General features: G+C 61.4%; 54 protein-coding genes and 4 tRNA genes (2 of these 58 cut by a window edge). 26 read left to right on the forward strand and 32 right to left on the reverse strand.

Annotation, left to right across the window (positions count from 1 at the left end; translation table 11 throughout):
* From Q8L25_RS24210 to Q8L25_RS24225, 4 genes are all read left to right on the forward strand, one after another.
* A protein-coding gene (locus tag Q8L25_RS24210) for a type VI secretion system Vgr family protein (RefSeq protein ID WP_308921834.1) crosses the window boundary here: on the forward strand, positions 1-465 show its final stretch. 2,130 nt of this gene lie to the left of the window's left edge; the window shows 465 of its 2,595 coding nt (coding positions 2,131-2,595); its start codon lies beyond the left edge, outside the window; the stop codon is at positions 463-465.
* Positions 462-2,417, forward strand: a complete 1,956-nt coding sequence (locus Q8L25_RS24215; protein ID WP_308921835.1) for a hypothetical protein — start codon at positions 462-464, stop codon at positions 2,415-2,417. The genes Q8L25_RS24210 and Q8L25_RS24215 overlap by 4 nt, the downstream gene beginning before the upstream one ends.
* Complete coding sequence (locus Q8L25_RS24220; protein WP_308921836.1) at positions 2,414-3,526, forward strand: T6SS immunity protein Tli4 family protein; 1,113 nt, start codon at positions 2,414-2,416, stop codon at positions 3,524-3,526. The genes Q8L25_RS24215 and Q8L25_RS24220 overlap by 4 nt, the downstream gene beginning before the upstream one ends.
* Positions 3,527-3,609: 83 nt before the next feature.
* On the forward strand, positions 3,610-4,086 hold the full coding sequence (locus Q8L25_RS24225) for a GNAT family N-acetyltransferase (RefSeq protein ID WP_308921837.1): 477 nt from the start codon (positions 3,610-3,612) through the stop codon (positions 4,084-4,086).
* A 6-nt stretch (positions 4,087-4,092) separates the two neighbouring features.
* On the opposite strand, the gene Q8L25_RS24230 is transcribed toward Q8L25_RS24225, so the two are convergent.
* From Q8L25_RS24230 to Q8L25_RS24240, 3 genes are all read right to left on the reverse strand, one after another.
* Positions 4,093-4,476 (reverse strand): Imm1 family immunity protein, encoded by a 384-nt coding sequence (locus tag Q8L25_RS24230; RefSeq protein WP_308921838.1) that lies wholly within the window; start codon positions 4,474-4,476, stop codon positions 4,093-4,095.
* 2 nt (positions 4,477-4,478) lie between these two features.
* Positions 4,479-6,119, reverse strand: coding sequence for a sulfate permease (locus tag Q8L25_RS24235; RefSeq protein ID WP_308921839.1), 1,641 nt, complete (start codon positions 6,117-6,119; stop codon positions 4,479-4,481).
* A gap of 82 nt (positions 6,120-6,201) precedes the next feature.
* Positions 6,202-6,747, reverse strand: coding sequence for a TetR/AcrR family transcriptional regulator (locus Q8L25_RS24240; RefSeq protein WP_308921840.1), 546 nt, complete (start codon positions 6,745-6,747; stop codon positions 6,202-6,204).
* Positions 6,748-6,873: 126 nt separating this feature from the next.
* On the opposite strand from Q8L25_RS24240, the gene Q8L25_RS24245 reads away from it, so the two are divergent.
* The 3 genes from Q8L25_RS24245 (at position 6,874) to Q8L25_RS24255 (ending at position 10,019) form a co-directional block, all read left to right on the forward strand.
* Positions 6,874-7,851, forward strand: a complete 978-nt coding sequence (locus Q8L25_RS24245; RefSeq protein WP_308921841.1) for an SDR family oxidoreductase — start codon at positions 6,874-6,876, stop codon at positions 7,849-7,851.
* A gap of 14 nt (positions 7,852-7,865) precedes the next feature.
* The gene (locus Q8L25_RS24250) at positions 7,866-8,714 is read left to right on the forward strand and encodes a Ku protein (RefSeq protein WP_308921842.1); all 849 of its coding nucleotides are present in this window, start codon (positions 7,866-7,868) and stop codon (positions 8,712-8,714) included.
* A 345-nt stretch (positions 8,715-9,059) separates the two neighbouring features.
* Positions 9,060-10,019, forward strand: a complete 960-nt coding sequence (locus Q8L25_RS24255; protein WP_308921843.1) for an IS110 family transposase — start codon at positions 9,060-9,062, stop codon at positions 10,017-10,019.
* 25 nt (positions 10,020-10,044) lie between these two features.
* Here the strand turns inward: Q8L25_RS24255 and ligD are convergent, their stop codons facing one another.
* Positions 10,045-12,534, reverse strand: a complete 2,490-nt coding sequence (gene ligD, locus Q8L25_RS24260) for a DNA ligase D (RefSeq protein ID WP_308921844.1) — start codon at positions 12,532-12,534, stop codon at positions 10,045-10,047.
* 210 nt (positions 12,535-12,744) lie between these two features.
* Here ligD and Q8L25_RS24265 point away from each other — a divergent pair, with 210 nt between their 5' ends.
* From Q8L25_RS24265 to Q8L25_RS24285, 5 genes are all read left to right on the forward strand, one after another.
* Entirely contained in the window at positions 12,745-13,068 is a 324-nt protein-coding gene (locus tag Q8L25_RS24265) for a hypothetical protein (RefSeq protein ID WP_308921845.1), read from the forward strand.
* Positions 13,069-13,406: 338 nt separating this feature from the next.
* Positions 13,407-15,542, forward strand: coding sequence for a TonB-dependent siderophore receptor (locus tag Q8L25_RS24270; RefSeq protein ID WP_308921846.1), 2,136 nt, complete (start codon positions 13,407-13,409; stop codon positions 15,540-15,542).
* A 9-nt stretch (positions 15,543-15,551) separates the two neighbouring features.
* Positions 15,552-16,748, forward strand: a complete 1,197-nt coding sequence (locus tag Q8L25_RS24275) for a PepSY-associated TM helix domain-containing protein (protein ID WP_308925789.1) — start codon at positions 15,552-15,554, stop codon at positions 16,746-16,748.
* 106 nt (positions 16,749-16,854) lie between these two features.
* Complete coding sequence (locus tag Q8L25_RS24280) at positions 16,855-17,187, forward strand: hypothetical protein (RefSeq protein WP_308921847.1); 333 nt, start codon at positions 16,855-16,857, stop codon at positions 17,185-17,187.
* A gap of 55 nt (positions 17,188-17,242) precedes the next feature.
* A complete protein-coding gene (locus tag Q8L25_RS24285) occupies positions 17,243-17,569 on the forward strand; it encodes a hypothetical protein (RefSeq protein ID WP_308921848.1) in 327 nt (108 codons plus the stop codon).
* Positions 17,570-17,656: 87 nt separating this feature from the next.
* Here the strand turns inward: Q8L25_RS24285 and Q8L25_RS24290 are convergent, their stop codons facing one another.
* A complete protein-coding gene (locus Q8L25_RS24290; RefSeq protein ID WP_308921849.1) occupies positions 17,657-18,232 on the reverse strand; it encodes a PIN domain-containing protein in 576 nt (191 codons plus the stop codon).
* Positions 18,229-18,696, reverse strand: coding sequence for a helix-turn-helix domain-containing protein (locus tag Q8L25_RS24295; protein ID WP_308921850.1), 468 nt, complete (start codon positions 18,694-18,696; stop codon positions 18,229-18,231). Before Q8L25_RS24295 ends, Q8L25_RS24290 begins: the two co-directional genes overlap by 4 nt.
* Before the next feature lie 170 nt (positions 18,697-18,866).
* Between Q8L25_RS24295 and Q8L25_RS24300 the strand changes: the two genes are divergently transcribed.
* Positions 18,867-19,865, forward strand: coding sequence for a serine hydrolase (locus tag Q8L25_RS24300; protein WP_308921851.1), 999 nt, complete (start codon positions 18,867-18,869; stop codon positions 19,863-19,865).
* A 10-nt stretch (positions 19,866-19,875) separates the two neighbouring features.
* On the opposite strand, the gene Q8L25_RS24305 is transcribed toward Q8L25_RS24300, so the two are convergent.
* The 6 genes from Q8L25_RS24305 to Q8L25_RS24330 form a co-directional block, all read right to left on the reverse strand.
* A complete protein-coding gene (locus tag Q8L25_RS24305) occupies positions 19,876-20,433 on the reverse strand; it encodes a fasciclin domain-containing protein (protein ID WP_308921852.1) in 558 nt (185 codons plus the stop codon).
* 162 nt (positions 20,434-20,595) lie between these two features.
* Positions 20,596-22,047, reverse strand: coding sequence for an efflux transporter outer membrane subunit (locus tag Q8L25_RS24310; RefSeq protein ID WP_308925790.1), 1,452 nt, complete (start codon positions 22,045-22,047; stop codon positions 20,596-20,598).
* Positions 22,048-22,085: 38 nt separating this feature from the next.
* Complete coding sequence (locus Q8L25_RS24315; RefSeq protein WP_308921853.1) at positions 22,086-25,280, reverse strand: efflux RND transporter permease subunit; 3,195 nt, start codon at positions 25,278-25,280, stop codon at positions 22,086-22,088.
* A gap of 3 nt (positions 25,281-25,283) precedes the next feature.
* Positions 25,284-26,540 (reverse strand): efflux RND transporter periplasmic adaptor subunit, encoded by a 1,257-nt coding sequence (locus Q8L25_RS24320; protein WP_308921854.1) that lies wholly within the window; start codon positions 26,538-26,540, stop codon positions 25,284-25,286.
* Positions 26,541-26,819: 279 nt separating this feature from the next.
* Complete coding sequence (locus Q8L25_RS24325) at positions 26,820-27,680, reverse strand: alpha/beta hydrolase (protein WP_308921855.1); 861 nt, start codon at positions 27,678-27,680, stop codon at positions 26,820-26,822.
* Entirely contained in the window at positions 27,677-27,844 is a 168-nt protein-coding gene (locus tag Q8L25_RS24330; protein ID WP_308921856.1) for a hypothetical protein, read from the reverse strand. Before Q8L25_RS24330 ends, Q8L25_RS24325 begins: the two co-directional genes overlap by 4 nt.
* 200 nt (positions 27,845-28,044) lie before the next feature.
* On the opposite strand from Q8L25_RS24330, the gene Q8L25_RS24335 reads away from it, so the two are divergent.
* A complete protein-coding gene (locus Q8L25_RS24335) occupies positions 28,045-28,995 on the forward strand; it encodes a LysR substrate-binding domain-containing protein (protein WP_308921857.1) in 951 nt (316 codons plus the stop codon).
* On the forward strand, positions 28,992-29,975 hold the full coding sequence (locus Q8L25_RS24340) for a D-2-hydroxyacid dehydrogenase (RefSeq protein ID WP_308921858.1): 984 nt from the start codon (positions 28,992-28,994) through the stop codon (positions 29,973-29,975). The genes Q8L25_RS24335 and Q8L25_RS24340 overlap by 4 nt, the downstream gene beginning before the upstream one ends.
* Here the strand turns inward: Q8L25_RS24340 and Q8L25_RS24345 are convergent.
* Both Q8L25_RS24345 and Q8L25_RS24350 read right to left on the reverse strand, forming a co-directional pair.
* A complete protein-coding gene (locus tag Q8L25_RS24345) occupies positions 29,972-30,481 on the reverse strand; it encodes a DUF1993 domain-containing protein (RefSeq protein ID WP_308921859.1) in 510 nt (169 codons plus the stop codon). The two genes, Q8L25_RS24340 and Q8L25_RS24345, sit on opposite strands and share 4 nt — an antisense overlap.
* Positions 30,471-30,803 carry a helix-turn-helix domain-containing protein gene (locus Q8L25_RS24350; RefSeq protein WP_308921860.1) on the reverse strand — a complete coding sequence of 111 codons (333 nt, stop codon included), beginning with the start codon at positions 30,801-30,803 and terminating at the stop codon, positions 30,471-30,473. The genes Q8L25_RS24345 and Q8L25_RS24350 overlap by 11 nt, the downstream gene beginning before the upstream one ends.
* A 132-nt stretch (positions 30,804-30,935) precedes the next feature.
* Between Q8L25_RS24350 and gstA the strand changes: the two genes are divergently transcribed.
* Positions 30,936-31,565, forward strand: coding sequence for a glutathione transferase GstA (gene gstA / locus Q8L25_RS24355; RefSeq protein ID WP_308921861.1), 630 nt, complete (start codon positions 30,936-30,938; stop codon positions 31,563-31,565).
* Here the strand turns inward: gstA and Q8L25_RS24360 are convergent.
* The 4 genes from Q8L25_RS24360 to Q8L25_RS24375 all read right to left on the reverse strand — a co-directional run bounded on the left by Q8L25_RS24360 (position 31,562) and on the right by Q8L25_RS24375 (position 35,264).
* Positions 31,562-32,446 carry an alpha/beta hydrolase-fold protein gene (locus Q8L25_RS24360; RefSeq protein ID WP_308921862.1) on the reverse strand — a complete coding sequence of 295 codons (885 nt, stop codon included), beginning with the start codon at positions 32,444-32,446 and terminating at the stop codon, positions 31,562-31,564. The two genes, gstA and Q8L25_RS24360, sit on opposite strands and share 4 nt — an antisense overlap.
* A gap of 71 nt (positions 32,447-32,517) precedes the next feature.
* Positions 32,518-33,741: a histidine kinase dimerization/phospho-acceptor domain-containing protein gene (locus Q8L25_RS24365; protein ID WP_308925791.1), complete on the reverse strand. Its 1,224-nt coding sequence runs from the start codon at positions 33,739-33,741 to the stop codon at positions 32,518-32,520.
* Positions 33,741-34,448 (reverse strand): response regulator transcription factor, encoded by a 708-nt coding sequence (locus tag Q8L25_RS24370; protein WP_308921863.1) that lies wholly within the window; start codon positions 34,446-34,448, stop codon positions 33,741-33,743. Before Q8L25_RS24370 ends, Q8L25_RS24365 begins: the two co-directional genes overlap by 1 nt.
* 252 nt (positions 34,449-34,700) lie before the next feature.
* Positions 34,701-35,264 carry a GNAT family N-acetyltransferase gene (locus Q8L25_RS24375; RefSeq protein ID WP_308921864.1) on the reverse strand — a complete coding sequence of 188 codons (564 nt, stop codon included), beginning with the start codon at positions 35,262-35,264 and terminating at the stop codon, positions 34,701-34,703.
* Between the two features lie 141 nt (positions 35,265-35,405).
* Here Q8L25_RS24375 and Q8L25_RS24380 point away from each other — a divergent pair, with 141 nt between their 5' ends.
* The 4 genes from Q8L25_RS24380 to Q8L25_RS24395 all read left to right on the forward strand — a co-directional run bounded on the left by Q8L25_RS24380 (position 35,406) and on the right by Q8L25_RS24395 (position 39,140).
* The gene (locus Q8L25_RS24380) at positions 35,406-35,810 is read left to right on the forward strand and encodes a hypothetical protein (RefSeq protein WP_308921865.1); all 405 of its coding nucleotides are present in this window, start codon (positions 35,406-35,408) and stop codon (positions 35,808-35,810) included.
* Between the two features lie 7 nt (positions 35,811-35,817).
* Positions 35,818-37,092: a hypothetical protein gene (locus Q8L25_RS24385; protein ID WP_308921866.1), complete on the forward strand. Its 1,275-nt coding sequence runs from the start codon at positions 35,818-35,820 to the stop codon at positions 37,090-37,092.
* A gap of 34 nt (positions 37,093-37,126) precedes the next feature.
* Positions 37,127-37,989 (forward strand): IS5 family transposase gene (locus Q8L25_RS24390; RefSeq protein WP_308920715.1). Its coding sequence is split into 2 segments (ribosomal slippage): positions 37,127-37,469 and positions 37,469-37,989, totalling 864 coding nucleotides; the frame shifts between segments, so codons are not numbered across the junction.
* Positions 37,977-39,140, forward strand: a complete 1,164-nt coding sequence (locus tag Q8L25_RS24395; protein ID WP_308921867.1) for a mechanosensitive ion channel domain-containing protein — start codon at positions 37,977-37,979, stop codon at positions 39,138-39,140. The genes Q8L25_RS24390 and Q8L25_RS24395 overlap by 13 nt, the downstream gene beginning before the upstream one ends.
* Positions 39,141-39,179: 39 nt before the next feature.
* Here Q8L25_RS24395 and Q8L25_RS24400 read toward each other — a convergent pair whose 3' ends face one another.
* From Q8L25_RS24400 to Q8L25_RS24410, 3 genes are read right to left on the reverse strand one after another with little or no spacing between them, the layout of a single operon-like run.
* Entirely contained in the window at positions 39,180-40,154 is a 975-nt protein-coding gene (locus tag Q8L25_RS24400) for a L,D-transpeptidase family protein (protein WP_308921868.1), read from the reverse strand.
* Positions 40,154-40,669, reverse strand: coding sequence for a hypothetical protein (locus tag Q8L25_RS24405; protein ID WP_308921869.1), 516 nt, complete (start codon positions 40,667-40,669; stop codon positions 40,154-40,156). Before Q8L25_RS24405 ends, Q8L25_RS24400 begins: the two co-directional genes overlap by 1 nt.
* A 48-nt stretch (positions 40,670-40,717) precedes the next feature.
* A complete protein-coding gene (locus Q8L25_RS24410) occupies positions 40,718-41,389 on the reverse strand; it encodes a hypothetical protein (protein ID WP_308921870.1) in 672 nt (223 codons plus the stop codon).
* A 101-nt stretch (positions 41,390-41,490) separates the two neighbouring features.
* On the opposite strand from Q8L25_RS24410, the gene Q8L25_RS24415 reads away from it, so the two are divergent.
* Together Q8L25_RS24415 and Q8L25_RS24420 are read left to right on the forward strand one after the other, a co-directional pair.
* On the forward strand, positions 41,491-42,153 hold the full coding sequence (locus tag Q8L25_RS24415; RefSeq protein ID WP_308921871.1) for a hypothetical protein: 663 nt from the start codon (positions 41,491-41,493) through the stop codon (positions 42,151-42,153).
* A 165-nt stretch (positions 42,154-42,318) separates the two neighbouring features.
* On the forward strand, positions 42,319-42,474 hold the full coding sequence (locus Q8L25_RS24420) for a hypothetical protein (protein WP_308921872.1): 156 nt from the start codon (positions 42,319-42,321) through the stop codon (positions 42,472-42,474).
* A 12-nt stretch (positions 42,475-42,486) separates the two neighbouring features.
* Here the strand turns inward: Q8L25_RS24420 and Q8L25_RS24425 are convergent, their stop codons facing one another.
* The 3 genes from Q8L25_RS24425 to Q8L25_RS24435 form a co-directional block, all read right to left on the reverse strand.
* Positions 42,487-43,158: a hypothetical protein gene (locus Q8L25_RS24425; RefSeq protein WP_308921873.1), complete on the reverse strand. Its 672-nt coding sequence runs from the start codon at positions 43,156-43,158 to the stop codon at positions 42,487-42,489.
* Positions 43,159-43,171: 13 nt separating this feature from the next.
* Entirely contained in the window at positions 43,172-44,317 is a 1,146-nt protein-coding gene (locus Q8L25_RS24430; RefSeq protein WP_308921874.1) for an alpha-hydroxy acid oxidase, read from the reverse strand.
* A 99-nt stretch (positions 44,318-44,416) separates the two neighbouring features.
* On the reverse strand, positions 44,417-45,373 hold the full coding sequence (locus Q8L25_RS24435) for a phytanoyl-CoA dioxygenase family protein (protein ID WP_308921875.1): 957 nt from the start codon (positions 45,371-45,373) through the stop codon (positions 44,417-44,419).
* A gap of 117 nt (positions 45,374-45,490) precedes the next feature.
* Between Q8L25_RS24435 and Q8L25_RS24440 the strand changes: the two genes are divergently transcribed.
* The gene (locus Q8L25_RS24440) at positions 45,491-46,345 is read left to right on the forward strand and encodes an AraC family transcriptional regulator (protein WP_308921876.1); all 855 of its coding nucleotides are present in this window, start codon (positions 45,491-45,493) and stop codon (positions 46,343-46,345) included.
* Between the two features lie 75 nt (positions 46,346-46,420).
* Here the strand turns inward: Q8L25_RS24440 and Q8L25_RS24445 are convergent.
* The 4 genes from Q8L25_RS24445 to Q8L25_RS24460 form a co-directional block, all read right to left on the reverse strand.
* Positions 46,421-46,497 (reverse strand) — tRNA-Arg (locus Q8L25_RS24445).
* A 77-nt stretch (positions 46,498-46,574) separates the two neighbouring features.
* Positions 46,575-46,651: transfer RNA gene (locus Q8L25_RS24450), tRNA-Arg, on the reverse strand.
* Between the two features lie 78 nt (positions 46,652-46,729).
* Positions 46,730-46,806, reverse strand: a tRNA-Arg gene (locus tag Q8L25_RS24455).
* An 81-nt stretch (positions 46,807-46,887) separates the two neighbouring features.
* Positions 46,888-46,964 (reverse strand) — tRNA-Arg (locus Q8L25_RS24460).
* Positions 46,965-47,458: 494 nt separating this feature from the next.
* Between Q8L25_RS24460 and Q8L25_RS24465 the strand changes: the two genes are divergently transcribed.
* A complete protein-coding gene (locus Q8L25_RS24465) occupies positions 47,459-49,957 on the forward strand; it encodes an ATP-binding protein (protein ID WP_308921877.1) in 2,499 nt (832 codons plus the stop codon).
* 340 nt (positions 49,958-50,297) lie between these two features.
* Entirely contained in the window at positions 50,298-51,275 is a 978-nt protein-coding gene (locus Q8L25_RS24470; RefSeq protein WP_308921878.1) for a diguanylate cyclase domain-containing protein, read from the forward strand.
* Between the two features lie 80 nt (positions 51,276-51,355).
* Here the strand turns inward: Q8L25_RS24470 and Q8L25_RS24475 are convergent, their stop codons facing one another.
* On the reverse strand, positions 51,356-51,757 hold the full coding sequence (locus Q8L25_RS24475) for a hypothetical protein (protein ID WP_308921879.1): 402 nt from the start codon (positions 51,755-51,757) through the stop codon (positions 51,356-51,358).
* Positions 51,758-52,053: 296 nt separating this feature from the next.
* Here Q8L25_RS24475 and Q8L25_RS24480 point away from each other — a divergent pair, with 296 nt between their 5' ends.
* A complete protein-coding gene (locus Q8L25_RS24480; protein WP_308921880.1) occupies positions 52,054-52,764 on the forward strand; it encodes an ATP-binding protein in 711 nt (236 codons plus the stop codon).
* Between the two features lies 1 nt (position 52,765).
* Here the strand turns inward: Q8L25_RS24480 and Q8L25_RS24485 are convergent, their stop codons facing one another.
* The 3 genes in view from Q8L25_RS24485 to Q8L25_RS24495 are tightly spaced (at most 35 nt apart) and all read right to left on the reverse strand, a layout consistent with a single transcriptional unit that may run on beyond the window.
* Positions 52,766-53,284: a DUF6265 family protein gene (locus Q8L25_RS24485; RefSeq protein WP_308921881.1), complete on the reverse strand. Its 519-nt coding sequence runs from the start codon at positions 53,282-53,284 to the stop codon at positions 52,766-52,768.
* A 35-nt stretch (positions 53,285-53,319) separates the two neighbouring features.
* Positions 53,320-54,618 carry an NAD(P)/FAD-dependent oxidoreductase gene (locus Q8L25_RS24490; protein ID WP_308921882.1) on the reverse strand — a complete coding sequence of 433 codons (1,299 nt, stop codon included), beginning with the start codon at positions 54,616-54,618 and terminating at the stop codon, positions 53,320-53,322.
* Between the two features lie 20 nt (positions 54,619-54,638).
* Positions 54,639-54,869, reverse strand: the 3' portion of a protein-coding gene (locus tag Q8L25_RS24495) for a hypothetical protein (protein WP_308921883.1). Its footprint extends 285 nt past the window's final position; the window shows 231 of its 516 coding nt (coding positions 286-516); its start codon lies beyond the right edge, outside the window; its stop codon occupies positions 54,639-54,641.

Genomic DNA, 54,869 nt, shown 5'->3' on the forward strand with positions numbered 1-54,869 from the left:
GCCGGCATGAAACTGATCGCCGCCTCCGGCAAGATCGCCATCGAAGCCCACAACGACGACGTCGACATCATCGCCCGCAAAGTGCTGTCGCTGATCAGCGAAGCGGACTGGGTCAATATCAAAGGCAAGAAAGGCATCCGCCTCCACGGCGCCAGCCACATGCTGGAAATCAGCGACAAAGTGCAGTTTTTCACATCGTCGCCGGTGCTGTTCAACGGCAATCTGGAAACCTTGGCGCCGAAGAGCGTGTCGCAGGAGTTCAATGAGCGCCCCCATACCAGTTTTGATCAAGCCATCCGTTTGCTGGAGGTGGACGGCAAGCCGGCAGCCGATATCGCTTTCGAGCTGATACGTGAAGACGGCAACAAAATCAGCGACATCAGTACCGCCGATGGACAAACACCCATACAAAAAGGAGAAGGCATGGACAGCTACACCATACGTTATAAGGGAGAACTGCCATGAGCGACGATAACGACCTCAATGAAGATGGCAATCATCAAGGTGAGTTTCATCAAACTGTCGGTGGTTGGGCTGAATATACGGTTAATCTGACCGAGATAAAAGACACGGTGCGTCATGACGTGACAGTTCCACCAAAAAAAATAATTCCCATAATTTTTTTGCCGGGGGTTATGGGAAGCAATTTAAGAATGACAAAAAAACGTCAAGAAGAACTGAAGCGGCCAGATAATCGATCATGGCGGCCAGATGACATGATAGACAAATCCGGCAAAGCGGCCGTCGCGACAGGTAGCGGTTTAGGCGGATGGTTCAAAAATGCGTCGCCACGCGATAGGCAACTGGTTTTCGATCCGAATGAAACTGAGGTTGAATACTATCAATATTCTTCTGAAAATGGAAAATTTTTCCCCGGTGGAAATGTTACCAAGGGTTCTGATGCACGCCATAGCAATATACCAGACGACTTTCTTGGAGTATCTCCTTTAATTTCTGTGAGTGGCAAAAAAAATTCTTATGTGGATTCCATTCAAAAACCTGGAGTTATTGGGCGATTTGTGCCTTCTGAAATACGTGAAACGCCTGCACATATAGCACGCTGGCGCGGATGGAGCGAAGTACTTTTTGCCGGAGCATACGGTGAAATGCTTCAAAAGATGGAATTTTTCATGAACAATATAATTGAAAAAAGTAACCTTAGAAAAGGCAGCATAAAACTTCATTGGCAAACTGACCCTAAAGATCCAGAGACTGGAAAACCTATTTATCAACTTTATCCAAAATATCCTGAAATCACAAAATTAGTCTTACAAAAACCAGAATCATTTGGCGCATCTGTAGGTGAACCCGTTAGACAGGAGGACCTGAGAAAAATATCACGCTGTTGGTATCCCGTACATGCAATGGGATATAATTTCATAAAAAGCAACATTATTTCCGCAAAAATCATAGCCGAACGCATTCGTGGCCTAGTTAAAGGATATCAAATGTGCGGTTTCAAATGCGATGAAGTCATACTTGTTACTCACAGCATGGGCGGACTGGTCGCGCGAGCATTGATTCATCCAAGCTATGGAAATTTACTAAAGGATAAAGATTTAAAAATTCTCGGCATTTATCATAACGTAATGCCAACAATAGGGGCAGCAAGTGCATATAAACGCATGCGTTTTGGTTTTAAAGAAAAAATGGGGCCGATCAACACAATGCAAGCAGAAGTTCTTGGTATCGATGGCCAACATGCCACTGCCGTGCTAGCAAATGCACCTGCCCCTCTTGAAATGATGCCAGGAATAGCTTATGGAAAAAACTGGCTTAAAGTTGTTGATACAAAAGAGCAGATACTGTGGAGTTGGCCACAAGAAAAACAAAATGCACTGGATAGTATTTATCTAAAACCAGACAACAACTGGTGGCGTCTCATCAATCCATTATGGATAAATCCTGCAAACATTCCAGAAGCAAAAGGTGGTGGATTAAAAAAAGTAATGGATAGGCTGAGATCCGCATTCGAGTTTTCCACATCAATAGAAAAAACTTTTCATCCAGTCACGTATGCCAGCTATTGTGAATCAAAAGAATTTCCAAGTTATGGCGAAATAGTCTTCAAGGTTACTGAAGGATTGGATGGAGGCCTGATGTCTTTTTCGAAAAAATTTATCCCACCTCCGGCAGAAACGTGGAAGCTTCTTACTGATGATGCGAAAGGAACTCTTACTGTTCAAGCCGGCTCAAAAATATTAACACTAAAATTACAACCAGCATTGGAGCCAGGTGATGAGACTGTTCCTGCGCTTCATTCAGCCAAACATATTAATGGGATACTTTTCCGTCATGGCGAAAAAAAAGATGATGGATACGAGCATCAAAACAGCTACAAAGATCCAAAAGTAATCGCATCAATGCTCTACTCGATCATTCAAATGGCAAAGAAAGCACGCTGGGATGAACAATGAATAAATATACCACTAGATTTTTTCTATTTTTTCTATTTTTTTCAACTTTAGCCACAATTAATTATTTTGGCTTAAAGCGTCAAGAGGGTAAAACCATGACTGCAATTAACAATGAAAGCATTCGAGTTTCCAAACTATTTTTAAAAACAAAATTATTATGCTTTGGGCGTTATGCCATTGAAGTACCAAAAGAAACAGATCTAATCATAGGCAGCTCAATAATTGATGTGGAAAAGTACAATTTTGAAAATTTACAATCAAAAGTAAAATACGATATTGAAAAAATATTATTTGAAGACGATACAGCAGAAATCACCCACAATAAAGAGGGACCAATCGAAAATAGCTGGCAAATTCGCTATTACGATAGCAAATTTTCAAAAGTAGACAAATTTCTTTTTTTCAGAACATTTATAAACAAAGGAGATTACACATTTATTATAAGTGATGCAGTTAGCAAGGGAAAAACTGAAAGCGAAATTTCCGACCATCATATTTTTAGTGCAAAAAATATTCGCTCCCGTGGTTTGGAAGAAATACCTTCAGATCCAGGTCTTTGTCTTGAACACGGATTTTTCGCTGAACGCTTATATAAAGAGCAGGAGATCGACAATGCAGGGCTTTACTTACCCAGCTTTCCAGATGTAACGTTTTCCATCAGTTCAAACAAGGATGCATACGGCGACTATCCTCCAGCGCAGTTTGAAACAGAAATGCGCAAAGAATTGTCCTTGCTTAATCGCATACAGGGTGCGAAAGATATACAAGGCAGCAGTTATCCCAAACGCACCTTGCTACGAGAAGGCAAGCGCGCGGTTCAGCATTGGAAGGGCGAAGAGTCCCTGATACGTCGAACCGATGGCGTGCACGATTTTGAATGGGCACTGGTTGGCAAGCCGAGAGACATCGCGAATCCGTCGGTGCTGGAAGTCAAGATGTACACCAAGGTTGCCCACAATATGGTGGGGGCGGCCGAAACCGCCTCGCTGACTGATGAAGAAGCCATCGCGCTATGGGACAAGCTCTTGTCCGGCCTGAAATTCCGAGTCAAGGTACCGGGTGCGCCGCCTGGTTCCTACTATATCGATCCGGACAAATCCGCGCAGTAAGGAGAGCATCAGCCCGGCATTGGCGCAGGCTGGCGGGACGCCATGTTTTACTGCTAGCATGGGCTTTTTGCCGGACATTCACCATGATCGAATTGCGCCCTGCCCTGCCGCTTGATATCGACGCCCTGTGGGCATTGCGCACGTTGGCCGTGCGCATCAGTTGCGCCACGCATTATTCCTCCGAACAGATCGCCGTCTGGAGCGCCTCGCCGGTGCCGGCTGGCTATGCCGGCCTGTTGGCTGCCGGTGGCGGGATTGTTGCCGTGCATGATGGGGGGATTGCCGGTTATGCCATGCTGGACCTCGACAAGCATGAGGTGGATGCCGTGTTTGTCGATCCTGCCCAGGGCGGGCTGGGCATCGGCAAGCGGCTGCTGGCGGCACTGGAGAGTCTGGCACGCGAGCATGGCATGGCCCGGCTGCATTTTTCGGCGTCGATGAATGCGGTGCCGTTTTACCAGGCGGCGGGGTTTATGGCGCTGCGCGAGGAGGCGTATGCGCACCCCAGCGGCCTGATGCTGGCCAGCGTGGCGATGGAAAAGGTTTTACCTATCAACTGACAGCCATCAGTCGGGCTGCCATTCGACCGCAACGGGCCTGGTGCCGCCGGTCGTGAAAAACGCCGCCATTGCCCGGTGGCATAGCGCAACATCGACACACCACGCGGCGGGATACACATCGACCTGGCCATTGGCCAGCCAGTAGCTGCACTCGCCCTCTTCCTCTTCATCTCCCAAGGAATGAAAACTGGCGTCATCCTGGCCGGACAAATACATCAGCCAGGCGCTGGCGCCATTCTTCAGCATGCACAGGGCTGGGCCTTGCTCCGCGTCCTCGGCCATGGTCAGCCACAATTCGCATTGCGCCAGCGACTGCGCGCGGGCCAGCGCTTGCTGCAAGTGTGCCAGCGTAGCGATGGCAACGGTTTCGCCGTGCAGATTGAGTTCCATTATCATGCCTTGCCTCCGCTCAGGTCCGCCGTCGCCAGCGCGGTGCTCAGGTAGAGCTTGCCGCTCAGCTCTTTCAGCAGGCTGCTCTGGCGCAGGCGGTCCATCACAGGGCCTTTGACTTCGGCCAGGTTCAGGCTGATGCCGCGCTTGGTCAGGGTGTTGTTCAGCTCGATCAAGCCCAGCAAGGCCGTGCTGTCGATCTGGTTGACGGCCGACAGCACCAGCACCAGGTGGCGCGCCGTCGGGTGGCCGCGCAGCTCTTCTTCGATACGTTCGGTAACGGCTTCGACGTTGCCGAAGAACAGGCCGGCGTCGATGCGCAGCAACAGCAGGTCGGGTACGGTGTGCGCTTCGTAGCGTTCGACATTACGGAAGTGCTCACTGTTCGGGATACGCCCCAGCACCGCGATATGGGGCCGGCTGGCGCGCCAGATCAGGGTGCCCATCGACAGCAATACGCCGATCACCACGCCCGCCTCCACGCCCAGCACCAGCACGCCGGCGGTGGTGGCGAGCAGGGCCAGCGCATCGCTGCGGTCGTAGCGCCAGGCCATGCGCAGGGTGTCCCAGTCGATCAGGTTGGCCACCGCAAAGATGATGGTGGCGGCCAGCACCGGCAGCGGCAGCAGCGCCAGCCAGCCTGTAGGCGCCACCAGCGCCAGCGCCAGCAAACCCGCCGTGATGATGCTGGCCAGCGGCGTGTTGGCGCCGGCCTGGAAATTGACGGCCGAGCGCGAGATGGAGCCGGTGACGGGAAAGCCGCCGGACAAGGCGCTGGCGACATTGGCCGCGCCCAGGCCCAGCAGTTCGCGGTTGGTATGCAGTTTTTCGCCGCGCTTTTGCGCCAGTGTCTGGGCGGCCGACATGCTCATCAGGAAAATGATAAAGGCGATCAACAGCGCCGGCGATAGCAAAGTGCGCCAGTGGGCGCTTGACGTGGCCAGGTTCAGGCCCGGCAAGCCGCTCGGTACATGGCCGGTCACCTGCACGCCCATACTACCCAGGCCGCCATAGGTCACCAGCAAGATACCCGTGATCACCAGCAGCATCGGCGCCAGGCGCGCGCCCACATCGGCGGCCGTCCTGCCCAAGCCGCAATGTTGCAGCAAGCGTGACAGATAGCGCCTGGCCAGCCACAGGCAGACCAGGCTGGCCAAGCCCAGCGCCAGGCTGGGGCCGTGCCAGTGCGGCCAGGTGGCGCCCATCAGCGGCGTGACCTGGCCCCACATGATGAGAATGGAGGCGCCATTGCTGAAGCCGCTGATCACCGGGCGCGACAAAAAGTTGGCCATGAAGCCCAGGCGCAGCACGCCGCACAGCAGCAGCACGATGCCGCTGATAAACGCCAGTTGTGCGGCCAGCACGATATACAGGGTGGAGCCAGGGTCGGCCAGTGGCGCCAGCGCGGCGGCCGTCATCAGCGAGACGATGGCCATCGGCCCCACCGATTGCGTCATGCTGCTGCCGAACAGGGCGTACAGCACGGGCGGCAAGATGCTGGCGTAGATGCCGACCACGGGCGGCAGGCCGGCCACCAGCGCATAGGCCATGCCTTGCGGCACCATCATCATGGCCACCACGATACCGGCGGTTATGTCCCCCGCCAACAGAGGACGCCGGTATTGCCTGAGCCAGAGCAGCATGATGCGATCCCAAAATCTGAAAACCGAAGCCTATCATGCGACGAGGCCGGCTGACAGGGGAACAGCGCGCAATCAAGCCCGATCAGGCCAGCAGTTGCGCCTTGACCGCATCGAGTATCTCGGCCGACAGCGCCGCGTCATCGACGGTGCGCGCCAGCACCATGGCGCCCACCATGGCGGAAAAGGTGGCAATCGCCTGTTGGCGCCGTTCTTCGGGCGCGCCGTCCGGCAGCAGGCCGGCCAGCAGCTCGAACTGTTTTTTGGTCGCTTGCGTAAAGGCCGGCTGAGCACCGGGCTGCATGCGTGCCACGTCCTGGCCCATGGCTGCCGCCGGGCAACCGCCGCCGGGCGCGTCGCGGTGGCGCGTGGTCAGATAAGAATCCACGATGTCCGGCAAGGTCTTGCCCTGCCAGCCGGCCAGCGATTTTTTCAGCGCCAGTTCGCTGGCCTCGATCATCAAGTCTTCCTTGGACGCAAAATGGCCATAGAAGCCGCCGTGCGTCAGGCCCGCGTTTTTCATCAAATCGGCCACGCCGATGCCGTCATAACCCTTTTCGCGAAACAACTTCGCCGCCACTTCGACGATGCGCTCGCGGTTCAGCGCCGCCTGTTCTCTGCTCACTTTCATGCCGCCTCCTACAATAATTATGCTCATCATATATCTTTGCGGCGGATTTTTCCACTCTGTTAGCAAGCGCACCGTATCGCCTCGCCACTGCCTCGATACTGAAAGTTAGCCAACATGGAGGTCAGCATGAGCGATAACCAGAACCAGTCGACCGGCAATTTGCAGCGCAGCATCCAGCAGGAACAGGATGCGCGCGATGCCGCCAAACCCGATGCACCGGAGAAAAAGGACGCCGTGCAGACCGGCAACCGCACCCAGCCGGGCACGCCCCTGCCCTCGCAGCACCTGGACAAGCCCGGCATCGAAGCGCAGATGCAGTTGAAACCGCGTTTCCTGGCGCCCGACTATTGCGGCAGCGGCAAGCTGGCCGGCATGGTCGCCATCATCACGGGCGGCGATTCGGGCATCGGCCGCGCCGTGGCCGTGCTGTATGCACGCGAAGGCGCCGATGTCGCCATTATTTATTTGAATGAACACGAAGACGCCAACGAAACCAAGCGCTATGTGGAAGCGGAAGGCCAGAGCTGCCTGCTGATCCCCGGCGACGTGCGCGAGCAGCGTTTCTGCCAGGAAGCCGTCAGCCAGGTAATGGCCAAGTTCAACCATATCGATGTGCTGGTCAATAACGCGGCCTTCCAGGAACATGCGGAGTCCTTGCTCGACCTGTCCGAAGAACGCTTCGATCTGACCATGAAGACCAATGTGTACGGCTACTTCCATATGGCGAAGGCGGTGCTGCCACACCTGAAAAAAGGCGCGTCCATCATCAATACGGGATCGGTGACGGGTCTGAAAGGCTCGAAAAACCTGCTCGACTATTCCACCACCAAGGGCGCGATTCATGCGTTCACCATGGCGCTGGCCGGCAACTTGCTGGAAAAGGGCATCCGCGTGAACGCCGTTGCGCCCGGCCCGGTGTGGACGCCATTGAACCCGGCCGACAAGTCCCCGGAAGAAATCACCAAATTCGGCGCCGATACCGACATGCACCGCCCGGCCCAGCCGGAAGAATTGTCGCCGGCCTATGTGTTCCTGGCCTCCCCTGCCTGCTCCAGCTATATCACCGGCATCGTGCTGCCCGTGACCGGCAGCGTGGGCGAATAGAAAGAAACCAGACCATGCCTAGAGCCTTGTGGAAGGGTGCGATCAGCTTCGGCCTCGTGCATATCCCCGTCGAGCTGATCTCGGGCAGCAAGGATCACGAACTCGACCTGTCCATGCTGGACCGGCGCGACTTTGCGCCCATCGGCTTCAAGCGTTACAACAAGCAGACGGGCAAGGAAGTGGTGTGGGACGACATCATCAAGGGTTATGAATACAAGCCCGACGAATACGTGGTGCTGTCCGACGAAGACCTGAAACGCGCCAACGTGAAGGCCACGCAAACCATCGACATATTGACTTTTGTCGATGCGGGCGACGTGCCGCTGACCTATTACGAGCATCCGTATTATTTGCTGCCCGGCAAGGGCGGCGAGAAAGTCTATGCCCTGCTGCGCGAAACCTTGCGCAAATCGGGCAAGATCGGTATCGCCAACGTGGTGATCCGCACGCGCCAGCACCTGTGCGCGCTGGTGTGCATCGACAAGGCCATCGTGCTCAATACCTTGCGCTTTGCCGATGAGCTCCGCGAAATGGACGATCTTGAGCTGCCCGGCAGCACCCTGAAGGCGGCCGGCATTTCCGACAAGGAACTCAAGATGGCGCTGTCACTGGTCGAAGGCATGAGCGAGGAATGGCAGCCCGAGCAATACAAGGACACCTACCGCGACGACGTGCTGGCGCTGGTCAGGAAAAAGATCAAGGCGAAACAGACCAAGACCATTACCGCGCCCGAGCCGGAGGCCGAGGAACAGGAAAAGCCCGACAATGTGATCGACCTGGTGGCGTTACTGCAGCAGAGTTTGGGGAAGAAGGCGCCGGTCAAGGCGGCGCGCAAACCGGCGGCGAAACGCAAGGCCGCGTGATGGTGAACGTGGGTCGAGCGTAGGTCGGGTTAGCGCGCAAGCGCGTAACCCGACAACATTGTTGGCGTCGCTGGTATTGTCGGATTACGCGCGTAGCGCTAATCCGACCTTGTATTATTCCTCTCATGCGGTTGGTGGTGTTGCGAACAACATCGGCCGCTGTCAAAATTCTTGGTAGGCATATCAAGACCGGGTAACTGGATGCCGTATCCGCCCTTAGGCTCAAAGCCAGCGATGTAGATCTCGCACCAGTTACCCACCCTCCATGTCAAGATCGGACAGTATCTTTGGCACCGGCACGCCGGTAGCCCGCATTCACAAGGTAGATCGCAAGAGGACCACAGCATGTTTAATTTAGGAATCGACGTTGCCAAGGCCAAGCTGGACTGCGCACTGCGCCTGCCCAATGGCAAGCACCGTAACAAGGTAGTAGAGAACAATCACAAAGGATTTGCTGCACTGAGCGAATGGCTGCTCAAGCATGATGCCGGCAACCCGAGAGTATGTATGGAAGCGACTGGCACTTACTGGGAAGGGGTTGCCGAATATCTGGCCGGACTTGGCATGGTGGTCAGTGTCATCAATCCGGCACAGATGAAGGCCTTTGGCGCCTCGCGCATGGTACGCACCAAGACCGACAAGGTCGACGCGCAGTTGATTGCCGACTTTGCCCATGAGCGCCAACCGCAGCCGTGGACAGCGCCGTCGCCCGCCGCGCAGGCACTGCGCGCCTTGGTGCTGCGCCTCGAAGCGGTGCAAGCGATGCGGTTGCAGGAAACGAATCGGCTCGACGTCGCGCGAGAAGCGGTACGCCAGGGTATCGAGGATCACATTGCCTGGCTCGACAAAGAAATCAAGGAACTCATTCGCGCCATCAAGCGCCATATCGACGATGATCCGGATTTACGCGATAAGCGCGAGCTGCTCGACAGCATCCCTGGTCTGGGTGAGCGCACGATACCAGTGTTGCTGTCGTACTATGCCGATACCGAGCGCTTCGACAACGCCAAGCAAGCCGTGGCGTTTGCGGGACTCGACCCGCGCCAGCACGAGTCAGGATCGAGCGTACGTGGCAAGCCACGCATGTCGAAGATTGGTCACAGTTTCCTGCGAAAGGCGCTGTACATGCCAGCCATGGTGACCGTATACAGGACACCATGGGGTCAGCGCTTTGGCCAGCGGCTCAGCGCTGCCGGCAAGGCACCGAAACTGATCATCGGCGCCATGATGCGCAAGCTGGTGCACGTGGCATTCGGCGTGCTCAGGTCGGGAAAAATATTTGATCCAACCTTGCACAACGCTTGACGGGGATAACAGTATCTACGTGACATTAACGGGGTAATTCAAACCCCAACTTTTTCATCGCAGCATCAATCCCCTTCGCGCTGCGCGCATAGCTGTCCCACGGCGTATTGCCCACATCCAGCCGGCTGTGCACATTGCTTACATTCCATTGATCCGCCGCTTTCAGCTTGTCGAGTTCCTCCCATGCTAGCGGCACGGAAATGCCCAGGCCCGGCCGCGTGCGCACCGACCAGGCGGCCACCGTGGTGGCGCCGCGGCCATTGCGCAGGTAGTCGATAAAGATCTTGCCGACCCGGTTGGCCGGCCCGCTTTTCACGACAAAACGTTTCGGGATCAGCTCGGCCATATGCGCGACGATGGCCTGCGAGAAGGCTTTTACGGTATCCCAGTCGTGTTTCGGCCGAATCGGCACCACCACGTGCAGCCCCTTGCCGCCACTGGTTTTCAAAAAGGCGGGCAAACCCAGTTCGGTCAGGAAAGCGCGCAGCAGCACGGCCGACTCCTGGATCGCCGGCCAGCCCACGCCCTTCCCAGGGTCCAGGTCGAATACCATGCGGTTGGGCAGCTCGTAGGCCTTGGCCAGCGCATTTTGCGTATGGAATTCGACCACATTCCATTGTGCCGCCGACAGCAAACCTTGCGCGCTGGCCACTTCCAGCATCGACGGGTGCTCCGGGTCCAGTTTGGCATCAAGCTGTTTTACGCCCGGCATTTTCGATACTTCCGCATGTTTCTGGAAAAACAGTTCGCCGCCGACACCCGATGGCGCGCGCACCAGCGACACGGGCCGGCCCCGCAGATGCAGCAGCATCAGCTTGCCGACCAGCGCGTAGTAGCGCACCAGGTCGATCTTGGTGGCGCCGCTGTCCTTGTCGATCACGCGGTCAGGGTTGGTAATTTTCAGGCTGGCCGGCAAGATGCTGGATGGCTTTTCGTCTGGCATGGATGGTTCCTTTTTCGCAGTGACGGTTTGCGGCCGTTCACGCACGATGGCGGAGGCCGGCTTGTCGGTGCGCAGACCATGAAATACGGCATGGCGGACGGCGCCGCCGCTGGTCCACTGGGCAAAGCTGACCTCGGCCACCAGGGTCGGCTTGACCCAAGTCGCCTTGCGCACGCCACCCGCCTTGCCCGCATAGGGACTGGTATCGACGGTCAAGGCATCGAGCTGGCGGCGCAAATCGAGCAGGGTATCCTGGTCGAAGCCGCTGCCCACATTGCCCGCGTACTGCAGCTTGCCGTCCTTGTCATGGGTGCCCAGCAGCAAGGAGCCGATGCCGCTGCGCGCGCCCTGCGGCTCGGTATAGCCGCCGATGACGAATTCCTGGCGCAAGCCACACTTGAGCTTGATCCACTCGTTCGAGCGGCGCGCCGTGTAGCGCGAACCGCGCCGCTTGCCGATCACGCCTTCCAGGCCCAGCTTGCAGGCCGTGGCCAGCAGTTTCGCGGGCGTGGCATCGAGTTCATCGCTGAAACGCACCAGCGGTGATGTGGGCAATTGATCCAGCAGTTGCCGCAACAACGCGCGGCGCGCCTCCACCGGCTGGCCGCGCAAGTCATGGCCATCGAAATACGGCACATCGAACAGGTAATACGCGATATCGCTGGTGGCCTCCTTGTCGAAAGCCTGTTGCAAGGCGCCGAAACTCGGGTGGCCATCCTTGCCATTGACGACGATCTCGCCGTCATACCAGCCAGGCGGCAAGCCCAGCTTGGCCAGTGCCTGCTGCAGCTTGGGCAGCTTGTGCGTCCAGTCGTTGCCGTTGCGCGTGATCAGGGCAATCTGCTGGCCGTCGCTCCGGGCCAGGATGCGGTAGCCGTCGAACTTGAGCTCGAAGATCCAGTCTTTGGCGTCCGTCGGCGGCGCATCGACCAGGGTCGCCAGTTGCGGCGCCAAGGTGGCCGGCAGCGCGCTGGCCGGCGCCGCTGGCTGGGCCGTGGCCTTCTTGCGCTTGGGCATGGGCTTGCTTTTTACGCTGTCGGGCAATTCGTCGACCACCGAGTATTCCAGCGCGGGCCGCGTGTAATCGTCCTTTTCCTTGATCAACAGCCAGGCCGGCTGCTTTTCGCCCTTGCCCTTCATGCGCACCAGCACCCAGTTGCCGTGCATCTTGTGGCCGTGCAAGGTGAATTTCAGGTTGCCGGCCGCAAGCGCCTTGCGCGGGTCCGGCGTGGCCGCCTGCGGCTCCCAGGTGCCCTTGTCCCAGATAATGACCTTGCCGGCGCCATATTGTTTTTCCGGAATCGTGCCTTCGAAGCTGGAATACGAGATCGGGTGGTCCTCCACCTGCACCGCCATGCGCTTGTCTTTACTATCGTAGCTGGGCCCTTTCGGCACGGCCCAGCTTTTCATGGTGCCATCGAGTTCCAGCCGGAAATCGTAATGCAACCGGCTGGCCCAGTGTTTCTGGATCACAAAGCTCAGCTGTTCGCCCTCGGCCTCGCCACCACCGGCGGGCTCGGGCGTGATGGCGAAGTTGCGCTTGGCTTGATAGGTTTTCAGGGCATCTTTCATGGCAAACCCATGCTGTGATCGTGTCCCTAGTCTAGATGGCGTCCCGGCCCCACGCAGTACGCCAGCTAACAGAGCCGGGCGGGCCATTGAAAACCGCCAGTTGTAAGTGTTTGTAATCGGCTGTCAACCAAGTTGCCGCCAGGCGCGTTTTTGGCTCAGTGACAGGGGAAACATCTTCTGCACACCACCCACTTCTTGAGGAACTGCACCATGAAAAAAGTTATTGCTACCATCATCGCTGGCTTGTTCGCTACCGCAGCCTTTGCCCAGACCCCGGCCGCCCCAGCGGCAGCCAAGGCCGAAGCCAAGCACACCAAGGAAGTGACGAAAGCGGAAGCCAAGGAAACCAAGGCAGTGGCCAAGGCCGACGCCAAGGAAGCGGCGACGGTTGCCGACGCCAAGGCTGACGTCGCCAGCGCCAAGGCAGATGCCGGCGCCGCCAAGGCAAAAGCCCATCACAAAGCCAAGAAAACCAAGGCCAAAGCTGCCGAAGAAAAAGCTTCCGCAGTGGCTGAAGCACCTGCCGCCAAATAACTACCGGCTTCCCGTACACGAAAAGACAGCTACGGCTGTCTTTTCGCACATGGGCGCTACATTTTGCACTTGCGCGACCTGCACCGCATCGAGCTGCGCCAGCAACTCTTTCAGGGATGATCATTCCAGCGCGCCGCAGCTGGCACCTGGCGACCATGGGATGAGCGGGGACAAATCGGGCATGAATGCGGCCATGCGGGAATCAGCGAATAATGTAAAAGCGCGTAAAGATGCGAAAAGAAAGGCGATTTCCTGAGCGGTGCAATTGTACGGCGATGCATGGCGTCATAAAATTGAGAACTATTCTCATTCTCATTACGATGCCAGGAGTTGTTTCAATGCCAGTCCGTACCATTGCATCCCACTTGTCCGCACTGCCGCTGCGCCCGCTGGCCTTGGCCATTTCCCTGGCGCTGAGCGCCGGCCTGTCCCACGCCGCCGACGATATGCAGGCAGCAGCCGACGACAGCACCATGCCGACCATTACCGTCACCGGCGCCCACGAGGATTCCTATACGGCGCGCAGAAGCGCATCGGCCAGCAAGCTCGATCTGTCGCTGCGCGAGACGCCGCAATCGGTGTCGGTGGTCACCCGCGCGCAGATGGATGATTTCAGGCTCGACAGCGTCAACAAGGTCCTGGTGCAAACCACCGGCGTGACGGTGGAAGAAGTGGAAACGGACCGCAGCTACTACACCGCGCGCGGCTACGACATCACCAATTTCCAGTACGACGGCGTGGGCATCCCCTTTATTTTCGGTAATGTAATGGGCGGCCTCGATACGGCCATCTATGACCGGGTCGACGTGGTGCGCGGCGCCAATGGCCTGATCTCGTCGACCGGCAACCCGTCGGCCACCATCAATTTCGTGCGCAAGCGCCCCACCGAAGGCCTGGCCGCCTCGGCTGCCCTGACCCTCGGCTCCTGGAACACGCGCCGTCTGGACGCCGACGTGTCGACGCCCCTGAGCACCGACGGCAAGGTAGCGGCCCGCTTCGTCGTCGCCCACCAGGAAGGCGACTCCTGGCTGGACCGCTATTCGCCCGGCAAGGACGTGGCCTACGCCGTGGTGGAAGCGAAGCTGGCGAACGACACCACCTTCACCGCCGGGCATACCTACCAGAAGACCAAGGCCAAGGGCGGCATGTGGGGCGCGCTGCCGATGTACTACAGCGACGGCACGCAGACCAATTACCCGATCTCGACCTCGACCTCGGCCGACTGGTCGCGCTGGAACACGGAAACCAACAGCACCTTCGCGGAACTGACGCACCGCTTCAACCCCGACTGGAGCGTCAAATCCACGCTGACCTACACCAAGGCCAACTCAAACTCGCAGCTGTTCTATGTATACGGCACGCCGGACCGCGCCACCGGCGATGGGCTGTACAGCTACCCGTCCAAATACAATTCGAGCAATGAACAAAGCCTGTTTGATATTTCCGCCACCGGCAAATTCGACCTGGCCGGCCGCCGGCACGACCTCACTTTCGGCGCCAGCTGGTCCAGGTCAAAGCTGCATGACGTGTCCTACTATGGCCAGGGCATCGGCACCGCGCTGCCGAACGGCACCGCCTTCGATGGTTCCTATCCGATTCCCACGTTCGATGCGTCGACCGACGGCAGCGCCTACAGCGATACGCGCAAGAACGCCTTTGCCGCCGCCCGCTTCAACCTGGCCGACAGCACCAAGCTGCTGGCCGGCGTCAATACCGTCAAGGTCGACAGCAAGGGCGCAGCCTATGGCGTGAGCAAGTCGACCTCGCAAAGCGACACCACGCCCTACCTGGGCCTGGTGCAGGACATCAACCGCCATGTGTCGGCCTATGCCAGCTATGCGGAAATCTTCAATCCACAAAGCGATACCGACGCCAACGGCCAGACCCTGGCGGCGGCCACCGGCAAAAGCCTGGAGCTGGGGGTGAAGGGAGAGTTGTTCGACGGCCGCCTGAACCTGTCGGGTGCCGTTTTCAAGATTCGCCAGCAAAACCTGGCCGAAGCGGCCGGCACCACCGCCACCTTCAAGACCATCTACAAGGGCGTGGATTCGGAGTCGACAGGCTTTGAACTGGAAGCGTCGGGCGAAGTGGCACACGGCTGGCAAGCCAGCGCCGGCTACGCGCAATTGCGCATCAAGGGCAATGACGGCAACGACGCGCGCACATTCATTCCGCGCAAGCAGTTCCATGTGTCGACCACCTATCTGGTACCGGCCGTGCCGAAACTGAAGGTGGGCGCCAACCTGACCTGGCAGGACGATATCCACCTGGCCGTCGGCGACACGATCGACCTGCGCCAGGGCGCCTACGCGCAACTGGGCCTGATGGCCAGTTACGACCTGACAAAAAATGTCAGCCTGTCGCTGAACCTGAACAACGCGACGGACAAGAAGCACCTTACCAGCCTGTACTGGGACCAGTCTCTGTACGCGGCCGGCCGCAATGGCAGCGCGACGCTGAGCTGGAAGTACTAGGCGATGCGGCTGCGTCCACTGCTGGTCCTGCTGCACCGCTGGTTCGGCCTGGCGGTGGCGCTGTTCCTGTTCATTTCGGGCCTGACGGGCGCCGTCATCTCGTGGGATCACGAACTCGACGCCTGGCTCAATCCGCAGCTGTTCCATGCTGCCAGCGGCACGGAACATGCACACGCCCGCACCGGCCTGGAGCTGGCATCGCAGGTCGAAGCGCAAGACCCGCGCGTGCGCGTCAACTACACGCTGACCGCGTTGGAACCGGGTCATACGGCGCTGATGTCGGTCGAAGGCAAGATCGATCCCGCCACCGGCAAGCCCCATGACCTGGGCTACAACCAGATAGCGGTCGATCCTGTTACCGGTACCGTGCAGGGCACGCGCCAGTGGGGCCAGGTATCGCTGGCGCGCGAGAACCTGCTGCCTTTCCTGTACAAGCTCCATTACACCATGCATATCCCCGACGGCTGGGGCATCGAGTTCGGTGTCTGGCTGATGGGCATTATCGGCATCGTATGGTTTGTTGACTGCTTTATCGCGCTGTATCTGTCGTTCCCGAATCTTCGCAGCTGGCGCAAGTCGCTGGCCTTTCGCTGGCGGCAAGGGGGGCACCGGCTCAATTTTGATTTGCACCGCTCGGGCGGCGTGTGGCTCTGGCTGTTATTGCTGATCCTGGCCGTGACTTCGATCTCGATGAACCTGCAGACGCAGGTAATGCGCCCGCTGGTGGCCAAATTTTCTACCCTCAGTCCGAATGCGTTCGACAGCCGCACGCCGCAGCCGCCGGAAAATCCGGTCGAACCGCTGCTGACGCGCGAACAGGTGGTGGCGCTGGCGAAAACCGAAGCGGCAAGACGGGGCTGGACCTTGCCGGCCAGCGGCGTGTTTTATTCGTCCAGCTACGGCCTGTATGGCGTGGGCTTTTTCGAAGCGGACAATGACCACGGCGACGGTGGCCTGGGCAATGCCTGGCTGTATTTCGATGGCCGCGACGGCAGCCCTGCCGGCGGCGTGATTCCCGGCACCGGCAGTGCCGGCGACATCTTTTTGCAAGCGCAATTCCCGCTGCATTCGGGCCGCATCCTCGGCCTGCCGGGACGCATCATGATCTCCATGATGGGGCTGCTGGTGGCGATGCTGAGCGCGACGGGCCTGGTCATCTGGCTGCGCAAGCGCCGCGCGCGCACGCTGAAAACGATCCAGTTGTAAGTGATTGTAATGCTCGTCAACGGCCAGGCTTCGGGGCGCGTTTTCTCCTCAGTGACACGGGAATCATCCCGGCACCAACAGACAAACCACCACTGAGGACTGCACCATGAAAAAACGCATTTTCAACCTGAGCGCTACCCTGATCGCCGGCCTGTTCGCTACCGCAGCTTTTGCCCAGACTCCTGCGGCGCCTGCAGCCTCAGTACCGGCCAAGGCCGAAGCGGCGCACACCAAGGCCGACGCCAAGGAAGCGACCGCCGCCGTGAAAGCCGATGCGAAAGTCGCCAAGACCGAAGTGGCTGCAACCGCCGATGTCGCCAGCGCCAAGGCCGATGCAAGCGCCACCAAAGCCAAAGCGCATCACAAGGCCAAGAAAACCAAGGCCAAGGCCGATGAAAAGCTGGCCTCGGCCACTGCCGAAGCGGCGCCCGCCAAGTAATTACAAGCACGAAAAACAATCGCTTTTACCGCATCCCACATACTGAGGAACTGACATGAAAAACACCATCGCCGCCCTGATCGCCACCGTCTTCGCCACCGCCGCTTTTGCCCAGGCCCCTGCAGCCCCAGCACCGGCCAAGGCGGAAGCCACCCACACCAAGGAAGTGGCCAAGGCCGAAGCCAAGGAAACCAAGGCAGTCGTGAAAGCCGACGCGAAAGAAGCGGCAGTCGCCGCCGATGCGAAAGCCGATGTCGCTGGCGCCAAGGCCGATGCCAAGGTCAAGAAAGCCAAGGCCCACCACAAGGCCGCCAAGGCAAAGGCCAAGGCTGATGAAAAAGCCGTGGAAGCCGCACCGGCAGCGCCAGTCGCAGCAAAATAATCGCTATAAGGTAGCGCCAGAAAGACAGCTTCGGCTGTCTTTTTTTCGTTCCGAAGACATCGTTTGCATGCGCGTGTGCACGCGATATCAGATCAGAAATTCGAAACCGCCAAGCAGTTTGACGGTTTCTGGAAGTTTCTGTTGCAGGAGTTTGTCGAGATAGAGCCTGGCATTGTGAGGCGGTTTTTTCAACGCCGCCCGCTGTCGCTGCGCGGCCTTGAGAACTGCCGCCTGATCCAGATCCCACAAATCCACTATGAAGGTATCGGGATGTAGCGGCTCAATGTTAAACGGGGCCAGTGTGGTTTTCGGGAAATCCTTGAGGTTGAATGTCACGATAACGGAAGCGTTGCACTTGATTGCGGCTGCGAGGACGTGGCGATCATCCGCGTCCGGTAACTGAAGGCTTTCTAGCAACGATTCATAGTCGGTGACGAGACCGTCAGGCACGGCCTTGTCCATCAGCGAGGACGTGCGATCGAGCTGCTCGCGCGTCAGGTCCGGGCGATTGATCAGAAGATTGCGCTTCCACTCATCATGCACCTGCGCCGACCAGCGTGCCCGATAGGCACCGGTCAGCGCCAGATGCATCAAAAAATCCCTCAATGGCGCGGGATAGAGCACATTGGCATCATAAAATGCCGTGAACGAGGACTGCCTCATTCATATCCCATTTCCAGTTCCTGTGCCTGCGCCACCAGTTCATCCATGGCGGACAGGCTGGTTCGCTCACGCAGCGCCTTGTACTGCATCAGGTCGGCAAACTTGATGCGGCGATGCCTGCCTGTCTTAGTATGCGGTAACGCTCCTTCATCCAGCATTTTTATCAGATGAGGCCGTGAAACGTTGAGGATGTCGGCACCCTCCTGGGTGGTCAGCTCGGCATGAATGGGCACGACCTTGACGGCATTGCCCAATGCCAGCTCGCTGAGAATTTCACCAAGCAAACGAAGGGCGAACGTCGGCATGTCAATGACTTCGCGCTGCTGCATCTCGTCGATCAGCTCTATGCGCTGGGTCTCCGACTTTGTCGAGATAAATGCTGCCAACTGGCGGCCTGACTCTATCGCCGCATTGATCGCCCTTTCATCAGGCAAAACGGTGCGGGCCAAGGTTGCGGTAGTCATGACGGTCTCCAAACTAATCTAATGCCAGATACGAAGTCTAATCGAAATAAACGAAAAGCACAATAAACGCAATAAGCGCAACGACAGCTGTATATCTTCGTGCAAACTTCACCACAAGCCAGCGTGCATGAGCGACACTACAGGCCTTGCCCTTGTAACGAAAGTTCGCCATGCGCCGCTTGCCCCTGCCGCTGTTACTGCTTGTCGCCTTGCATGCACCCTGCGCCGCCGGCGCCTCACTGGCGCAAGTGCTGCAAGAATTTGACCATGACAGCCATGCCGACCTGCGCGCGGTGGTGGTGCTGCGCGACGGCGCGCTGGTGGCCGAACGCTATTACAACGGCCAGGCACAAAACGGCCTGCACGACATGCGCTCGGCCGGCAAGAGCGTCACCGCGCTGCTGGTGGGCGCCGCCGTCGCGCGTGGCCAGCTGGCGACCACGGGAACCGTCGGCCAGTACTGGCCGGAGGTCGCCGGCAGCCCTGCCGGCCAGGTGGTGCTGGACAATCTGCTGACCATGCGTTCGGGCTTGGCCGCGTTTGACGAGGATGCGGCCTCGCCGGGCAATGAGGACAAGCTGGACGAAGCGCCGGACCCTACCGCCTTTGTGCGCGGCGTGCCAAAAGCCGGCGCGGCGGGCACGCTGTACCGCTACAACTCGCTGGGAGCGTATATCGCCGGGCGCGTGGTGGAGCGCGCCAGCGGCGTCGAACTGGACACCTTTGCCGGCAGCGTGCTGTTCGCGCCGCTGGGCATCACGCGCTGGCAATGGGGCCGCGACGTGGCAGGCCACGCCAAGGGACAGGGTAATTTGTCGTTGAGGCCGCGCGACATGGCACGCATAGGGCAACTGGTGCTGGACGACGGTGTGGTGGATGGCAAGCGCGTGCTGGCGAGCAGTTGGCTGCAAGCCGCGCTGGCGCCGCGCGTGGCGATCGGCGAGGTGGACCGCTACGCCGATCATTATGGCTATTTCTGGTATGGCAAAACGTATGACGTCGCCGGTGAAAACGTCAAGGTGTCTTTTGCGTCGGGCAATGGCGGCAACAAGATCTATGTGATCCCGGCGCGCCGCATGGTGGTGGCGGTGGCGTCCAGCGCCTATGGCAAGCCGTATGGCCAGCGGCGCTCGGAAGATATCCTGAAAGCGCTGCTGGCGGCGGATTGAACGGGGCGGTTTATTTCGGCATCAGCACCGTGTCGATCACATTGATCACGCCATTCGACTGGTAGACGTCGTAGGTGCTGATATTGGCGGTGCCGCCGGCTTCGTCCATCACGACGATATTGTGCATGCCGTTCATGGCGAACATCAGCTTGCCGCCGCTGGCGGTCGGCAAGGTCGCTTTACCATTGTGCATCTTGATTTCCTTCGCCAGCGCCTTGAAGTCGTATTTGCCGGGTACCACGTGGTAGGTCAGGATCTTGGTCAGGGTCTCTTTGCTCTCCGGCTTGACCAGGGTCTCGACGGTGCCGGCCGGCAGCTTGGCGAACGCCGCGTTGGTCGGCGCGAAGACCGTGAACGGGCCTTTGCCCTTCAAGGTATCGACCAGGCCGGCGGCCTTGACGGCGGCCACCAGGGTGGTGTGATCGGCCGAATTGACGGCGTTGTCGACGATGTCCTTGGATGGCAGCATGCTCTGTCCACCGACCATGGTGGTCATGTCGGCGGCGAAGCTGGCGCCGGTGGCCAGCATGGAAGTGGCGAACAGTACTGCGGGAATAAAGGTGCGCATGATGATCTCCTGGATGACTGCCTGTGCATGATTGCAGGAGTACTTACGCGGCCATGCTGGAATCGGATTCAATTCAGTCAAACAAAAAAAACGGCGCAGTGCGCCGTTTCATGAAACCCTCCCTTGTTGCGGGCCGGCGTGAGCCGACCCGCAGTGCCGGGATCAGTTGGCCGCGACTTGCGGCTCCGGCTCGCCCCAGCCGCCGCCCAGGGAGCGGATCAGCGCCACGGTGGTGACGGCGCGGTTGCCGCGCAATTGCACGGCGCTGCGTTCGACGGCCGACAGGTTGCGCTGCGCGTCGAGCAGGTCCAGGTAGCTGGAACGACCGGCGTCATACAGCTTCTGCGCCAGGTCGGCCGAGCGGCGCGCCGAGACCACCGCTTCGTCGATCTGCTGCGTCTGGCCGGACAAGATGCGCAGGCCGGCCAGGTTGTCTTCGACTTCGGCAAACGCCACCAGCACGCTCTGGCGGTAGGTGCCGACCGATTCTTCCAGCTGCGCTTCGCTGCGCGTCACCGCCGCCTTGTTGCGGCCACCGTCGATGATCGGCATCGACATCAGCGCGCCCAGCAGCCAGGAGCGGCTGCTCCACTTGAACACGTCCGAGAAGGTGTCGGCCGCGCCGCCGCCCGAGGCGTTCAGCATCAGGGCCGGGAACATCGCCGATTTCGCCACGCCGATGCGCGCATTCGACGCTTCCATGGTGCGCTGGGCCGAGGCGATATCGGGCCGGCGTTCCAGCAGGGTCGACGGCATGCCGGCAGGGATCACCGGCAAAAAGGCGCTGTCCTGCAGCGGGTTGACGACGGCCGTGAAGCTGGCCGCCGGTTTGCCCAGCAAGACCGCCAGCGCATGCTCGCCGGTGGCGCGCTGGCGCTGGAGGCCGATCGCTTCGGCGCGCGCCGTCGACAGCTCGGTGCGGGCCCGCGACAGATCGAATTCGCCGATATCGCCCAGGTCATAGCGGCGCTGGTTCACATGCACGCTTTCTTCGCGCAGGCGCACCGTCTCGGCCAGGGTCGCCAGTTCGGCATCCGTCGCGCGCAGCTGGAAGTAGGTCTGCGCCACGTCGGCCTGCAAGGACAGCAGCACCGAGCGGTAGGTCGCTTCCACCGCCAGCGCATCGCTGCGCGAGGCGCTGACATTGGCCGCCACGCGGCCGAACAGGTCGACTTCGTAGCTGGCCGTCAGGTTGGCCTGGTAGACATTGGTGGCCGCCACCGGCGCGCCGTTCGGCAGGCCCAGCGACACGGCGGAAGCGCGGTTACGCTGGCCGCCGACGTTCACGCCCACTTGCGGGATGCGGTCCGCTTCGGCGATGCCGGCAATCGCCCTCGCCTGCTTGACGCGGGCGGCCGCCACGGCCAGGTTGGCGTTGGCCTGCGTGGCCTCGCCTATCAGGCCGGTCAGCGTGGGGTCGTTAAACGCCAGCCACCATTCGCCGCGCGCCTGGCGCTCGGCGTAGTTCACTTGCGCCTGGGACCAGCGGGTGCCGTCCTGCGCCGTCTGCACCGCCGGCACTTGCGCTTCCTTGAAAGCGGCCGGGGTGGCGATCTGCGGCTGCTGGAAATCGGGCGCGGCGCAGGCTGCCAATAGCACGGCGGCGGCCATCATGCTGAGCACTGGTTTCAACAGCGGTTTCAGGTTGTTTTTCACGATACATCTCCTTCCAGGTCCAGCACCGGCGCGGCGGGGCGCTTGGCGGCGGCTGGTTTTTTCTCGAAACGCTGCGCCAGGGTACGCAGCAATACATAAAAGACAGGCGTCAGGAACAGGCCGAAGAAGGTCACGCCCAGCATGCCGGCAAATACCGCCACACCCATGGCATGGCGCATTTCCGAACCGGCGCCGTGCGAGAACACCAAGGGCACCACGCCCATGATGAACGCGATCGACGTCATCAGGATCGGACGCAGACGCAGGCGGCAAGCTTCCAGCGCGGCCTGCACGACGGTGCGGCCATGGTCTTCCAGTTCGCGGGCAAACTCGACGATCAGAATCGCATTCTTCGACGCCAGCCCCACCAGCACGAACAGCGCGATCTGGGTGAACACATTGTTGTCGCCACCGGTCAGTTTCACGCCCAGCAAGGCGCACAAAATCGACATCGGCACGATCAGGATCACGGCCAGCGGCAGGGTCCAGCTTTCGTACTGGGCGGCCAGCACCAGGAACACCAGCAGCACGCACAGCGGGAACACATAGATCATCGTGTTACCGGACAGGATGTCCTGGTAGGTCAGCTCGGTCCATTCATACGAAATCCCTTGCGGCAGCACTTCCTTGGCGATGCGTTCCAGCGCGGCTTGCGCCTGGCCGCTCGACACACCCGGTGCCGGGCCGCCATTGAAATCGGCTGCGGCGTAGGCGTTGTAGCGCTGCACGCGGTCCGGACCATAGCTGTCTTTCACGCGCATCAAGGAGGACAGCGGGATCATTTCGCCCTTGTCGCTACGCACCTTCAGCTGCGCGATATCCTGCGCATGCGAACGGAACTCGGCATCGGCCTGCACGCGCACCTGGTAGGTACGGCCAAACTGGTTGAAGTCGTTCACGTACAGCGAACCGAGGTTGATCTGCAAGGTCTGGTAGATGGTGGCCAGCGGCACGCCCAATTGCTTGGCCTTGACGCGGTCGACATCGGCGAACAACTGCGGCACGTTGATCTGGTAGCCCGAGAACACGCCCGCCAGTTCCGGCGTCTGGTAAGCCTTGCCGGCCAGCGCCTGGGTGGCGTTGTACAGCGCGTCGTAACCGAGATTGCCGCGGTCTTCGATCATCATCTTGAAGCCGCCGATGGTGCCCAGGCCGTTGACCGGCGGTGGCGGGAACACCATGATGAAGGCGTCCTGGATACCGCCCAGGCGCTTGTTGATCTCGGCCGCGATGGCGCCACCGGACAATTCCTTGGTGGTGCGTTCGTCGAACGGTTTCAGGGTGGCGAACACGATGCCGGCGTTCGGCGCATTGGTGAAGTCGTTGATCGACAGGCCCGGGAAGGCGATCGTCGATTCCACGCCAGGCACCGACTTGATGACGTCGGACATGCGGCGTACCACGTCTTCGGTGCGGTCCAGCGAGGCGGCGTCAGGCAGTTGCGCAAAGCCGACCAGGTATTGCTTGTCCTGGCCAGGCACGAAACCGGCAGGCACGGCCTTGAACACGAACACGGCGGCGACCACCAGCAAGGCGTACACGCCCAGCGAGGCGCTCTTGCGGCCCAACACACCTTTGACGCCCGCTTCATAGCGGTGCGAAGCGCGGCCGAAGAAGCGGTTGAACCAGGCGAAGAAACGGCCGAAGACCTTGTCCATGCCGCGTGTCAGCGCGTCTTTCGGCGCATCGTGCGGTTTCAACAGGGCTGCCGACAGGGCCGGCGCCAGGGTCAGCGAGCTGAATGCCGAGATCACGGTCGAAATGGCGATGGTCAGCGCGAACTGGCGGTAGAACTCGCCCGACAGGCCGGGCACGAAGGCGATCGGCACGAACACGGCGCACAGCACCAGGGCGATGGCGACGATAGGACCGCTGACCTCTTTCATGGCCTGGATGGTGGCGTCGCGCGGCGAGAGCCCTTCCTCGATATTGCGCTCCACGTTTTCCACCACCACGATGGCGTCATCGACGACGATACCGATGGCCAGCACGAGGCCGAACAGCGACAGCGTATTGATCGAAAAACCAAAGCCCAGCATCACGGCAAAGGTACCGACGATGGAGACGGGAACAGCCAGCAGCGGAATGATGGAAGCACGCCAGGTTTGCAGGAAGATGATCACCACCAGCACCACCAGGGCGATGGCCTCCAACAGCGTGTGGATCACGGCTTCGATCGAGGAGCGCACGAACTGGGTCGGGTCATACTCGATGCGATATTCGACGCCTTGCGGGAAGTCTTTTTTCAGTTCGTCCATCTTGGCGCGCACGTCGGAAGACAGTTGCAGCGCGTTGGCGTTCGGTGCTTCGAAAATACCCATGCCGACGGCCGGATTATTGTTCAGCAAGGACCGCAGCGAATAGCTGTTGGCGCCCATTTCCACGCGCGCCACGTCCTTCAGTTGCGTCACCGCGCCATCGGCATTGGTACGCACGATGATGGCGCCGAATTCCTCGGGCGACTGCAAACGGCCCTGGGTATTGACGGTCAGCTGGAACGGCGAATTTTTCGCCGGCGAAGCGCCGATCACACCGGCGGCGACCTGCACGTTCTGCTCGCGGATGGCCTCGACCACGTCATTGGCTGTCATGCCGCGCGCCGCCACTTTCTGCGGGTCGAGCCAGATACGCATGGCATAGTCGCCGGCGCCGAAGATCTGGATGTCGCCCATGCCGGGCAGGCGGGCCAATTGATCCTTGACGTTCAGCACCGCGTAGTTACGCAGGTACATGTCGTCATAGCGCTTGTTGGGCGAGACCAGGTGCACCACCATGGTCAGGTTGGGCGAGGACTTGACGGTCGTCACGCCGATCTGGCGCACCTCTTCCGGCAGGCGCGGCAAGGCGCGCTGCACGCGGTTCTGCACCTGCGTCTCGGCCTGCTCGACGTTGGTGCCGATCTTGAAGGTAATCGTCAGCATCATCGCGCCGTCCGACGTATTTTGCGAGGACATGTAGAGCATGTTCTCGACACCGTTGATCTGCTCCTCCAGCGGGGCGGCAACGGTTTCGGCGATCACTTTCGGATTGGCGCCCGGATACTGCGCGCGCACCACCACCGATGGCGGCACGACGTCGGGATATTCCGAGATCGGCAGGCCGAAGATCGACAGCATCCCGGCCACGAAAATGACAATCGACAGCACCGCCGCAAAGATCGGCTTGTCGATGAAAAAGCGTGAAAAGTTCATGGTTTATTCCTTGGTGGTCGCTGCCGTTTTCGATTCCGCCTTGGCGGCAATCTTGGCGTCTTTTGTTGCTGGTTTTGCGGGAGCCACTGGCGCCGTCGGATCGAAGTCCATTGCCACCATCTGTGGCGTCACCGGGGCGCCCGGGCGCACGCGCTGCAGGCCGTTGACGACGATCTTCTCGCCCGCCTTCAGGCCTTCGCGCACCACGCGCAAACCATCGGCGTTCGGGCCCAGCTTGACGGCGCGGTATTCGGCCTTGTTGTCGGCGCCCACCACGTAGACATACTTGCGGCTCTGGTCGGTGCCGACGGCGCGGTCGCTGATCAACAGCGCCGTGCCTTGCGCCTGCGCGCCGCTGCCGGTATCGAGCTGGATGCGGGCGAACAAACCAGGCACCAGCATGCGGTCGGCGTTGGCGAAGGTGGCGCGCATGCGCACGCTGCCGGTGGCCGGATCGAGCTGGTTGTCGACGAATTCCAGCTTGCCTTCATGCGGGAAACCGCTCTCGTTGGCCAGGCCCACCTTGACGAGCACGGGCGCGCCCTTTTGCGCCGTGCCGGCCACGCGCAGATAGGTGTCTTCGTCGCCGTCGAAGCTGGCGTAGATGCGGTCGGTCGAGACCACGGACGTCAGGATGGCGGTGGCGTCGATCAGGTTGCCGACGGTGATCTCGGCCTTCGATACGCGGCCGCTGATCGGCGCCTGCACCTGGGTGTACGACAGGTTCAGCCTGGCCGCTTCATACGACGCTTGCGCGGCGCGCACATTGGCGTCCAGCTCTTTCAGGCCCGACGCTTTTTCATCGAGTTCGCGCTGCGGGATGGCTTTTTCGGCCAGCAGTTTTTCGGCGCGCGACAGTTCCAGCTTGGCCAGTTCGGCCTTGGCGCGGGCCGAGGCGGCGGCGCCTTCGGCACGCGACACTTCAGCCTGGAACGGACGCGGATCGATCACGAACAGCACGTCGCCCTTTTTCACTTCGCTGCCCGGCTTGAAGTTCACCGAGGTGATGAAGCCGCCGACGCGCGAGCGGATTTCCACGCGTTCGATGGCTTCCAGGCGGCCCGAGAATTCCTGGGTTTCGGTAATCTGTTTTTCGATCACGGCGGCGGCCGAGATCGGTGGGCCACCGGCCGCCGGCGCGTCGGGCACCTTGCTGTTGGCTGAATCGCAGCCAGCCAGGCTGAACGCCACCAGGCCGGCAACGGCCAGCGAGGCCGCCAGGGGCTTGAGCAGGATAGAAATTTGTTGAACGTTTTTCATTTTATTTCCCTGTTTTATGAAAATTTCTAATGGTATAGGCGACAGGAAGCCACCCAGCCGATTAAAGTGAATAAAGATGCAATGGCGCCCGACGGCGCTCGGTCAAAGATAAAGGGACCGCCTGCGTCAAAAAAGCGGGCGGGGTCGACAAAGCCGGCTGTACGAACGCACAGCGCAGACGAATGGGGTGTTCAGGGAACTACACTACACAGTGTAACAACCAGAACTCAAAAAGTAAACTGCTAAGTGTAATTTATTTCAGCGTGCGGGATGGTGGTGTCATGAGCTGGGCTCCTGGCTGAGGCCAGCGACAAAACTGGCAATTTCACCGAGCACTTGCACCTTGCAAGCACATTCGTTACGGGCGGTGGCGTCTTGCAGCGGCACCGCGGGCATGCGCCGCACGGTCGTCTTGATGCCGCAGGCGATCAGCTTGCTGCCGTATTGTTCAGCCTCGTCGCGCAATGGGTCGTCTTCGCTGGACACGATCAGCGCCGGCGGCAGGTTTTTCAGCCTGCTCGACTGCAGCGGCGACGCATACGGATGGCTGCGGTCGGCGGCGTTCGGCAGGTAGCCCCGGTAGGCGGCGGCGCAGGCATCGGCCACTTCCACCAGTTCCGGGCAGCTCGGCAGAGAGCGCATCGAGCAGGTCGACAGGCCGGGGTCCAGCATCGGCATGATCAGCACCTGGCCGGCCAGCGCCGGGCCGCCCCGGTCGCGCGACATCATGGCGCACACGGCGGCCAGGTTGGCGCCCGCTTCGATGCCCGACACCAGCATCTGCTTGCCGCTCCAGCCCAGCTTGGCCTTGTTCTTCTTGGCCCACACCAGCACGGCATGTGCGTCTTCGACGGCGGCGGGAAAAGGCCGCACGCTGGCCAGGGTGTAGTTCGACGCCAGCACCACCTGGTCGGCATTGCCCAGCACCAGGCAGCGCAGGAAATCGTCGGCGTCTTCCAGGTCGCCATCATTGAAGCCGCCGCCGTGAAAGAACACGATCAGGCTGGATTTTTTCGCGCCCGGCACGCCGGCCGTATAGATGCGTGCCGCCAGCGGCCCGACTTCGCCCTGCACTTCGATATCGCGTATCTTCAGCGACTCGGCAGGCGCCAGGCCGGCTGCGCTGGCGGGCGCGTTCATTGCGCCACCACCGGCGCCACGGCCATGTCGAGACCGGCGTCATTGACGCACAGCAAGGTGCCGCCGACTTCATGGGTCAGGGCGCTGTAGCCGCTGGCTTCGGCTTGCGCCGCCTGCGAGTAAGCGTCCGTAAATACCATCGAAGCCAGAGCAAGCGAGCTCACTACGAGCGCGAACACTGCAAAGTTTCCATTCCGATGACCCATGATTTTTCTCCTGTAACTATCAACCGCTGTTTCTGCAACCTCGTATTTATGCTGCAGTACAACAACTATAAACTTGTTCTACAATCTGATAAAGTAGGCAATGATGAATTGATTGTTCAAGATTCTGAACAATGTGAAGTAAAGTGTCAGGAAATCAAGTGAACAAGCTACAAGCCATGGAAGTGTTCATCCAGGTGGTCGATGCGGGCGGCTTTACGCGCGCGGCCGAAAACATGCAGTTGCCGAAAGCGACCGTGTCGACCCTGATCGCGGCGCTGGAAAGCAGCCTGTCGGTCAAATTGCTGAACCGCACCACGCGCCACGTCAGCATCACCTCGGACGGCGCCGCCTATTATGAACACTGCGTGCGCATCCTGTCGGACGTGCGCGAAGCCGAGGAATCGCTGTCGCGCACGCGGCTGAACCCCAGCGGCCGCCTGCGGGTCGATGCGCCCACCGCACTGGCCAGCGAACTCCTGATCCCCGCCCTGCCCGACTTTTTCGCGCGCTATCCCGACATCGTGCTCGAACTGGGCTGCAGCGACCGCCCCGTCGACCTGATCGAGGAAGGCGTGGACTGCGCCGTGCGCGGCGGTGAACTGGGAGACTTGAACCTGATCGCGCGCCGGGTCGGCGTGCTGCATTTCGTCACCTGCGCCTCGCCCGGCTACCTGGCCCACCACGGCACGCCGCAACATCCGAACGACCTGCCGCGCCACCGTGGCGTGAATTTTTTCTCGGCCAAGACGGGCCGCACCTTCGAGTGGGACTTCACGCGCAACGGCGAACGCATCCAGATCGCCATGCCCAGCCATATCGCCCTGAACGACTCGAACGCCTACACGGCGGCCGGCGTGGCGGGCCTGGGCATCGTGCAAATGACGCATTTCATGCTTGCGCCATTGATGGAACAAGGCAAAATGGTCGAGTTGCTCAAGGAGTGGGAATCCGACCCGCTGCCGATCCACGTGATCTATCCGCCCAACCGCCACCTGTCCGCCAAGGTGCGCGTGTTTGTCGAATGGGTCGCCGACATGTTTACCAACCACCCGGCCACGCAGATGAAGACCAGGAATGCGCGCGCCGGCCAGACCGAGGCCCAGCCATGACAGCACCACAGCACCCGCCATACTCATCACCACATCGCATCGTTTTTCTCGACCGCGACAGCCTGATCGCCCAGGTCCGCCCACCCGCCTTTGCCCACGAGTGGGCTGAGCACGCGCACACCAAGGGCAGCGCACAGACTGTCGAACGCTTGCTTGGCGCCAGCATCGCCATCACGAATAAAGTGCCGCTGCGGGAGGCCGAACTGGCCCAATTGCCGGACCTGAAAATGATCGCCGTGGCCGCCACCGGCACCGACATCATCGACCTGCCCGCCTGTCGCGCGCGCGGCATTTTAGTGGCCAATATCCGCGACTATGCGCGCGCCACCGTGCCCGAACATACCCTGGCGCTGATGCTGGCCCTGCGCCGCCAGCTGGTCGCCTACCGCGCCGACATCGAGGCGGGCCTGTGGCAGGCATCGGACCGTTTCTGCCTGTTCGGCCATCCGATCCGCGACCTGGCCGGCAGCCGTCTGGGCTTGCTCGGTTACGGCGCGCTGGGCAAATCCGTGGCCCACCTGGCGCGCGCCTTCGGCATGCAGGTGGCCGTGCATAACCGCTCGCCCATCAACGAGGAAGGCGTGACCGAAGTATCGCTGGAAGAACTGCTGGCCACTTCCGACATCTTGAGCCTGCACCTGCCCCTGACCGACAAGACGCGCAACATCATCGGTGCCAGGGAGCTGGCCAGCATGAAGCCCACGGCGCTATTGATCAACACGGCACGCGGCGGCCTGGTCGACGAAGCGGCGCTGGCCGACGCCTTGACACAGGGCGTGATCGCCGGCGCCGGTTTCGACGTGCTCTCGAAAGAACCGCCGGAACCTGACAACCCGCTGCTGCAACTGCGACTGCCCAATTTCATCTTGACGCCGCACACGGCATGGGCCAGCGGCGAGGCGATGCAGCTGCTGGCCGACATGCTGATCGATAATGTGGAAGCGTTCGAGCGGGGCAAGCCGGTGAACGTGGTGGGCTAGACAGGCTGCGCCAGGCCGGGTTTTTCAAACGAAAACCCTGGCGCATACAGGTGATAGCCATCGAAATCGCCCTTGCCGATCGGCGCGCCGCAGCTGCGCGCGATCGCATACGCCATGCTGAAGTGAAAGTAGAAATTCGGCAGGATATACAGGTGCAAAAACTCGTCGGCCGGCAGCGCGATATCGGCAAAGCCGGCGCGGTCCAGGCAGAGGCGATCCGGCCGCCCGTCAAAGCGCTGCGCCGGTATCGCTGCGAGATACGCGATGGTCTGCGCGATCTGCTCCTGCAGGGTGCTCGCATCGCTGAAGCTGACCACTTCCAATCCGGCCAGCGGACAGCAGCCGCGCAGCGAAAAGCTGATGGCCGCATTCACTTGCGAGGCAAACGGCAGCATCTCCGGATGCAGGCGAGCAGTCAATATCTGCGGCTGAGATGCCAGCTTGTCCAGCATGGCCGACAGCTGGCGCAGCGAGCGGCAAAAAACATGTGGTGCGCTAATCGTCATTATTATCCTTCCTGGCCTTGAGCCACAAACCGAATTCCTTCATCACGGCCACCACCGGCAGCAGGCGCTGGCCATCTGCTGTCAACGCATATTCCACTTTCACCGGCACTTCCGGATACACCGTGCGCGCGACCAGCCCCGCCTCTTCCAGCGCGCGCAAATCGAGGGTCAGCATGCGCTGCGAAATATGCGGCACGTCGCGCCGCAGTGCATTAAAACGCTTGGGGCCGTCGAGCAGGTAGGACACCAGCAGCAGGCGCCAGCGCCCACCGAGCAGCCGCATCGCTTCTTCGATCGAACATCCCGTCACGCTTTGCTTCATGGCCAGTCACCCGCATCAAGTATAAAAAATGTACCTACATAACATTATAGTGCCTTCTTCCCTTTTTATCCTTGATGCCTATAATGGCTGTCCAGGCGGGCTCACCTGGAGTTCGCGATTACCGGAGCCATCATGAAGCTGTACCATATCCCCGCCAGCTGCTCGCTGGGCACGCATATCGTCCTGAAGGAACTGGGCCTGGATGCCACCCTCGTCAAGGTCGATTACAAGCGGCATGTGACGGAACACGGCGCCAGTTTTTACGATGTGAATGCGCACGGCTATGTGCCCGCGCTTGAGCTGGACGACGGATGCATGCTGCGTGAAGGGCCGGCCATCATGCAATACCTGGCCGACCTGCGCCCCGAAGCCCGGCTGGCGCCGCCCAACGGCAGCTTCGAGCGCTACCGCCTGCAGGAATGGCTGAACTTCCTGTCCACCGAAGTACACAAGGGATTTATTCCGCTGCTGTACGCCGCCCAGGCCGGCAACTACGTGGAAATGGCCAGGCCCAAGCTGGAACAGCGCTATGCCTGGATCGACCAGCAACTGGCCGGCCAGCCCTATCTGATGGGCGAGCACTTCAGCGTGGCCGACGCCTACCTGTTCGCGCTGACGGGATGGGGCCAGGCACCGTGGCTGACCTCATATTACAAGGCCGATATCCATTTCGACCAGCTCGATCATTTACGCGACTGGTACCAGCGCATGCAGGCACGGCCGGCGGTGCGGCAGGCGTTACGGGAGGAAGGGCTGATTTAATTCCTGCGATGCCTGCCGAAAAACGCCCATATCACCTCATTGGCATCGATGCCGCGTGAGGTCTTGCCGATCGGCAGTCCAATATTAAAAGCATCGGCGCCGGGCCAGGTGTGGCCGCCGCCATCGATGGTGAGCAGGGCCACGCTTTGCTGGCCATTGCCCTGCTCCAGCATGCTCACTTTCAAGTCGTCGCCCACCACGGCCGGCAGCAAACGCCGCGGCGCGGTGTCGGCTGCGATGCCGTTGACCTTGGCCCAGTAGCGCAAGGTGGCGTCAGCCGACAGATAGCCGCCGGCCTTGCCCTCATACAGCACCACCTGGTCGGCCGTGCCGTGGATCAGCAGCATGCCGACCTTCTCCGGTTTGCCGTGATGCGCGAGTACCGGTTCCGGCATCGGCGCGCCGACCGAGGCCACGGCGGCGAACTGCTGCGGCAGCTCGGCGGCCAGGCGCAGGGCAAAGAAGCCGCCGCGCGACAGGCCGGTGGCGTACACGCGCCGGCTGTCAATGCGGTAATCCTGTTTCAGCTTGGCCAGCATGGCTTGCGTGAAGCCGGCGTCGTCGGTGCCGGCCAGGTAATCCATGCCGAAGCCCACGTTCCAGTCCTGCTTGATGCCTTGCGGGTAGACAACGATAAAACCGTGGCGGTCGGCGGCCCGGTTCATCTGCGTGTACAGCATCTGCTCGGCCATGGTCATGCCGCCGCCATGGAAATTGAACACGACTGGGAAGGCTTGATGCGGCTGGCTTTGGTAAGCGGGTGGCGTGTAGACGATATAGCGCCGCTTGGTGTCCTGGTGCTGCAGGGTTTGCACCTGGGCCTGGGCCAGGACGGGGAAGCAGGTGGCGAGCAACAACAGCAGGCTGACAATGATGTTCATGGGGTTCTCCGCAAGTAAGGTGCGGCCAGCATACGGAGGGCGAGGTGAAAGCGCGGTGAAATCGGCCGGCTTTAAGCCGCCATGATGGGAACGATATCGACGCGGTAATCCGCTGTGCCCGGATAAAAACGGATTTCCCATTGCATCACCTGCGCCAGGCGCGCCAGCAGCAGCTGGCCATGCGAAAAACCCCGCACGCGCACGGCTTGCCCCACCGGCACGGTATTGTGGATGGACAGGCAGCCTTGCTCGACGGACATCGTCAACTGGCAGGCGGGGCCGCCGTGGAACAGGGCATTGGTCAGGCAATTGTTCAGCAGCAGATTGACCAGCTGGCGATGGCCCCGCACCGGCAGGCGCTGCGGCAGGTCCAGCGCCAGCAGGCTGGCGTCCCAGCGATGCTCTTCAAGCAGGCGCAGCAGGCATTGCTCGATGCAGCCGCGCAGCTCCACCGTGTCAACGGCAATCTGCTCGGCGCGTGCCAGCGCGAACAGCAGCTCGACGGTATTGCTCAGCTCATCGGTGCCCTGTTGCAGCTGGGCTTGCTCTTCCAGGAGCAGCGGTCGCGACGATGCCAGCGCCAGCGTGTTGCGCATCAAGGTCAGCGGCGTGCGCAATTCGTGGCTGACGTCGCGGGCAAACGCCTGTTCGCGCTGCAAGGCCGTTTGCAGTTCGATAAACGTGGTTTCCAGCCGGCGCGCCAGGAAGCCGATTTCGTCCGGCCTCTCGCGTGCGCTGAACCGCGGTGGATGTTCGGGCGTCAAGGCGCGCGCTTCCTGCGCCAGTGTTTGCAAGGGCAGCACCAGACGCCGTGCCAGCAGCCAGGCCAGCAGCAGCGCCAGGCCGACCAGCGCCAGCGCGACGCCGATCAGCACGCCGCCCACTTCCTGTACCAGGCGCGACACCACCAGCAGCGGCGCCACATCGGCCAGCAGATACCAGCGCATGGGCTTGCCTGCATTCTCCAGCGCCAGCGCCATCACGTGGTAATGCTGGCCCGTACTTGTAAATACTTCGGCGCGCGGCGCCGATGACAAAAATTGCTGCCGCACGGGTGCCGGCAGGGCGCCATAGTCGCGATAGACCGTGATCAGGTCGCTGCCGGAGGCCGCCGCCACGCCCTGCTGGCGCACGCGCGTGGTGATGGCGGCCGCCTCGCGTTCCAGCAGGCGCTGCACCAGCATGTCTTCGGTAACATAGGAAATCACCACCGCCAGGCCCGTATAGCACAGGCACAGCAGCACGGCAAAACCGGCCAGTGCCGCAAACAGGCCACGCCGTATGGTCGTGACCATCACGGCCCTGCCCGGCTGCCGGCGGCTATGGCCAGCCGATAGCCCAGCTGCGGTATCGTCACCAGCAGGCCGGCGGCGCCCGCGAGTTCCAACTGCTTGCGCAGCGCATAGACATGCGACTTCAAGGCGTCGCTGTCCGGCGGCTCGCTGCCCCACAGGTGGGCGATCAGGGCCGAGCGCGAGACGGCGTGCGGATGCTCACGGCACAGCAGCAGCAAGATCCTGAAACCGCTGTGCGTCAGCGCCAGTGGCGCCTTGCCATACAGGGCGCGGCCTTCGCGCGCCAAAAGCAGCAGCGGGCCGACGCGCATTTCCTGGTGCACGTGCAACTGGCTGCGCCGCGCCAGCGCCTCGCAGCGCAGGGCCAGCTCGCGCAAGTCGAACGGCTTGGTCAGGTAATCGTCGGCGCCGTCATTGAAACCGCGCGCCTTGTCTTCATAGGCATCGCGCGCCGTCAGCATCAGGACCGGCACATTGCTGGGCGCGCCCGCCTTGATGGCGCGGCATACCTGCAAGCCGTCGATATCGGGCAGGTTCAGGTCCAGCAGCACCACGTCATAGATATTGCTGGTGGCCAGCCGCACGCCCAGCGCACCGGTGGCGGCATGGTCACATTGCCAGTGCAGGCCGTCGCAGAACGTGGCGACCTGGCGCGCAATGCCGGCATGGTCTTCGATCAGCAGGATGGAAAGCGGCGAGCGGCTCATGCGGGGTTCGCTACTACCGGCACTTGCACTCGCTCGGCCCCCTGCCGCGCATGCCAGCGGTGAGCTGCCATGGGTCGATATATTTCAACTGACCCGACTGCTGTGTTTCCGCACATTTTCTTGAACAAAGTTGTTCCTTCGTTGGGATAAACGGCGCCACGTACATGAACAGCAGGTTCACGCCAACAATCGCGACCAATATCAGTCCAATGATCGCCGGAACGGGTAATGTCTGCCATATCCGCATATTGATCAATCTGCCGCAAGACGCCGCGCTTCCCACTCGCGCCGCAGCAAACCGTACAGCGCCGAATCGCTGACCTGGCCGCCGACGATCCAGCGCTCGGGAAGGTAGCCTTCCTGCTTGAAACCCAGGCGCAGCAAGGCGTTGGCCGAGCCGATGTTCAAGGGATCGATATCGGCTTCCAGCCGGTTCAGGTCGCGCTCGACGAACGCGTATTCCAGCAGCGCCGTCAACGCTTCGTGCATATAGCCCTGGCCCCAGTAGGGGCGGCCCAGCGCGTAACCCAATTCGGCGCGGCGGTTTTGCCGGTGCACGGCATGCAGGGTGCAGCTACCCATGTATTCGCCGGTTGCCTTCAATGCGATGGCAAAACGAAAGAACTCTTCTTTCTCGAACGCCTCGGCGTCGTCGGCAATCTGCTGCACGGCGCGGCCCGGGGCCTGCCAGGGTGGCTCGCTGAAGTAGCGCATCACTTCCGGATCGGAATGCATGGCGAACAGGGCGTCGGCATCGGACGGGTGCGGCGGGCGCAGGATCAAGCGCCCGGTGGTGATGGTTTTGGTGTAGGCCATGCGGCTCCAGTGGGAAATGCGCAACGTTATTAGTTTATGCAACTATATGGAAGTTGCGGCCGTTTTCCAATAGCTTCGTTTAGAATATTATTAACAGGAATTCAACCCACTGCGCCCTGATGTGGCTGCCAGGAGAAGCTGATGAAGAAGATCCTGACCGTACTGACCTGCGCCCTGGTGCTGCAAACCAGTGCCTGGGCGCTTGATCCGGTCAGGCAGGAAAAGGTCGAACTGGCGCAAGGCGCGCCTGTCGAAAAGCTGAGCGGCAAGATCAAGGGTTATGCCACGGTCAAATACAGCGTCACGGCGCCGGCCGGCAGCAAGCTCGCCATCAAGCTCGATAGCGCCAATACGTCCACCTGTTTCAATGTCAGCCAGGATGGCGCGGACGAGGCGCTGTTTGTCGGCTCGCGCGACGGCAACCGCTACCAGGTTGCCGTCACCGCTCCAGGCCACTACAAGGTGCTCGTGTACCTGATGCGCAATGCGGCCCGCAAGGATCAAACAGCCAGTTACGTGCTGGAAGTCGGCGCCACCGGTTCCTGAACAGCGCATGCGCGCGCTGCTCAATGTCGTGCTGCTGGCGCTGTCGCTGCTGGCCAGCTTCCATGCGCTGGCCCAAAGCACGACCGTCACCGCCGCCACGCCGATCGCCGTGCAGGACATCCTGCCGCGTGCCGAGGAGGAACAGCAGCGGCTCGAATCAGCCAAGGCCCTCCTGGCCGCACCGGCGCCGGATGTGCGCCTGCGCGCCCTGCTCGACGATATCGCCATCCCGGTCAACGCCAAATTGCGCGCCACGCCGGGCGTGGCCTTGCGCGATCTGCCCATCATGCGGCTCGAAAGCCTGGCGCGCCACTGGCAATTCGATGCGCGCCGCTTCGGGCAATGGGACATCCAGGCACGGCGCGCCTTTGCGCCCTATGCCGACAGCGCCATGCAGCTGGCGCAGCGCCGCGCCGCCTGGTCGGCCACGCGCGCCGCCGGCCTGCTCGACGGCTTGCCGCCGGTACTGTCCGGGCGGGTCGACGCCATGCTGGCGCAGATCGACGCCACCGAGACGGCCCTGGCGCTGGTATTGTCGCGCCAGTTCGACCTGACGCAGCGCGGCAACGAACTGAAGGCGCAGATCCAGTCCGGACGCAATGACGTCGCCGCCGCCATCGACGATATCGACCAGCGCCTGCTGCGCGTCGACGTGCCGCCGCTGTGGCATGGCATCGGCACCGGCGTCACGCCGCAAGCGGGCCTGGCGGCCATGCACCGGGGCCTGGAAATCGAACAGCAGTTTGCCATCGAGTATCACGCGGTGGGTACCGGCAACCAGCAGGCGGTGCGCGTGGTGCAACTGCTATTGCTGCCTTTAATCATCTGGCTGGTCATGCGCAGCCGCCATGCGCGCGACGGTGCCGGCGCTCCCCCCAGCGGCGCCGCGCGCGCCCTGCGCCGCCCAGTGTCGGCCTGGCTGCTGCTGTCGATGCTGGCGGTGCTGGTGCTGGAACCCGATGCGCCGATGCTGGTCGAGGAATTCGCCTTGCTGCTCGCGCTGATTCCCGTGCTGCGCTTGCTGCCCATGGATGCCACGCGCACGCTCGGCACGTGGCCGTATGTGGCGATCGCCCTGTACGGTCTTGACCGGCTGGGCCTGGCGGCGGTGGCCGAGCCGGGCTGGTACCGCCTGTTCCTGCTGTTGCTGAACATGGGCGCGCTGGGCCTGACCGTGCGCATGCTGCGCGCCCCCCTGCCCTTGGCCGCCGGCGCGCGCGCCCTGCGCCTGCAGTCGCTGATGCGCGCCATCGGCTGCATCGTGCTGCTAGGGTCTGTCTGACTGAACTTAATTGAGGTTGGATGGTCATAGAGCGATGAGCCGAACTGACCTTACCGAAAAGCAGTGGTGCAAACTTGAGCCCCATCTGCCCTCCAACCCCCATCACGGTCACGTGTATGTCGAGCATCGGCACGTGATCAATGGCATCCTATGGCGCTTGCGAACAGGCGCTCCTTGGCGCGACATTCCGCCGCGCTACGGTCCTTGGCAGACCTGTTATGACCGATTTGTTCGTTGGTCGAGGAGCGGTACTTGGCAGCGACTTCTCCGGGTCATGCAGGCTGCAGCCGACGAGGCCGGCCTGGTGGACTGGGATGGCGCTGCGCTCGACGCCACATACATCAAGGCCCAGCGCAGTGCTGTCGGGGCACGAAAGACGCTGCCAGCAGCCGAAAAAAGGGGGCCGTAACTGACGAGTGGCTGGGGCGTTCACGCGGGGGCATCACCAGCAAAATCCATTTATGCGTCGATGGACACGGTTTGCCGCTATCCGTTCTTGTCACTGCCGGCCAGTGTAGCGATGCCGCCCACGTCGGCCAGGTACTCGATGCGATTAATGTGCCTCGTCCGGGCCGTGGTCGCCCCCGAAAAAGACCATCGAGCGTGCGCGTCGACCGCGCTTATGGTGCTCGACATTATCGGCAACAGATCCAGGCCAGAGGCATTCGATGCATTTGCCCTGAACGTCAAGATGCGCGACAGAACCGCTTACGCAAGGGACGTCGAGGTGGCGCACCGCCGCGCTTTGACGCACAAGCTTACAAAGGCCGCAATGTCGTTGAGCGCGCAATCAACCGTTTGAAAGATTTCCGCGCCGTCGCAACTCGCTACGACAAACGCGGACACAACTATTTGGCAGGTGTGACTATCGCAACAATGATCCTATGGCTCCTCTGAAATCAGTCAGACAGACCCTAGTGCTGGTGGTGGCCGCCGCCTGCAATATCGCCGGCAACACTTCCATGGCCGAGACCCTGACCAGCGGCGTGATCGACAGCGGCTATATGGCGCTGCTGCTGTATTCCAGCCTGGCCGTGTGCCAGGGCCTGCTGCATGCCGTGCTGAACCAGCCTGAAATGGCGCGCCATGGATTCGTGCAGCGCCACGGTCCGCTGCTTGAAGCTGCCTGTGGCCGGTTGCTGGTGGCTGGCGCGACGCTGGCCTGGCTGCTGTACAGCATGCACCGTTTCCGCTTGCTGCGTCCGCTGCAAAATACCGGCGCGACCATACTCGGCTTCGGCATCGAGATCGGCGAAGTCGACGTGCACCTTGGCGATATCCTGGTGTTCGTGTTGTCCAGCTGGCTGGCGTTCTGGGCCGCGCGCGTGGTGCGCCGCGTGCTGCGCGAAGAACTGCCGGGCCACAGCCGGCTGCCGCGCGGGGTTGGCAGCAGCATCGCCTCGCTCAGCTACTACGCCGTGCTGCTGGCCGGCCTCCTGATCGCCCTGTCGGCCGCCGGTTTCAAGGTCAGCCAGCTGGCGCTGGTGTTCGGCGCCCTGGGCGTGGGCATCGGTTTCGGCCTGCAAAACGTGGTCAACAATTTCGTCTCGGGCCTGGTGCTGATGTTCGAGCGTCCGGTCCAGCCCGGCGACATCGTCGACGCCGCGGGAACCTCGGGCACGGTGCGCGAGATCGGCCTGCGCGCCACCACCATCCGCACCTTCGACGGCGCCGATACGGTGCTGCCGAATGGCGTGCTGCTGGCCAGCAACCTGACCAACTGGACCATGTTCGACCGCCAGCGGCGCTTCGAGATCACGGTCGGCGTCGCCTACGGTTCGGACCCGGCCCGCGTGCTGGACGTGCTGGCGCGGGCGGCCAGCGAAACGCCTGGCGTCGCGCCAGAGCCGGCGCCGCTGGTCCTGCTGACCGGCTATGGCGACAGCGCGCTCAATTTCGTGGTCAAGGCGTGGACCACCGACATCGGCACCTGGATGGCTGTCAGTGGCGAACTGCTGAGCCGCACGCTGGCGGCGCTGCAGGCCGCCAATATCGAGATTCCTTGCCAGCGGATTGATATCAGGCTGCGCCCTGCGGACGCCGAATAGCGCCAGCGGCCCGCCACTGCGCTGCGGGTACCGGCTGTCTCAAGGCCCATCACCGCTCAGCACCGTCAGCGGCGTGCCGGTCGCGCCTTGCGACAGCGGCGCGGCAGTTACCAGCAAGGTGGTGCCGGGCAGCAAAATAGGCGCCACGCTGGCATAGAACGGCGCCGGAATCCGCACCTGCTGGCGCACCGCCGCATCGAGCGGCCGGCCTGCTTCATCCGCATGGCCGGCCACGCCGACATACAGCCATTGCGGCGCCCCAAGGGCATCCTTGCCCAGCGTCAGTACATGGGTACCATCGACGTCGCCGGGCAATACGGCGCGCGAACGGCCGATCTGGATGCCGTTTCTCAGCACCACCACGGCCTGGTCGCTGCGCGACATGACAATCGTCACGGGACCGGATGGAGCACGCTGCGGCGCCCAGAATTCGTCATCCCGCGCGCCATCGATGACGTTCGGCGCCAGCACCTCGCCGCCAGCGCCAGCCACCTGGTGCGCGGCGCTGTCGCTGACCACCACCGTGGTGCCCTGCCGCGTCGTACCGAACAGTTCGCGCGCAAACGCGTATGGCAAATGCACGCAGCCATGGCTTTCCGGATAGCCGGGCAAGCCGCCCGCATGCAGCGCCACGCCGTCCCACGTCAAACGCTGCTGGTAAGGCATGGGCGCGTTGTTGTACGCATTCGAGTGGTGCACGGCATTTTTTTCCAGGATGGTAAAGACGCCGGTCGGCGTTTCATGTCCGGGCTTGCCGCTCGACACCGTCGACACGCCGATGCGCACGCCATTGCGGTAGATGGTCGCCAACTGGCGCGACAGGTCGACATATACCAGCACCGGGCCGGCCGGCGCGATGGCCGGCGCCCATACCCACTGGCCCGGTTTGAGCGCTTGCGCCCGCCGCGCCAGTTCCACCGGCGACGACACCTTCGCGCCCTGCGCCAGCGCGGTACCGGCAATCAGGCAGCCGGCGACGCAGGCCAGCAATCTGGTGGCAGCGGAATACGCCATCAGAAACGCCTGTGGCCTTGATCGGCGTCGCAGCGGCCGCTGAACTTGATCAGGCCGTCGATGGTGATGGCGCCGTTCATGCGGTTGATCGACAGGCGCGGCTGGTTCAGGCCGTTCAGGCGGAACTTGCCGCGTATTTCATCGTGGCCGACGCTCAGCTCGTCGATTGGCCACCAGCCACTGTCGTTGTCGCCATGCAGCGGTGGAATCAAACTCCCGGGCAACTGGATGTCGCCACGGCCGCCGTGGATCGATACGGTCAAGGTGGCCTGGAAATCGGATTTGCCCAGTTCCATGCCTTGTTTCGGCACGTATTTGTGCTGGCGCGCATCCCATTCATAGCCCGAGCGGTATTCGGCGCTGGGCTTTTCCGCGCCACCATAGCAGACCAGCTGGATATCGTCCCGTGCTTCATCGCGCCGCTCGTCACGCCGGTCGTCACGATAATGGTCGTCGGACTGGGCGGTGGCCGCGCCGGCAAACGCCAGCAGGCACAGCATGAGGCCAGCTTTCATGATGACTCCTTGATGGAAAAAAACCTGGGTGAACGGGCCAGGCAGCCACTACAGCATGCGCTGCCCCTGCTGGTACAGCAGCGCGCGCACCGTCTCGACATTGTCATTGCTGACCAGGAAAAAACTCTGCAGCTCGTCAAATGGCGTGACCGCCACCAGGGTCCAGCCCTGCGGCTGCAATTGCTGGCGGAACCAGGCCAGCACGCTGCTGCTGAAGTCGTCGCCACCAACCACATCGCGCTGCTGCTGGCTGCCGGGCGCGGCGACCGACAGGCCCAGCTCATGTACCGCGCTGGCATCCTGCACCGCCTGCGTGCCGATCCCGGGCCACTCTTTCCACTCCCATTCGCCGGCCGGCAGCAGCATCGCCTGCAGGGTTACCTGCTCCTCATCGGACAGCGCGCGCTTGTCCTGGAACTGGCGTATCTGCCCCACCAGCCGCGCCAGGCGCTCGGCCAGGTCGGCCTGGGCCTCGTCGTCGAAGTCGGCCACGCCATCCTCGTTTTCCACCACCACGTCAAAGCGCAGCGGCACGCTGGCCGCCACCGGCGTCAGCTTGTAGGTGGTGTAGTCGGTGAAATCGGTCGAAATCGACAGCACACCGTCTTCCCACTCGTGGACGGTCTGGTCGTCTTCATCATAAAAGGTGGTGCAGGCTTGCCCGGGATCGGCCAGGGCGATCAAAAAAGCGGCGTGCTCGGCGTAGCTGGTGTCTGGCATGTGATGGCTCCGGTTCAGCTGTGGTGTACAGGACGAAACTTATTATTCCATGCAACTATAATTGTGTGGCAAGTTATTTTACTGACCGACAGGATGGTTGCATGGCGTTTTTTTCACGTGAGTATGAGGTATTCCTGCTGCTGGCCGCGCCCGCTTCGCCCGGCTTGTGGCAGCAGGAACAATGGACGCCGTTTGCCGACAAGGTCAACAGCATCGTGGCGCAAGCGCGTGGCAAGGGCGCCGTGCGCAGCCATCAGTACAATCCGGCCGGCAAGCTGATTCCGTTTGGCCGCATGGGCTGGGACGCCAAGGGCCATGCCAAATGGACGCACACGCCGGCAACCAGGGATGCGCGTTTCATGAGCCTGGAAGCGTGGGCGCCCGCCTGGACCACCTGCGAAAAAGACGACCTGGCGCCCGACCTGTTCATCAGCCTGTTCAATGAAGACTATCTGAACAGCGCCGGCAAGCCGCTGCTGTTCGGCCAGCGACTGGTGTGCGCGGTTGCCACCGAGATGGGGCCGGAAGCGGCCGCCACCGTGCGCGCGGCGCTGGCGCAACTGGCCGCAAAGCAACAGGCACCCGTGTTCGCCCACGCCAGGCGGCCATGGGGCAAGGCCATGCTGGGCGGATTCAGCAGCGCGATCCAGGACCTGGCCCTGACCGATCTATTTAAACCGGGCAACCCACATGAACGCGCGCTCGATGCCGAGACGTTTCGGGGACACTGGAATTTTATCGAGGTGGCCCATGCGCCATGCTGAACACCCCGCCCTACATATATTGCGTTTGCCTGGTCTTGCCGCGCTGACTGGGTTCGCCCTACACGCGGACGCCGTTGAACTGGCTGGTGCTGATACAGAAAGCAGCCAAACAGTTGGAAATAACGCCAGCCAAACTGACATTGTCGATCGACCGTGACTTGCTTCATGATGACAAACCGCAGCTGTACGGCAGCCCGTTTGGGACAAAAAAGCGATGGCAAAAACCACATCCGGCCGATTGCCGATCCTGATGGACTCGACGCGCGCCGCGCCAGCATGGGCATGCGGCCATTCGACGACAATCCCCTTATGTTCAAATAATCGGCATTCCGGCTATAACAACCGGCGTCCCTGCAGCCCCATCAGGGCCTGCGCCTGTTCAAGCTGCTCTAGCCTGACCAGGAAAAAGGCTTGCAGTTCGTCAAATGGCGACACGACCACCAGGGTCCAGCCTTGCGGCTGCAGCTGCGTGCGAAACCAGTCCAGCACGCCGTCGCTGAAATCGTCGCTGGCATTGACGCGGTGCTGTTGCCGCGCGGTCGGCGTGGCGAGTTCTATATCGAGCTGATGGGTTGCCATGGCGTGCTGCAATTCGCCGGTGCCGATCTCGGCCCACTCTTTCCACTCCCATTGGCCCGCTGGCAACAACAGCGCGTCCAGCAGCTTTACTTCGTCGTCTGACAGCACACGCCGGTTCTGGAACAGGCGTATCTGCCCGACCACCCGCGCCAGCCGGTCTGCCAGGTCATCCTGTGCGTCGGCATCAAACTCGTCGACGCCATCCTCGTTCTCGACAAGCACATCGAATTGCAGCGGCGCACTGTTCGCCACCGGGGTCAGTTTGTAGGTGGTGTAGTCCGTGAAATTCGTCCAGATCGTCAGCACGCCGTTTTCCCACTCATGCAAGGTCTGGTCGTCTTCATCATAGAAGGTGCTGCAGGCCTTGTGCGGATCAGCCAAGCTGATCAGGAAAGCGGCGTGTTCGGCAAATGCGGCTTGTGACATGGGTACTCCGATCTCAAAAAGTGCCCGGCAACAAAATCTTCTTGTCGACGTGCTGCAGGTCGCGCAGGCCGCAGAAGGCCATTGTCAGGTCCAGCTCGTTGCGCAGGATATCGAGGCATTTTGTCACACCCGGGCGGCCCATGGCGCCCAGTCCGTACAGGAAGGGCCGGCCGATATACACGCCCTTCGCGCCCAGCGCCACGGCCTTGAGCACATCCTGGCCCGAGCGGATGCCGCCGTCCATATGCACCTCGATTTCCGCACCGACCGCGTCGACGATGGCCGGCAAGGCTTCGATCGACGATTGCGCGCCGTCCAGCTGGCGGCCCCCATGGTTGGAGACGATCAGCGCATCGGCACCGCTATTGACGGCCAGGCGCGCGTCTTCCGCGTCCATGATGCCCTTGATGATCAGCTTGCCGCCCCAGCGCTGCCTGATCCACTCCACATCCGTCCACGACAGGCTGAGGTCGAACTGCTGCTGGGTCCACGCCGACAGCGACGACATGTCGGACACCGAGGTGGCGTGGCCGACGATATTGCCGAAGCCGCGGCGTTTGGTAGCCAGCATGCCGGCCACCCAGCGCGGCTTGGTGGCCATGTTGATGATGTTGGGAATGGTGAGTTTCGGCGGCGCCGACAGGCCGTTGCGCAAGTCCTTGTGGCGCTGGCCCAGCACCTGCAGGTCGAGCGTCAAGACCAGCGCGCTGCACTTGGCGGCCTTGGCGCGGTCGATCAGGCGGTTGATGAATTCGCGGTCCTTCATTACATACAGCTGGAACCAGAACGGTTTCGTCGTGTTCGCCGCCACGTCCTCGATCGAGCAGATGCTCATGGTCGACAGGGTAAACGGCACGCCGAACTGCTCGGCCGCCTGCGCCGCCAGGATCTCGCCATCGGCGTGCTGCATGCCCGTCAGGCCGGTGGGCGACAGGGCCACCGGCATGCTGACCTGCTGGCCGACCATGGTCGAGGCCAGGCTGCGGTTTTCCAGGTTGACGGCAACGCGCTGGCGAAACTTGATCCTGGCAAAATCGCTTTGATTGGCACGGTAGGTCGACTCGGTCCACGAGCCCGAATCGGCGTAATCGTAGAACATGCGCGGCACTCTTTTTTGCGCCAGCACGCGCAAGTCTTCGATGCAGGTGATCATGGTCATGCGTTTCCTCGTTCGATGGCAGGTCGGAGCATGATCCTGCATTTGACGATGATTGTCTATCTGTCAGGCAAGCTCCGTCCAAGAACGATCAATTAGTGATTACCAGTTGCGCGCGCCGAGGATTTTTTCGCCCAATTCGCTCAAGTCAGCTTGCGGATAGCGCAGCTTTTCCTGTTCCAGGGGGTCGCCGGGAAAGGCATAGCCCTGCGGCGCGCTGCGTTCGCGCCAGCTTTGCACGCGCCAGTCGCGCAAGGACTGATTGTCTTCCTGGGCCGGCGTAAACGAGATGTATTGCGCCAGGCGGACCTGGTCGCTTGACGTATTCGGGCGAATGCCGTGCGCCAGCAGGCTGTTAAAGATCAGCAACTCGCCCTTCTTCATGGCGATGAATTCCATCGGATACGGCACGGTGTCCAGGTCCGGCTGCCACGGGTTGCGGTCTTTCGGCGCCTGCTCGCGCCAGGCCAGCAAGTTGTTGAACAGCTCCGGATAGCATTGAAAACCGCCGCTTTCCGGCGAGGTATCGGACAGCGCCAGCACGCCCTGCACGTTGACGGGCAAGGGGTCCAGCGTGGTGTCGGCATCCCAGTGGATAAAGCCGCCGAACTTGCGCTTGCCATTGTTGGGGGTGTTCAGGTTGGCGCGGTCGATGGTCACCCACAGGTCCTCGCGGTCCCAGATATCGACAAAGGCGTCGTACACGCGCCGGGTCTGGCGGTTGTCCCACATGGTCTGGTTGTGATACGCCTCGACCATGCCGGAACCATTGAGTTCCTTCATCGCGTGGTCGCGCAGCTGATCCTGGTTCCAGGTGGCGGGGTCATGCTGGTCCAGGCCCTGGAATTCCCACAGGAAATCCGTGGTGCGTTTGACCTGCTCCGGGCTGACGGCATCCTTGACGATCACATAGCCCCAGGTTTGCCAGTGTAAAAAGTCCTGCTCGGACAGTACCCGCAGCGGCAGCTGCTTTTGAATGTCGCGCAACTGCGCCTGCTCGATATAGGCCACCGAAGGGTTGCCCGGGCGCTCATCGCCATATTGGTAACGGTCTTGCATCGCTGTCTCCTGTTGTGATGTTATGGAACAGATTGTGCGATATACAGCGCTGGCAAATACGCCGGCAACAGCCAATACTGATACTATCCTGACCATACCAGCCGATAAAACGTTCCGATGACACCCTTATACGAACAAGTGACGATTCCTGCTGGCCAGTCGTGGGGCTTGCTGTGGCGCGAGCTGGAGGCGATCCCGTTCATCTGGCACTACCATCCGCAGTTCGAGCTGACCCTGACGGTGAACGCGCGCGGCCAGCGCTATATCGGCGACCACCTAGGCGATTTCGAACCGGGCGACCTGGTGCTGGTGGGGCCGAATTTGCCGCATACCTGGTCGGCCAGCGAGCGCATCGATGCAAGCCGGCCGATGCTGGCGGTGGTGGTATGGTTTTCACTGGAATGGATAACGCAGCTGGCCGGCGTGCTGCCGGAACTGCACAGCCTGCGGCAACTCGCCTTGCGGGCCGGGCCGGCGCTGCAATTCACAACCGAGGTGGCTGCACGCAGCGCCGCCAAGCTGCTGCAACTGCAAGCGATGCCGCAAGCGCAGCGCTTGCCGCTGCTGCTGAACGTGCTGCTGGAACTGGCCGGCGACCTGCAGGCGCGGCCGCTGGCCTCCGGCGCGCTGCAACTGATCGCGGCCGATGGCCAGCAAAAGCGCATTGCGGCCGTGCTGGACCATATGCATCAACATTTTCGGGAAGACATCGCCGTCGAGGACCTGGCGCGGCGCGCCGCCTTGTCGCTGGGCGCGTTTCACCGCTTTTTCAAGCGCCACGCGCTGTGCACGCCCAGCGCGTATCTGGCGCGGCTACGCATCGGCCGCGCCTGCCAGCAGCTGATCCAGACGCAGCACGGCATCGCCGCCATCGCGCAGGAAGCGGGCTACCGCAACCTGGCCCATTTCAACCGGCAATTCCGGGCCGACAAGCAGATGACGCCGCGCGCGTTTCGCCAGCAATACCGGTGAAGGATGGGGAAACCATGAAAACGGCGCCGGAATAGAAAAAGGGGATCAGATTTTACAATCTGACCCCCGATATTCTGGTGCGGCTGGCAGGAATTGAACCCACGACCCCTTGGTTCGTAGCCAAGTACTCTATCCAGCTGAGCTACAGCCGCAAAACTTACTCTTCACCATACTGCATGAAGTCACAACCTTCAACCGAAACCTGAAAAATCCAGGCTGCGGGTAATACTGGTGCGGCTGGCAGGAATTGAACCCACGACCCCTTGGTTCGTAGCCAAGTACTCTATCCAGCTGAGCTACAGCCGCAAAACTTACTCTTCACCATGCTGCATGAAGTCACAACTTGTTTCCTGTACCAGACGGACGCCGATACGGGGATAATACTGGTGCGGCTGGCAGGAATTGAACCCACGACCCCTTGGTTCGTAGCCAAGTACTCTATCCAGCTGAGCTACAGCCGCAAAACTGATTGCACTTCACCTACAACATGAAGCTTGAAACTTTTTACTACAAAACCAGATGACATCTGATTTCTTGAATTCTGGTGCGGCTGGCAGGAATTGAACCCACGACCCCTTGGTTCGTAGCCAAGTACTCTATCCAGCTGAGCTACAGCCGCGCAGGCAAACATTATAGCGTATTCGTTTCGCTTTGAAAAGTTCGATTTTTCAATCGCTTAGCCGGGTTTTGCAAAATACCGCACTGCAATGCCCTGCTCTTTTCGCACTTGAAAAGCTGACGCCATTCGCGCTGTCGTTTTCCGCTTTCACGGAAGGCTTCCAGCGCTTCGAGAAGTTGCTGTCTCGAAAGAAGCGGGATTATAGGGACTGCATCCCGGCCTGTCCAGTGCTATCTGTACAAGCCTGGCAAATCGCGCCCGGCGGCGGGTTGACGGGATGTCCACAGGATTAAAGATATGACAAGGGCAAGCGTGTGCAGGCGTCTGCGCGCTTGGGGATACAATGAGGGCGAGATAGATCGAAGTTGGCCCTGTAACACCACATGACAGCTATTCCATCATGATCCATTCCATGAACTCAGCGACGGTAGCCCGCCTCGCCTGCCCCACAAGGTGCGGGGTCGAGCGTGGCGACCAGGCACACAGGATTTCCGATGGTTAAGCATGACCTCCAGCAGAAGCCGCCTCCTCCCACGGTACCGCTGAGCCTGTCGGATGCCGGCATCGCCACGGTACTCGAAGGCATCACCGATGGCTTCAGCGTGCTCGATGCCAACTGGAACATCCGCTATATCAATGCGCGTGGCGCCGAAATGCTGGCGCCGCAGCACGCCCGGGGCGCCACCCTGGCCGGCAGCAACCTGTGGCAGGCCTGCCCCGACATGCTGGGCACGGAACTGGAAACGCAATACCGGCGCGCCATGGCGCTGCAGCAAAGCTGCAGTTTCGAACTGCTCCATACGCCGCTGGGGCGCTGGCTGGAAGTGCGCATCTTTGCCGGCGCCGATGGCCTGACCACCCATATCCACGATATCAGCCAGCGCAAGGCGGCCGAAGACAGCTTGCGCCAGAGCGAAGAAGACTTGCGCGCGCTGGCCGACTCGATTCCGCAACTGGCCTGGATCGCCAACTTCGACGGCACCATGGCCTGGTACAACCAGCGCTGGCATGACTATACCGGCACCACGCCCGACGAGATGGCCGGCGACGGCTGGGATACGGCCTACGACCCGCATTTCCTGCCGCAGATGCTGGAGGGCTGGAAAGCGGCCTTGCACAGAGGTACGCCGTTTGAAATGGAGTTCCCGATCCGTGGCAGCGACGGCCGGTACCGCTGGTTTCTCACGCGCGCCAATCCGGTGCGCCGCGGCGAACAGCTGCTGCGCTGGTTCGGCACCAGTACCGATGTCGATGAAGTCAAGCATGTGGAAGAAGCGCTGCGCGATGAAACGCGGGTACTCGAATTGCTCAACAACACCGGCACCACCCTGGCCGGCACGCTCGACCTGCCCTCCCTGCTGCAAGAGACGGTCGACGCCGCCACCCGCATCAGCGGCGCGCGCTTCGGCGCCTTTTATTACGATGCCGAGCATGAGGCCGATGCTGCGGGGAATGAACCCTTGTTGACCGTGGCGCAAGCCGTCAACGGCGTCTCCGCACAGCAGGCGGCCGCCATCGCCTTTGATCTGCGCATGGGGCCGGCGATGCGCCACAACGATTTGCAAACGGCGCCGGACGACGGCACGGAAGAAGGCCACGACGGCGCGCCCGTGCTGCGCAGCTGCCTGAGCCTGCCCGTGCGCTCACGCTCGGGCCAGTTGCTGGGCCGGCTGCTGCTGGGTCATCCGCAGCCGGGCATGTTCAGCCTGCGCAGTGAACGCATCGTGGCGGCCATCGCCGCCCAGGCCGCCGTCGCGCTCGACAATACGCGGCTGTATGTGGAAGCGCGGCGCGCCGCCGAAGAGCGCAAGGTGCTGCTCGACAGCGAACGCGAGGCACGCGCCGAGGCAGAACGCACCAACCAGTTGAAGGACGAATTCCTGACCACCCTGTCGCACGAATTGCGCACGCCGCTGTCGGCCATCCTGGGCTGGGCACAGGTATTGCGGCGCGGCACGCGCGACCAGGCCGATCTGCACCGCGGACTGAACAGCATCGAGCGCAATGCGCGCGCCCAGGCCCAGCTGATCGAAGACTTGCTCGACATGAGCCGCATCACCTCCGACAAGGTGATGCTCGAGATGCAGACCATCGTGCCGGCCACCGTGATCGCCTCGGCGATTGAAACCCTGCGCCCGGCTTTTGACGCCAAGCACATCACCGTGCACACCCGGATCGCGGACGACGCCGGCACCATGACGGGCGACCCCAGCCGCATGCAGCAGGTGATCTGGAACCTGCTGTCGAATGCGCTCAAATTTACCCCCCAGGGCGGCACGGTCGACGTCAACGTGGCGCGCGAGGGCACGCGCCTGCTGCTGACGATCGCCGACAATGGCGTCGGCATCCGCGCCGACTTCCTGCCCCATGTGTTCGACCGCTTCCGCCAGGCCGATGCCTCGACCACGCGCAAGCACGGCGGCCTGGGCCTGGGCCTGGCCATCGTCAAGCACCTGGTCGAGCAGCATGGCGGCACGGTCGCCGCCAGCAGTCCCGGCGACTTGCAGGGCGCCACGTTTACCGTGCGCCTGCCCGCCGACAGCCGGGCGCCGGCCCCGCGCCAGCACAGCGAGGAGCCGGCCCGGCAGCCAGACTTGGCCGGCGTCAAGGTGCTGGTGGTCGACGACGAGGCCGATGCGCGCGAACTGGCCGAACGCATCTTGCGTGACGCCCATGCCGACGTGGCCAGCGCCGCCAGCGCCGAGGAAGCGCTGCGCCTGCTGGACAGCGCGCCGCCGGACGTGCTGGTGAGCGACATCGGCATGCCCGATGTCGATGGTTTCGACTTGCTGGCCTTGCTGCGCGCGCGCGCCAACGGCCAGGGTGGCGACCTGCCGGCATTGGCCCTGACGGCATTTGCCCGCCCCGAGGACCGCCAGCGCGCGCTTGGCAGCGGCTTCCAGGCCTACCTGGTCAAGCCGCTCGATCCGGCCGAACTGCTGGCAACGGTGGCGCGGCTGGCCGCCACCGCCAGGAAGGCTGAAACCGGTTGAAACCGGCGCCAAATTGAGCCAGGAAAAGTGATGCAAAGAAATAAATAATTCGGATTAAAAATTCATCAATCTGGTTTAGACTTCCTACTTTCAGACGCGGCACTGTCCTACAAGCAACTTCAAACCCGTTTGCTACACTGAAATAGACCCGCGCAGCTGTCGACACGCAGCCCTCGACAAGTACAGGCACGCCCCCTTGCCAGGCAAGGACAAAGCGAACTCACCTTCTTCCGTGCGCCCTGTCTTGATGCAAGCGGTTACTATCGTCGCGCTCCTTCGCTGGCCGCAGTCGCCGCGAACGATGCTTGCGATGACCTTACAGAATTCACCGGGATTACCCATGCCTAGCCAAGATGAAATTTTGAAAGCCAAGATTTTGGTCGTTGATGATTCACCGGACAATGTCGACCTGATGCTCGAAATCCTGCGCGATGCCGGCTACAGCAACGTCACGGCCACCATGCGCCCGGCCCAGGTCTGCCCGCTGCACCTCGAACATTGCTACGACCTGATTTTGCTCGACCTGCAGATGCCCGAACTGAACGGTTTCCAGGTCATGAAGGGCCTGAAGGAAATCGAACACGGCGGCTACCTGCCGGTGCTGGCGCTGACGGCGCAACCGAGTTTCAAGATCGCCGCCCTGGAAGCGGGTGCGCGCGACTTCATCAGCAAGCCCTTCGACCTGATGGAAGTGCACAAGCGCATCCATAACATGCTGGAAGTGCGTTTGCTGTACAAGGAACTGGCGCAATACAGCAAGCAGCAGCAGGAACTGGCGCTGCACGACCCCCTGACGGGCCTGCCCAACCGCCGCCTGCTGGAAGACCGCATCGAGCACACCCTGCAGCATTCGGCCCGCGTGCGCGGCAAGTCGGCCATCCTGTATCTCGACCTTGACGGCTTCAAGGCCATCAACGACACGTATGGCCACGCCTATGGCGATGAGATCCTGAAGCTGGTGGCGGCGCGCCTGGTCAACGCCTCGCGCAAGGAAGACACGGTGGCGCGCATCGGTGGCGACGAATTCGTCATCGTGCTGGGCAACCTGGCCGGCAAGGGCGACGCGCGCGAGCCGGCCGCCAAGCTGATCGAAGTCATTTCCGAGCCGTATTTCATCAACGACCTGACCTTGCGCCTGTCGACCAGCATCGGCATCAGCATCTACCCGGACGACGCCACCACCGTCGACGCCCTGCTGAGCGCGGCCGACACGGCGCTGTACGAAGCCAAGCGAGCCGGCAAGAACCGCTATTGCTGCGCGCCGCACGACCTGGCCGTGACGCAAGCCAATGCGCACGGCGTGACCTCGCTGGCCTGAGCCAGATGCGCCCCCGATAAAAAAACCGGGACGCCGCTGTGATGCGGCGTCCCGGTTTTTTTTATTCCGGCAATCCAGGTTTACTTCGACTTCTTGCTCGCCGCTTCTTCATGCTTGCCGGCATGCTGGTGGTCGCTGTGGGCATTGACTTTTTCAGGCGCCACTTCGATGCGCGTGATGCCGGCGTCGACCGAAATCGGGTCGCTGGCCGGGAACGTCATTTCGACGGCGTCGTCGAGCAGCTCTTCCTTGGCCTTTTCTTCGACCGTCATGCCTTCTTCGTCGGCCAGGATGGCCAGCGCGCTGGCCCATTTGACGAAATTGAGATTGGCCAGTTCACGTACCGTGGTCACGCCGAAGGCCTGGGTCAGGGCCTTGGCATCCTTGGCGCTGACGCCGCGCAAGGCGCTGATGGGCGCGTTGACGATGTCGCGGAAGCTTTTGGCACAGTATTCTTGATCAACAATAGTATCGATATTCATGGCATGTCCTTTCGTTTGGTGGGGGCCGGTCCTGCGCCCGAGCCGCAATGGCGGCAATTGCCGCATCTGCTGCATGGCTTGCGCACAGCCTCACTATGGCAGGCGCGCTTGCCCTGGTATGTGCGCAAGCGTACGCACAGCGCATGGCCCACGCAGTCCCCTTGTTTGACCCTGTTAATGGAAAGCCATTACAGTTATCGAAAAGATAGAAATTTTCCTGCCATGCGCCCCGCAATGAAATCCTCATGTATGATCCCGTCATTCCGGTCGTAACCTTTTATCATTCATGGGGCGCCATGTCCGCACAAACAGATCAGAGCAATGAAGCGGCCCACCCCGATGCGGCGCGTGCCGCCGATCTCAGCGAATTGCTGGGACACATCAATACCAGCTGGGACAACGAGCGCCGCGCCCTGTCGCGCCAGCTGCATGACAGCCTGGGCTCGTCGCTGACGGCGCTGACCATGCATTTGTCGCTGCTGACACAAAAGATGCCGCAGGAAGCCGTGCTGCTGGACCGCGCGGCAACCATGAAGCAATTGCTGTTGAATGTCATCGAGACCAACCGGCAGATGCAGATCAAGCTATGGAATGACAAGCTGGAGTTCCTGGGCGTCAACGTGGCACTGGGCGAACTGGCGGCGCAATTTGCCGAACAACATAAAATCACCGTGCGCTGCAGCCTGCCCGAAGATGAACTGGTGTGCCCGCGCAATGTGGGCGTGGCCCTGCTGCGCACCCTGGAAGAAGGACTGGCCAATATCGCCGCCCATGCCCAGGCCACGGAAGTGGACGTCATCGTCGACGACAATGACGAGGCGCTGATGATGACGATCAAGGATAACGGCGCAGGCCTGCCGGCCAGCCTGCCCGCCGACATGCACAAGCACGGCTTGCGCGCCGTGCGCGAACGCGTGGCTTATTTGGGCGGCACCCTGGCGCTGGCAACCCATCCGCAAGGCGGCACCACCCTGACGGTAGTGCTGCCTCGCAGCGCGCCGCTGTAATCTACCTGGAACGCTCGCCGGCCTGCGCATCGCAGCGGATGCGGCTCATAGGGAAGTTAATGGTGGTCAACTTCCCTTTCAAGGTACCGACAATGCTGGCGTGCACGATACGGTAGCTGACGTGGCGGTAGATGATGCGGCTGGGAAAATCATTGTCCAGGTTGGCAAAGATGAATTCATTCGGCTTGTCCTGCCGCAGCAGATTGAATTCGACCGGCGCCGCGCCCGAGGGCTGCACGATATAGGCCAGCTGGCCCGGCACGGTCAGCCGGAGCTGCACGAATTCAAACGCGGTGGTCTTGCCGCCCTTGACGGTGCGGCTGGCACCGAGGATGGTGCCGCCCGCCGCCGTGCTCCATTGTTCTCCCGAACCGGGTTCGGCGCCATCGACCTGCCAGCAGCCGGTCAGCCAGGCCAATTTCTCCACCGTTTCCGGCGGCGCAGCCTTGGTGGCGGCCTGGGCCAGGCCCGATCCCGCACACAACGCTGCTGCAATCAATATATTCAACAATCGTTTCATGTCATCTCCGAGAGGGCCAGGACTTGGGGGGGGGATCAGTGCAGCTTGACCTGCGGCGTGCTGCGCTTGATCAGGAAGCGGCCCATGGCCATCACGGCCGTGCGCACGCTGCCCAGCACCGCATTGTGGTGCATCAGGTGCAGGCTGACATACATCATGCGCGCCACAAATCCTTCGACAAACCAGCTCAGCCCTTTTAGCGACCCCATCAGGGTGCCGACCGAGGTGGTGCGGCCAAACGACACCAGCGAGCCGTAATCGAGATACTCATACGGCTTGGTTTGCGGCGGCTTGCCCTTGGCTTGCAGCACAAAGGTCTTGCGCAGGTAATCGGCCTGCTGGTGGGCGGCCTGGGCGCGCGGCGGCACCAGCTTGCCGTTTTCACCCATGCAGGCGGCGCAGTCGCCGAGCGCATAGATATTCGCGTGGCCCTGCACATTGAGCATGCCCGTCACTTCGAGCTGGCCGGCCCGATTGGTCGGCAAGCCCAGGGTGGCGAGGAATTCGGGGGCGCGGATGCCGGCCGCCCAGACCACGATATCGGCCGCATAACTGGTGCCGGTGGCGACATTGACCCTGTCGGCCTCGATCGAGGTGACGCGCGTATCGGCCGCCACCGTAATGCCATGCTGCACCAGCAATTTGTTGGCGGCGCGCGAGACGCGCTCGGGCAACGGCGCCAGGATGCGCGGCGCGCCTTCGAGCAGGGTGATGCGTACGTCCTTGATGGCGTTCAGGTTCTGGAAACCATAGGCCGCATACACGTCGCTCGCTTCGCGCAGTTCGGCCGCCAGCTCGACGCCGGTGGCGCCGCCGCCGATGATCACGATATCGACGCCGGGGTGGCCCGCGTCGCCACGGCGCTGTTCGGCCATGGCCAGCAGCTTCAGCAGGGTCAGGCGGAAACGCTCGGCGTCTTCGGTGGCGTTCAGTGAAATCGTGTTTTCCTGCGCGCCCGGCACGCCGAAATAATTCGAGGTGCTGCCGACCGCCAGCACCAGCTGGTCGTAGCCGACTTGCCGCTCGGGCAGCAATTGCTCGCCCTTGTCGGTGGCGATCGCGCCCACCGTCAGGCTGTTCGAGGCCGCATCGAGGGCGATCAGGGGGCCGTACACATAGCTGAAGCCGTTATCGTGCGCCAGCATCTGGTAGGACAGGCCTTCCTGGTGGATATCGAGCGTTCCTGCCGCCACTTCATGCAGCGAAGGTTTCCAGATATGGTAGAGGCGGCTGTCGACCAGGGTCACCTGGCCGGCGCCGAGCTTGCGGCTGAGTTTGCAAGCGAGCTCAAGCCCGCCTGCCCCGCCACCGACGATAACGATTTTACTGTGCAAAGATCCTCCTGATTGATTGCTTAATTCCTGTGTCCATGGTCCCGGTTGCCATGGCCGTTGCCGTGACCTTTGTCATTGCCATGCCCCTTGCCGGGCCGGTTGTCATGGTGGTCCCGATCCCGGTCCCGGTCATGACCGCGATGCGGTCCGTGGTCCGGACGGCCATGCTGTGGCTGCGGCCTGTGCACGGGCGGACGCGCGTGCTGCTGGCGATAACGGGGCGCATACTGGTTGTTATACCAACCATCCTG

It is taken from the genome of Janthinobacterium sp. J1-1 (assembly GCF_030944405.1).
Lineage (GTDB): Bacteria > Pseudomonadota > Gammaproteobacteria > Burkholderiales > Burkholderiaceae_D > Janthinobacterium.

What these genes read in the sequence shown, in the direction of transcription:
- Q8L25_RS24215 (WP_308921835.1), top strand. Translation starts at nt 462, where the DNA reads ATGAGCGACGATAACGACCTCAATGAAGATGGCAATCATCAAGGTGAG.
- Q8L25_RS24220 (WP_308921836.1), top strand. Translation starts at nt 2,414, where the DNA reads ATGAATAAATATACCACTAGATTTTTTCTATTTTTTCTATTTTTTTCA.
- Q8L25_RS24225 (WP_308921837.1), top strand. Translation starts at nt 3,610, where the DNA reads ATGATCGAATTGCGCCCTGCCCTGCCGCTTGATATCGACGCCCTGTGG.
- Q8L25_RS24230 (WP_308921838.1), bottom strand. Translation starts at nt 4,476, where the DNA reads ATGGAACTCAATCTGCACGGCGAAACCGTTGCCATCGCTACGCTGGCA.
- Q8L25_RS24235 (WP_308921839.1), bottom strand. Translation starts at nt 6,119, where the DNA reads ATGCTGCTCTGGCTCAGGCAATACCGGCGTCCTCTGTTGGCGGGGGAC.
- Q8L25_RS24240 (WP_308921840.1), bottom strand. Translation starts at nt 6,747, where the DNA reads ATGAAAGTGAGCAGAGAACAGGCGGCGCTGAACCGCGAGCGCATCGTC.
- Q8L25_RS24245 (WP_308921841.1), top strand. Translation starts at nt 6,874, where the DNA reads ATGAGCGATAACCAGAACCAGTCGACCGGCAATTTGCAGCGCAGCATC.
- Q8L25_RS24250 (WP_308921842.1), top strand. Translation starts at nt 7,866, where the DNA reads ATGCCTAGAGCCTTGTGGAAGGGTGCGATCAGCTTCGGCCTCGTGCAT.
- Q8L25_RS24255 (WP_308921843.1), top strand. Translation starts at nt 9,060, where the DNA reads ATGTTTAATTTAGGAATCGACGTTGCCAAGGCCAAGCTGGACTGCGCA.
- ligD (WP_308921844.1), bottom strand. Translation starts at nt 12,534, where the DNA reads ATGAAAGATGCCCTGAAAACCTATCAAGCCAAGCGCAACTTCGCCATC.
- Q8L25_RS24265 (WP_308921845.1), top strand. Translation starts at nt 12,745, where the DNA reads ATGAAAAAAGTTATTGCTACCATCATCGCTGGCTTGTTCGCTACCGCA.
- Q8L25_RS24270 (WP_308921846.1), top strand. Translation starts at nt 13,407, where the DNA reads ATGCCAGTCCGTACCATTGCATCCCACTTGTCCGCACTGCCGCTGCGC.
- Q8L25_RS24280 (WP_308921847.1), top strand. Translation starts at nt 16,855, where the DNA reads ATGAAAAAACGCATTTTCAACCTGAGCGCTACCCTGATCGCCGGCCTG.
- Q8L25_RS24285 (WP_308921848.1), top strand. Translation starts at nt 17,243, where the DNA reads ATGAAAAACACCATCGCCGCCCTGATCGCCACCGTCTTCGCCACCGCC.
- Q8L25_RS24290 (WP_308921849.1), bottom strand. Translation starts at nt 18,232, where the DNA reads ATGAGGCAGTCCTCGTTCACGGCATTTTATGATGCCAATGTGCTCTAT.
- Q8L25_RS24295 (WP_308921850.1), bottom strand. Translation starts at nt 18,696, where the DNA reads ATGACTACCGCAACCTTGGCCCGCACCGTTTTGCCTGATGAAAGGGCG.
- Q8L25_RS24300 (WP_308921851.1), top strand. Translation starts at nt 18,867, where the DNA reads ATGCGCCGCTTGCCCCTGCCGCTGTTACTGCTTGTCGCCTTGCATGCA.
- Q8L25_RS24305 (WP_308921852.1), bottom strand. Translation starts at nt 20,433, where the DNA reads ATGCGCACCTTTATTCCCGCAGTACTGTTCGCCACTTCCATGCTGGCC.
- Q8L25_RS24310 (WP_308925790.1), bottom strand. Translation starts at nt 22,047, where the DNA reads ATGATGGCCGCCGCCGTGCTATTGGCAGCCTGCGCCGCGCCCGATTTC.
- Q8L25_RS24315 (WP_308921853.1), bottom strand. Translation starts at nt 25,280, where the DNA reads ATGAACTTTTCACGCTTTTTCATCGACAAGCCGATCTTTGCGGCGGTG.
- Q8L25_RS24320 (WP_308921854.1), bottom strand. Translation starts at nt 26,540, where the DNA reads ATGAAAAACGTTCAACAAATTTCTATCCTGCTCAAGCCCCTGGCGGCC.
- Q8L25_RS24325 (WP_308921855.1), bottom strand. Translation starts at nt 27,680, where the DNA reads ATGAACGCGCCCGCCAGCGCAGCCGGCCTGGCGCCTGCCGAGTCGCTG.
- Q8L25_RS24340 (WP_308921858.1), top strand. Translation starts at nt 28,992, where the DNA reads ATGACAGCACCACAGCACCCGCCATACTCATCACCACATCGCATCGTT.
- Q8L25_RS24345 (WP_308921859.1), bottom strand. Translation starts at nt 30,481, where the DNA reads ATGACGATTAGCGCACCACATGTTTTTTGCCGCTCGCTGCGCCAGCTG.
- Q8L25_RS24350 (WP_308921860.1), bottom strand. Translation starts at nt 30,803, where the DNA reads ATGAAGCAAAGCGTGACGGGATGTTCGATCGAAGAAGCGATGCGGCTG.
- gstA (WP_308921861.1), top strand. Translation starts at nt 30,936, where the DNA reads ATGAAGCTGTACCATATCCCCGCCAGCTGCTCGCTGGGCACGCATATC.
- Q8L25_RS24360 (WP_308921862.1), bottom strand. Translation starts at nt 32,446, where the DNA reads ATGAACATCATTGTCAGCCTGCTGTTGTTGCTCGCCACCTGCTTCCCC.
- Q8L25_RS24365 (WP_308925791.1), bottom strand. Translation starts at nt 33,741, where the DNA reads ATGGTCACGACCATACGGCGTGGCCTGTTTGCGGCACTGGCCGGTTTT.
- Q8L25_RS24370 (WP_308921863.1), bottom strand. Translation starts at nt 34,448, where the DNA reads ATGAGCCGCTCGCCGCTTTCCATCCTGCTGATCGAAGACCATGCCGGC.
- Q8L25_RS24375 (WP_308921864.1), bottom strand. Translation starts at nt 35,264, where the DNA reads ATGGCCTACACCAAAACCATCACCACCGGGCGCTTGATCCTGCGCCCG.
- Q8L25_RS24380 (WP_308921865.1), top strand. Translation starts at nt 35,406, where the DNA reads ATGAAGAAGATCCTGACCGTACTGACCTGCGCCCTGGTGCTGCAAACC.
- Q8L25_RS24385 (WP_308921866.1), top strand. Translation starts at nt 35,818, where the DNA reads ATGCGCGCGCTGCTCAATGTCGTGCTGCTGGCGCTGTCGCTGCTGGCC.
- Q8L25_RS24395 (WP_308921867.1), top strand. Translation starts at nt 37,977, where the DNA reads ATGGCTCCTCTGAAATCAGTCAGACAGACCCTAGTGCTGGTGGTGGCC.
- Q8L25_RS24400 (WP_308921868.1), bottom strand. Translation starts at nt 40,154, where the DNA reads ATGGCGTATTCCGCTGCCACCAGATTGCTGGCCTGCGTCGCCGGCTGC.
- Q8L25_RS24405 (WP_308921869.1), bottom strand. Translation starts at nt 40,669, where the DNA reads ATGAAAGCTGGCCTCATGCTGTGCCTGCTGGCGTTTGCCGGCGCGGCC.
- Q8L25_RS24410 (WP_308921870.1), bottom strand. Translation starts at nt 41,389, where the DNA reads ATGCCAGACACCAGCTACGCCGAGCACGCCGCTTTTTTGATCGCCCTG.
- Q8L25_RS24415 (WP_308921871.1), top strand. Translation starts at nt 41,491, where the DNA reads ATGGCGTTTTTTTCACGTGAGTATGAGGTATTCCTGCTGCTGGCCGCG.
- Q8L25_RS24420 (WP_308921872.1), top strand. Translation starts at nt 42,319, where the DNA reads ATGATGACAAACCGCAGCTGTACGGCAGCCCGTTTGGGACAAAAAAGC.
- Q8L25_RS24425 (WP_308921873.1), bottom strand. Translation starts at nt 43,158, where the DNA reads ATGTCACAAGCCGCATTTGCCGAACACGCCGCTTTCCTGATCAGCTTG.
- Q8L25_RS24430 (WP_308921874.1), bottom strand. Translation starts at nt 44,317, where the DNA reads ATGACCATGATCACCTGCATCGAAGACTTGCGCGTGCTGGCGCAAAAA.
- Q8L25_RS24435 (WP_308921875.1), bottom strand. Translation starts at nt 45,373, where the DNA reads ATGCAAGACCGTTACCAATATGGCGATGAGCGCCCGGGCAACCCTTCG.
- Q8L25_RS24440 (WP_308921876.1), top strand. Translation starts at nt 45,491, where the DNA reads ATGACACCCTTATACGAACAAGTGACGATTCCTGCTGGCCAGTCGTGG.
- Q8L25_RS24465 (WP_308921877.1), top strand. Translation starts at nt 47,459, where the DNA reads ATGGTTAAGCATGACCTCCAGCAGAAGCCGCCTCCTCCCACGGTACCG.
- Q8L25_RS24470 (WP_308921878.1), top strand. Translation starts at nt 50,298, where the DNA reads ATGCCTAGCCAAGATGAAATTTTGAAAGCCAAGATTTTGGTCGTTGAT.
- Q8L25_RS24475 (WP_308921879.1), bottom strand. Translation starts at nt 51,757, where the DNA reads ATGAATATCGATACTATTGTTGATCAAGAATACTGTGCCAAAAGCTTC.
- Q8L25_RS24480 (WP_308921880.1), top strand. Translation starts at nt 52,054, where the DNA reads ATGTCCGCACAAACAGATCAGAGCAATGAAGCGGCCCACCCCGATGCG.
- Q8L25_RS24485 (WP_308921881.1), bottom strand. Translation starts at nt 53,284, where the DNA reads ATGAAACGATTGTTGAATATATTGATTGCAGCAGCGTTGTGTGCGGGA.